The organism is Paracoccus zeaxanthinifaciens ATCC 21588, assembly GCF_000420145.1.
GTDB lineage: Bacteria > Pseudomonadota > Alphaproteobacteria > Rhodobacterales > Rhodobacteraceae > Paracoccus > Paracoccus zeaxanthinifaciens.
The window spans coordinates 1-56153 of sequence record NZ_ATUJ01000003.1 but is presented as its reverse complement, the minus strand read 5'-3'; the positions used below and the strand labels follow the sequence as shown (position 1 = coordinate 56153).

Sequence of the window (56153 nt, the reverse complement as noted above, 5' to 3'; positions counted from 1 at the left end):
CCCAATGCGCCGGGCGGGCCGCTGGCGGGGCTGACCCTTGCGGTCAAGGACATCTTCGACGTGGCCGGATACCGGACGGGATGCGGTTGCCCCACGCGGCTGGCGGCCAGCCCGGTGGCCGAGGCGACGGCCCCCTCGGTCCAGCGCCTGCTGGACGCGGGCGCGCGCTTCGTCGGCAAGACCCATACGGACGAGCTGGCCTGGTCGATGTACGGCATGAACGCGCATTTCGGCACACCGGTGAACCCCGCCGCGCCCGACCGCATCCCGGGGGGATCGTCCTCGGGGTCGGCGGCGGCGGTCGCGGGCGGGCTGGCCGATATCGCCATCGGGTCCGATACCGGCGGATCGGTGCGCGCGCCCGCCAGCTTCTGCGGGATCTGGGGGCTGCGACCGACGCATGGGCGCGTGTCGCTGGAGGGCGCGATGGCGCTGGCCCCCAGCTTCGACACCTGCGGCGTCTTCGCCCGCGACGGGGCCACGCTGGCCCGCGCGGTCGATGCGCTGATGGACGACGATCCGCTGCCGCTGGACGACCCCGAATACCTGCTGGCCGAGGACATGGCAGCCGAGCTGGCCCCGCCCGCCCGCGCGATCCTGAGCGATTTCGCCCAAGGCTTCTATCCGCGCGACGTGCAGGTCTTTCCCGAAGGCGTCGATGCCGCCCACGCGGTCTTCCTGGGCGCCATGACCGCCGACTGCAAGGAAGCGATCCTGCCCTTCATCCGCGCGTCCGGCATGCCGCTGGTGCGCGGGATCGACGGTCGCGCCACCGCAGCCGAGGCCATGCCCGCCGACAGGATCGAGATCGCGCGTGCCGCAAGGCGCGACTATGCCGCGCATGTCGCGGGCGTTCTGGGGCGCCGGGGCGTCATCATCGCCCCGGCCTCGCATGACGTTGCCTTCCGGCTGGATGCCCCGGTCGAGGTGTTCGACACTTATCGCCACGGAGCGCAGCGCCTGCTGTGCGTCGCCGGGATGGCGGGACTGCCGCAGGTGGTCCTTCCGGCCGGCCGGATCGAGGGGGCGCCCTTCGGGCTGTCGCTGATCGGTCCGCGTGGATCCGACCGTTCGCTGGTCGCGTTGGCCTGCCGAATGCAAGAAACCAAGGGGAGGGTTCCGGCATGACCGATTGTCCGATCGAAACGAAACTGCACGAGATAGGCCTTGCGCTGCCCACGACGGCGCCCGCGCGGGCGCTGTTCCTGCCGGGCAAGATCAGCGGCAACATGCTGTATCTGTCGGGGCAGATCTGCGAGTGGGAGGGCGAGCCGCTGTATTTCGGCCCCGTCAGCTGGGGTTTCGACATCGCCGAGGGGCAGGCCGCCGCGCGGATGTGTGCGCTGAACCTGCTGTGGTCCATCAAGGAGGTCGCGGGGTCCCTGTCGCGGGTGTCGCAGATCGTGCGGGTGGGCGGCTTCGTCGCGGCACCGGCGGGTTACGGCGACGGTCCGTTCATCGTGAACGGTGCCTCGCAGCTGTTCATCGACCTGTGGGGCGATGCGGGGCAGCATGCGCGCACGGCGGTGAACGTGGCCTCGTTGCCCGCGAACGCGCTGGTCGAGGTCGAGGCCATCGTCGAGCTGAAGGATTGAGGGAAGGGCGCCCCGGTCGGGGCGCCCCTTTCGTCAGAACAGCATGGGTGCGATCAGCCCCTCGGGCAGGCGCAGCGTCATGGCCCAGGTGATCGTGGCGATGAAGCCCACGGCACCCACCGTCATCGCCGCAGCCGAGGTCCAGCGGACGCCGCCCGCGACGATCAGGAAGGCGGGGAAGAACACCGCCATCGCGGGCAGGAACCCGATCACCCAGATCAGCGCGACCACGGCGGCGAAGACGGCAAGATAGCCCTCTCGCCCCGACCAGCGGCCCGCCTGCGCGGCGGTCGCGTCGTCGTCGTGGATCTCGGACAGGCGACCGCCACGGATGCGCAGCGCAACCGCAAGGCCGCCGATCAGCGTCACCGCACCGATCACCAGCGGGAAGACCATGCCCAGGAAACTGAGGCGCGATGCCTCGAACAGGCAGTATCCGCCCGCCGCGATCAGGATCGCGGCCATCGCGATCTGCCGCCCGCGCGTCTGCTGGTCCGCGGTGTCGCTGTCGCCCTCGCTCGAGATCCCGGAGCCGAAGCGCAGGCCCAGAAAGACCGAGACGACGGTGATCAGCGCGATGATGACGACGCCCGGGCGCAGCATCCATTCCGCGCCGTAGAACTGCACGGCCTGGTACAGGTACGCCTCGGCCCCCGGTGCCAGCACGAAGCCGATCAGCAGCGCGGGGCGCGGCCAGCCGAAGCGACGCAGATAGATGCCCAAGCCCCCCATCACGATCAGCGCGACCAGGTCCGCCATCGACCGGGACGCCTGGAATGCCGCGAACATCGCGATCATCACCATGAAGGGCGCAAGGATCACGAACGGCACCTGCGTCAGGCGTGCGACCTGCCGCGCTGCCAGCACGCACAGCCCCGCGCCCAGCACGTTCGCCAGCGCCAGCGACCAGATGATCGTATAGGTCAGGTCGAGGCGCGTCTCGACCATGGTGACACCGGGCTGGATGCCCAGAAGCACCATCCCGCCAAGGAACACGGCCATCGACCCCGAACCCGGCACGCCGAACAGCAGCGTCGGGATCAGCGCGCCGCCCTGGCAGGCATTGTTGGCCGATTCCGGCGCGATGACGCCGCGGACATCGCCCTTGCCGAAATTCGTGCGGTCCCGCGAGGTCTGCACCACATGGCTGTAGGCGATCCAGTCGACCACCGCGCCGCCAAGGCCCGGCAGCGCGCCGATCACGCAACCGAGCGTCGCGCAGCGGGCGACCAGCCAGGGGTGGGACAGCACGTCGCGCACGCCGCGCGCCCAGCCGCCGCCCAGGGGCGTGCGGTCCGAAATGGCGGTGCCGCGCTTGAGCAGATCCACGATCTCGGGGATGGCGAAAAGCCCCATCGCGACGACCACCAGCGGCACCCCGTCATAGAGATAGTCGATGCCGAAGGTCATGCGCGGCTCGCCCGTGGCGGGGGCGGTGCCGATCACGCCGATCACCAGGCCGAGGCCCGCCGCCGCCACGCCCTTGACCAGGCTGCGGCCCGACAGCACGGCAACCATCGACAGGCCGAACAGCGTCAGCATGAACAGTTCCGCCGACGAGAAGGACAGCACCAGCGGACGCGCCATGACGATCGCGACCGACAGGACGGCGGCGCCGATCAGCCCACCCAGCAGCGAGCTGAAGAACGATGCCGACAGCGCGCGGGCGGCCTCGCCGCGCTTGGCCATCGGAAAGCCGTCCAGGACTGTCGCCTGGCTGGCGCTGGACCCCGGGATGCCCATCATGACCGAGGTGAAGGTGTCGCCGGTCGGGATGACCGCGACCATGCCGATCAGCATGCCCAGGGCGGCGCCCGGCTCCATCCCGTAAAGGAAGGGCAGCAGGATCGACATGCCGGCGATGCCGCCGAGGCCCGGCAGGATGCCCACGACCAGTCCGACAAGCACCCCGAGCGCGAGGAACGCCAGATGGCCGCCCGACAGGACCTGTCCCAATGCGGAAAACGCGATATCCAACATGGATGATCACTCCTTGATCGGCCGGGGCTGGTCGGCCCCGGCCCGTGATTGTCAGAAGCGGACGCCGTAATCCTGCGACAGCCATTCGGTCAGGAAGGCGCGGATCTCGGGATCGACGGTCAGGGCCTCCTGCAGGGCGGCATCGGCCTCGTCGCCGACCAGCTGGTCGTAGACGCCCAGCTCCTCGCCCGCGCGTTCGCGGAAATCGGGCGCGGCGACGATGGCCTCGGCGGCGGCGACATAGGCGTCATGCACCTCGGCGGGGACGTCGCGCGGCAGCACGACCATCTTCTGCAGCGAATAGCCGGCGATCATCAGGGCCTTCCAGGCCTCGAACGCTTCGCCCTCGGGGGCGGCGCCGGTCGCTTCGGTGAAGAACTCGACGAAGGTCGGCATGTCCGGATAGGACGGATCGCGCGAGACGTTGCCTTCGGCATCGACGATGCCCATCGAGAACAGCGGCATGGCCTTGCCCGCATCGACCAGCGGAACCACGCTGCCCAGATAGGCCGAGCTGGTCTGGAAATCGATCCCGGCCTCGCCGCGCTCGAAGGCAAGGCGGCCCGCGCCGCGGCTTTCCATGCCGAAGACGGGGCGGATGTTCAGCTCCAGCATCTTCAGCGCCAGCAGGACCGGCATCTCCAGCGCGGTCGCGCCCTGGCTGGCAAAGCGGATCTCCTCGGCGCGCAGGCTGTCCAGATCGGCGGGGCCGCTGACGCCATAGCGCGGATCGACATAGACGACCCCGCCGGTGGGCGATGCAAGGACGGCCTTCCATTCGGCATAGTCGTAGCGCACGCGCGGATCGCCCAGGATCGCCGGATACTGCGTCGAGGCCGAGGTCCCGAGGATCGACAACCCATCATCCGAGGCACGCTGCGCGAACTGGTTCGCACCGGTGATCGAGCCGCCGCCCGGCACGTTCAGCACGACGACGTTCGGCTGGCCCGGCAGGTTCTGCGACAGAAGCGGCGCGAAGAAGCGCGCCCAGACATCGGTGCCGCCGCCGACGCCGAAGGGCACGGTCCATTCGACGGTCTCGCCCTTGAAATCCTGCGCCGCGACGATCTGGGGCAGGGCGGTGGTCAGCGCCGCGACGGCAAGGATGCCGCGCAGGGTTTTGGTGAAGCCTTTCATCTCTCTCTCCTCCTGGAAAAATATCGCCGTGGTTCAGGCGGCGTGATCGTGGGTGTGGACATGCCCGTCGAAGATCATCCGCGTGGTGCGGACGACCCCTGCGCGGGTCACGAGGCCGGTGCGCGTGTCCTGCTGCACCTCGACCGGGATGCGGCCGGAGGGGTGCTGGATCACGATGCGGCGTCGGCCCTCGGCATCGGCCTCGGGCAGGCGGGCCAGCGCATGGGCCACGGTTCCGGGGGTGCAGCAGGCCGATGCGATGCAGACCGCGCCGGTGACGGCAAGTGCCGTGTGGCAGGAATGCGGCATGAAATAGCGTGCGGCGATGGTCGCATCGTCCGAGGGGGCGCCCAGCAGGACCGGCTTCGGCACCACCATCGCGCCGACATCGCCCAGTCCCATGATGCGCCCCGATTGCATGCGCAGGGCTTCCAGCCGGGCCATGAAGGCGCGGTCGGCGTCCAGGTCGGCAGCGGTCTCGTGGCCCGTCTTGCCCATGTCGGTGGCGTCGATCAGCACGGCGGCGACCGCCATGTCGAAATGCGTCACACCGATGCCGTCCACCACCTCGCGCGCCATACCCGAGGGGAGCAGCCTGCCCGTCTTCGATCCCGCCGCATCCAGGAAGGACAGGAGCACCGGCGCCGCGCTGCCCGGCACGCCGTCGATCCGCGTCGTGCCGTCATAGCGGACACGCCCGCCCGGGGTCTGGATCACGGCCTCGATCCGCTTGCCGGTGTTCACGTTGAAGATGACGATGCGGGTCTCGGGGTCGCAGGGCGCGATCAGGCCGCGCTCGATCGCGAAGGGGCCGACGGCGGCCAGCATGTTGCCGCAGTTCGGCGCGGTATCGACCAGCGCCTGCGTGACGTTCACCTGCGCGAACAGATAGTCAATATCGGCATCCGGGCGGGCCGAGCGTCCGACGATGGCGACCTTGCTGGTCAGCGGGTTGCCTCCGCCGATCCCGTCGATCTGCAACGGGTGCCCCGCCCCGAGGGCCTCGATCAGCAGCGCATCGCGCGCGGGGATGTCCTGCGGCAGATCCTCGGCCAGGAACACCGGCCCGCGCGAGGTGCCGCCGCGCATCAATGCGCAGGGTATTCTTGTCATGTGATGTAGGTCCCCCTCGGGGCGGGCGCGTCCTGCCCGTCCCTTCGAGGATCAGCCTTGCCAGACCGGACCGATTGTGTGAATTGCAATTATCGGAACCATTGATGCGGGTTGCGCATGAATATCGACCTCGAGGATCTGCGCGCCTTCGTCGCGACCGCCGACATGCAAAGCTTTCGTGCCGCCGCCGAAGCGATCAACCTGTCCCAGCCCGCCCTGTCGAGGCGCATCCAGAAGCTGGAGACCGTGCTGGGCGTGATGCTGCTGGAACGCACCACGCGGCGCGTGTCGCTGACGGCCGTGGGCCGCGATTTCCTGCCGCGCGCACGGCGCCTGCTGGACGATCTTGAAACATCGCTGATGTCGGTTCGCGAGATTGCCGAGAAGCGGTCGGGCCTTGTCAGCATCGCCTGCATCCCGACGGCGGCCTATTACTTCCTGCCGGACGTGATCAGCGATTTCGGGCGCGACTTCCCCTCGATCCGGTTCCGCATCGTGGATGCGGGCGCGAATGACGTGATGCAATCCGTGCTGTCGCAGCGCGTCGATTTCGGCATCACGCTGTGGGGTGCCGACGATCCCGACCTGGATTTCGAGCCGCTGGTCGAGGAGCCGTTCCTGCTGGCCTGTCCCAAGGATCACCCGCTGGCGTCGCGGGAGTCGGTGTCATGGGGCGAGTTGGCCGATCACCGTTTCATCACGGTGGGGCGGGGCAGCGGCAACAGGCTGATCATGGATCTTGGGCTGGCCCAGTCGCGCCTGCGACCGCAGCCCTTCTTCGAGGTGCAGCACCTCTCCACCTCGCTTGGCCTGGTCGAGGCGGGGCTGGGCGTCGCGGCGCTGCCGCGCATGTCGATGCCCGTGGGGCCGCATCCGCGCATCGCGACCGTCAGGCTGACCGATCCCGTGATCCGCCGCACGGTCGGGATCGTGCGCATCGCGGGTCGCAGCCGATCGCCCGCAGCCGAACTGTTCCACGAGATGCTTCTCAGCCGCTGGCGCATGGCCGAATGAGAAAGGGCGCGGTCGTCCCGCGCCCTTTCCGAACTTATGCCACCTGGCTTTCGGGATCGACCTCTTCGGTGTCGTCCGGTGCGATCATCTCGGCCACGCATTTCGACAGGGTGACCATGCCGACATGCTGACCGTCGCGCCCGGTGATGTTGGCGCGCGACACCTCGGCATTGGTCATGGCGCGGGCGGCCTCTTCCAGCAGGGTCGATGCGGGCAGGGTGACCGGCGTTTCCGCGTGGGCGCCCTTGCGCATGATGGTGCGGACCGAGATGACGTGGCCGCGGCGCACGTCGCGCACGAAGCTGGCGATATAGTCGTCCTTGGGGCGCAGGACGATCTGTTCGCCCGTGCCCTGCTGGATGATCTTGCCGTCGCGCAGGATGGCGATGCGTTCGCCAAGGCGCAGCGCCTCGTCCAGGTCGTGGGTGATGAAGACGATCGTCTTCTTCAGCTCGGATTGCAGGTCCAGAAGCACCGATTGCATGTCGGTCCGGATCAGCGGGTCCAGCGCCGAGAACGCCTCGTCCATCAGCAGGATCTCGGCATCGTTGGTCAGGGCGCGGGCCAGGCCAACGCGCTGCTGCATCCCGCCCGAAAGCTGGTTGGGATAGCTTTCCTCGAACCCTTCCAGACCCACGCGGGTGATCCAGCGGCGGGCGCGCTCCTCGGCCTCGCGGCGGGAGACGCCGCGCACATGCAGGCCGTAGGTGGTGTTCTCCAGCACCGTCCAATGCGGGAACAGCGCGAATTTCTGGAACACCATGCCGGTGCGCTGGCGACGGAACTCGCGCAGCTCGGTCTCGGACATCTTCGCGATGTCCTGACCGTCGAACAGCAATTCGCCCGCGGTCGGGTCGATCAGGCGGTTGATGTGCCGGATCAGGGTCGATTTCCCCGAACCGGACAGCCCCATCACGACCTGGATCTTGCCCGCGGGGATGGTCAGGTTGATGTCGTCCAGCCCCAGCACGTGGTTGTGCTGGGCCTTCAGCTCTTCCTTGGTCATCCCGTTGCGGACGCTTTCCACGTGCTTGGCGGCGTTCGGACCGAAGATCTTGTAGAGATTGCGGATCTCGATATCGTGGGTTGCCTCAGCCATGCACGGCCTCCAGGTGCTTCTGCAGGCGCTTGCCATAGGCCTGCGTCGCGCGGTCGAAGATGATGGCGATGGCGACGATGGCCAGGCCGTTCATCACGCCCAGGGTGAAGTATTGGTTGTTGATCGCCTGCAGCACCGGCTGACCCAGGCCGCGCACGCCGATCATGGATGCGACCACGACCATGGCCAGGCTCATCATGATGGTCTGGTTGACGCCGGCCATGATGGTCGGCAGCGCCAGCGGCAACTGCACGTCCGTCAGCTTCTGGCGTGCGCTGGAACCGAAGGCCTCGGCGGCCTCGAGCACGTCGGCGGGAACCTGGCGGATGCCCAGGTTGGTCAGGCGGATGATCGGCGGCACGGCATAGATCACGACGGCAATCACGCCCGGAACCTTGCCAAGGCCGAAGATCATCACGACCGGGATCAGATAGACGAAGCTGGGCATCGTCTGCATCATGTCGAGGATGGGCGTGACGGTCGCGTTCGCGCGGTCCGACCGCGCCATCAGGATGCCGGTGGGGATGCCGATCACGACCGCGATCAGCGTGCAGACGGCGACCATGGCGATCGTGCGCATGGTGTCTTCCCACATACCGAAATAGCCGATGGCCAGCAGCGCCAGCACGGTGCCGCCGACGATCTTCAGGTTGCGCCCAAGCGCCCAGACGAGGCCCGCCAGCGCGGCCAGCACCAGGATCCAGGGGCTGTCGATCAGAAGGTCCTCGATGAAGACCAGCAGAAGCTGGATCGGGTGGAATATGTTTTCGAGGGTTTCGCCATAAGCCCGTGTGAATTCGCGGAAAGCGCCGTCGATCGCGATGCGCATCTCGCGCAGGTCGCTGCGGCCCATGGCGGGGAAATCTACGAGGTCCATTGGTTCTTTTTCTTCCTCAGGAGGAGGGTAAGGCCTTGGGGTGGCAGGGCGCGGGGATGCCGCGCCCGCCCATCGTGCAGGCGCCGATTACAGCGCGCCTTCGACCTCGGCCGCGACCTCGTCCGAGAGCCAGGCCTTCCAGATCTCGGGATAGTTCTCGAGGAAGTAGTAGGCGCCGTCCTCGTTGGTGGCCTGGTTGTCGCCCATCCATGCCAGCAGTTCGTTCACGGTGTCGTTCGACCAAGCGCGCTTGCCCAGATACTCCATCGTGACCGGGTTGTTCTCGGCGAACTCGGTGGTGACGGCGGTGAACACGTCAGAGCTGGGCCATTCGTTCAGCTGCGGGTCCTCGCAATTGTTGACGACCGTGCAGTTGTCCCAGCTTTCCTTCTCGTGCTCGACGCCCAGCTCCAGCTTGGTCATGTCGTACTGACCCAGGATCGCCGTCGGCGCCCAGTAGTAGCCGAGCCAGCCTTCCTCGCGGTTGAACGCACGCGCGATCGAGCCGTCGAGACCCGCGGCGGAACCGCTGTCGACCAGCTCGAAGCCCTTCTCCTCGGCGCCGAGCGCCTGGAACTGGTTCGCGGTGATGATCTGGCAGGCCCAGCCCGAGGGGCAGTTGAAGAACGCGCCCTTGCTGCTGTCCTCGGCGCCCGGGAACAGCTCGGGATGCGCCAGCGCGTCCTCGATCGTGGTGATGTCGTTGGCCTCGGCCACGGCGGTCGGGATCCAGAAGCCCTCGACGCCGCCATCCGACAGGATCTGCGAGGCGACGGTGATGCGGCCTTCCTCGACCGCGGCGTCCAGCGGCACCTTGACCGCGTTCACCCACAGTTCGGGGGCGATGTCGGGTTCGCCCTTTTCGTTCATCGAAGTAAAGGTCGGGACGGTGTCGCCGGTGACCATGGCCACGTCGCAGTCGTAACCTTCCTCGAGGATGATCTTGTCCACCCATGCGGCCAGACCGGCCGAGGCCCAGTTCATCTCGGCAATCGTGATGTCGCCGCAATCCTCGGCGAAGGCCGCCGGGGCAGTCATCATCAGGCCAAGGACGGCCAGGGTGGGTTTCATCGGATTCATGTGCACTCCCAATGTGACTTGTCGAGGGATCGGGCCGCTTGGGCGCCCCGAAAATGGCCGCTTGGATGCGGCTTCAGATACGCAAGTGTGAATAGATGATAGACAAGCGATTTTGATTTGTCACATCAGGAACGCGAATGGGCGCTAAATGGTTGCGCAGGCGCGATAATTTAGGCAATCGAAGTAACGTGACGCAGCGTGAGGTTAGCGCCGGACAAGAATCGTCTGCATGAAAGAACCCGCGCCATCGGAATGGCGCGGGTCCGGGATGTTCGATGGCCCTGTCGGCTCAGTTCGAGAAGGCGTCGATGAGGTTCAGGATCGCAAGGATCCGGCGCGTGTCGCGATCCACGCGATAGACGCGATTCCCGTCACGGTAGTAATCTCAGTCGGGGCGGGCCTGCAGGTCGTATCGGCGCGGGTCCGCGATTCGGCGGTAATCCTCGATCCGCAGGTGGTCGCCGCGGTTCCACCGCTTCTTCGCCTGCCCCGGAGGCACGCAGGCGGGGCTCTTCTTGGCAAGGCCCGGCGGGCAGCCGTTGGAATGGCCGGGATTGGCCAGGACGGGTGGGGCGGTGACCGCGATCAGCGCCGCGGCGGTCAGGGTGGCAAGGGTTCTCATGTCGTGTCCTTCATGCAGTCCGGATGCGACATAACGCGCGAACCCCCGCCGGTCGCATCACGGGTGGGCGACCGGCGGGGATCTGCCGATGGTTCAGGCGTCGAATTCCGACAGATCGACCGCGCGTCCTTCGATCATCGAACGCTGCGCGGCCATGCCCATCAGCACGGCCCACCGGCCATCCTCGATGCTGACCTCGGGGGCGGGGCGTTCGCCGCGCACCACCTCGAGGAAGCGCTGGTGCTGGTAGAAGGTCGAGCCGTTGTGGTCGCCGGCCTCCAGCAGGGTCGGATCGACCGGGATCTCGTGGACCTCGGGGCCCTTGGGTTCGCGCGGGGACACGATGACCTGCGCGACGGGCGGGGCGCCCAGATGTTCGGGCCAGAAGCGGCCCGGTCCCGGCACCAGGGCCTCGATCTTGCCGCGGTGGCCGACGGCGCTGATCTCTTCCTGCCAGCGGGCGCCTTCGGCGAACATGCACAGCTCCAGCATGGCGCGCATGCCGCTGGCGAATTCGACGATGACATAGCCGTGGTCGAAGATGTCGGGGACATGCCCCTCGTAGGCCTCGTCCTGGTGGTTCTGCGCCTGGCCGCCCATCGCCATCACGCGGACCGGGTCGGATTTCAGCGCAAGGCGCATCAGGTCGAAGAAGTGGCAGCACTTCTCGACGAAGGTGCCGCCGGTATAGCGGTTGAACCGGTTCCAGTCGCCCACCTTGCGCAGGAAGGGGAAGCGGTGTTCGCGGATCGTCAGCATCCGGATGCCGCCGGTCGCGGCCTCGGCCTGTTCCAGCAGTCGCGCGACGGGGGGCATGTAGCGATATTCCATCGCCACCCAGACCGGCGCGGGATAGCTGCGGGCGAATTCGGCGACGGCGCGCGAATGCTCGGGGTCGGTGAACAGCGGCTTCTCGACCAGGACGGGCAGGGCCTTGCGGGCGGCGACGGCCTGCAGCTGCTCGACATGGCGGAAGTTGGGGCTGGCGATCAGCAGGCAGTCCAGGTCGTCATCGGCCAGCAGCTCGTCCAGCGTGTCGACCATGCGTGCCTCGGGGGCGATGCGGGCGGCCTCGGCACGCATCAGGGGGTCGGGCTCGTAGATCGTGCCCACGCGGGTGCCCTGCAGCAGCGCGATGTTGCGCAGGTGCTCTTGTCCCATCATGCCGCATCCGATGACCCCATAGGTCACGGTGCGAACAACCGGCTTGAACAGCGTATCGGTTGTCATCTTCTCCTCCTCAGATGAGACGCTGGACATACAGCGCCTTTTCGGTGTCGTACCAGGTACGGGAAAACTCGACCGCGGTGGTCGTCTGTGCCCAGGACAGCCGCTCGATATAGGCGGTGGTCGTGCCGGGGCTCAGGGTGAATTCGGGCGGCGACCAGTCTGGGACGCGGCCGATGCCGACGCGGTCCTCGGCGCGGGTGATCCACAGCTTCAGCGCCTTCTTGTAGGTCAGGTACAGCGAATCCTGCACCGCCTCGCGCGGGATGCGGCCCGCGGCGCCGTCCAGCCAGATCTCCTCGACGGCGATCATGGTGCGGTCCAGGAAGCGCAGGCGCCGGAATCGCGTGCCGTGATCGGATCCGCCCCATTCGGGCTGCAGCTCGTCCTTGGGCAGCCAGTCCACCGACAGCACCTGCGCGACGGGCAGGCCGCCCCCGCCATCGGCATGTTCCAGGCGGAACATCGAATAGACCGATTCGACCCTTTCGCCCGACCGGACATAATTGCCCGAGCCGTGGCGGCGTTCGATCAGCCCCTGATCCTGCAGGACCGTCAGCGCCTTGCGCAGGGTCCGCACCGTGGTGCCGTGAAGCCGCGCAAGTTCCCGTTCCGGCGGCAATTTCTGCCCATCCTGCAGCCGTCCCGCCGCCAGGTCGCGAATCATCATCTCGCTGATCTGCATGTAGATCGGCAAGGCGTCGCTGCGCTGGTCGCGGGGCTGATCGGGGTCGGTCAAAATCTGGTCCGTCGAATTGATGCACCATTGATTTACATCAAGGACAGGGGTAGCAAAAGAGAAATTCGAAGGCGACTCGGGAGGAGTTCATGTCCGTCGTACCTGTCACATCCGCCGATCTGGAGGCGGTCGAGGTCGCTTGGTTCTCGGCTCTCTGCTCGGACGATTACCGCCATCTTGGCGTGCCCGAGAACGACCTGCGCTCGTCCTGGGCGCATTGCTCGGACATCGTGAAGACCGCCGAGGCGCAGGGCTTCGGCAACATCCTGTGCCCGTCATCCTACCAGGTGGGGCAGGACACTCTGAGCTTCGTGGCGGGCTGCGCGCCGATCACGAACGCGATCAACATGCTGGCCGCCGTCCGCTGCGGCGAGATGCAGCCCATCATGCTGGCCCGCACCATCGCGACGCTGGACCACATGCTGCAGGGCCGCCTGACGGTGAACATCATCAGCAGCGACTTCCCCGGCCAGAAGGAGCCCAGCCCCTTCCGCTACCAGCGCTCCCGTGAGGTGGTCGAGATCCTGAAGCAGGCCTGGACGCAGGACAGCATCACCTACAAGGGGCAGGTCTACGACTTCTCGGACGTGAACACCGATCCGGCGCGCCCCTATCAGACGAACGGCCCGATGCTGTATTTCGGCGGCTACAGCCCCGATGCGCTGGACCTGTGCGGCCAGCATTGCGACGTCTATCTGATGTGGCCGGAAAAGACCGAGGACATCGCCGACCGCATGAAGGCCGCGAATGCCGCGGCCGAGAAATACGGACGTACGCTGGATTACGGCTTCCGTTCCCATGTCATCGTCCGCGACACCGAGGCCGAGGCCAAGGAATACGCCCGCGAGTTGGTCAGCAAGCTGGACGACGAACAGGGCCGCCTGATCCGCGAACGCGCGCTGGATGCAGGCTCGCTCGGCGTCAGCCGGCAGGCCCGCAACCGGGAACTGGCCGATCTGGAAGGCTATATCGAGCCGAACCTGTGGACCGGCGTGGGCCGGGCGCGTTCGGGCTGCGGTGCGGCCATCGTCGGATCGACCGACCAGGTGCTGACCAAGCTGGAGGAACTGCGCCGGATGGGCATCAGGGCCTTCATCCTGTCGGGCTATCCGCATATCGACGAGGCCGAGCATTTCGGCAGCCGCGTGCTGCCGCAGATGAACACCTGCCAACTGAACCGCGTGTGGGGCCGCGTGCCCGACACCACCCCCAATACCCCGCTCGGCGCGGGTGAAAGGCGCTGATATGGAACGCGTGAAGCTGAACGACGACCTGGAACTGTCGCGACTGGTCTATGGCATGTGGCGGATCGGCGACGATGCCGACACCTCGACTAGGCATGTCCGGGCCAAGATCGACGCCTGCCTTGCGCAGGGCATCACGACCATGGACCAGGCCGACATCTATGGCGATTACGGCGCCGAGGCGATCCTGGGCGCGGCCCTGCGCGAGGATCCGTCCCTGCGCGACAAGATCGAGATCGTGACGAAATGCGACATCGTCGCGCCGATCGGTCGCCACTCGGATGCGCCGTGCAAGTATTACGACACCTCGAAGGCCTATATCGACGCGGCGGTGGAAAACTCGCTGCGCGACATGGCGATCGACCGGATCGACCTGCTGCTGATCCACCGCCCCGATCCGCTGATGGACCACCGCGAGACCGGCGCCGCGCTGGACGCGCTGGTCGCGTCGGGCAAGGTGCGCGCGGTCGGCGTGTCGAACTTCCGTCCCTGGGACGTGGACCTGCTGCAATCCGCGATGGAGACGAAGCTGGCCACCAACCAGATCGAGATCTCGCTGGCGGCGGTCTCGCCCTTCACCGATGGCGATCTGGCCTTCCACCAGCGCCGTGACGACGCGGTCATGGCATGGTCGCCCCTGGGCGGCGGCAGCCTGATGACCGGCGACGGTCCGGTCGCGCGCGAACTGGACGCCATCGCGGCGGATCGCGGCGTGGACCGCGCGGCGGTGGCCGTGGCCTTCCTGCTGCGTCACCCCGCCCGCATCCTGCCGGTCCTGGGCACCAATTCGCTGAACCGCATCCCGCAGATCGCGGACGCGCTGAAGGTCGAGCTGACCCGCATCGAGTGGTTCCGCCTTTACCAGGCCGCACTGGGCCGCGAGGTCGCATGACCGACACGCATCGCAGCTTCGTTCCGACTGCCGAGAACGGTCGCGACCTTCGCGACGCCTTCGGGCGTTTCGCGACGGGCGTGACCGTCGTCACGGCCTGCGGCGCCGAGGGCTGCGCCGCGATCACCGCGAACAGCTTCAGCTCGATTTCCATGGAGCCGCCGCTGGTCATGTGGTCGCCCGCGAAATCCAGCGCGCGCCACGACGAGTTCGCGGGCGCCGAGCATTTCGCGATCCACGTTCTTGCCGCCGACCAGATCGACCTGGCGATGGCGATCGCCAAGGACCGTCGCGCGATGGTCGATGCGGTTCTGGGAACCAACGACGACGGCGTGCCCGTGCTGGACGACTGTCTGGCGCGTTTCGACTGTCGTCGCTATGCCTTGCACGAGGCGGGCGATCACACGATCGTCCTGGGCGAGGTCCTGCGGGCGACGATCCGCACGGGCGCGCCGCTGGCCTTCTTCGGGGGCAGGGTCGCCAGGGTCGTCGAGGACTGACCCGTGGGGCCCGAACGTTGAGGAGCGGTCGGGCCTTGTGACATTGAATGGGAGGGGGATCTTCATGATCCGCATTGATGGCGTGATCCGGCCCTTGTCGTGGATCAACGAGCGCGTGCTGAAGGCCGGCCGCGCCGTGGGCATCGCCGCAGTCGCGGTGATGGTGGCCGTCACCATCCTGCAGGTCTTCTGCCGTTACGTGCTGGGCAGCGCCCTTGCGTGGCCGGACGAGGCCGCGCGTTTCTGCATGCTGTGGATGACCGGGCTGATGGCACCCACCGCGATGCGTCGCGGGGGCTTCGTCGCGATCGACATCCTGCCGACCATGCTGCCGGCCTTTGCGGCGCGGGTGCTGAACCTGTTCCTGCTGCTGGTGTCGCTGGTCGTGCTGGTCGTCGCGCTGCAGATCGGCTGGTCCGAGATGACCGGCCTTGGCGGGCGCTTCGCCTCGGCCTCGCTCTATCTGCCGCTGAACCTCGAATTCAGCGAATGGTATCGCATTCCGCGGTCCTGGATGATGGCCTCGCTTCCGGTGGGCCTCGTGCTGCTGATCTCGGTCGGCGTCGAACTTGTCCTGCGCAACATCGCGGCCCTGATGGGGCACGACGTTTCGCTTCTTCCCGAATCCGAGGCCGAGACCGGCATCCAGGGGGTCGACTGATGCTTGTCTGGTTTCTTCCGCTTTTCCTCGTCTTCCTGCTGATCGGCCTGCCGGTCGTCTTCGGCATGCTTGCCGCGCCGGGTCTGCTGTTGTGGCTGAACGGGCAGGAACGCGATCTGACGCTGCTCTATCGCAACCTCTATAACGGGATGGACAGCTTCCCGCTGATGGCGATCCCCTTCTTCATGCTGGCGGGCGAGCTGATGAACCGCGGCGGGATCACCACCCGCCTGGTCGAGTTCGCGCAGGCACTGATGGGCCATTTTCGCGGCGGCCTGGCGCATGTGAACGTGCTGTCCTCGATGCTGTTCGCGGGCCTGTCGGGTTCGGCGGTCGCCGATACCTCGGCCCTTGGGTCGATGCTGATCCCCGCGATGGAGAAGCAGGGCTATACCCGCCGCTTCGCCGCCGCGATCACGGCGGCCAGCTCGGTCATCGGGCCGATCATCCCGCCCTCGGGCATCATGATCATCTATGCCTATGTCATGGGCGAAAGCGTGGCTGCGCTGTTCCTTGCGGGCATCGTGCCGGGGGCGCTGGTGGGCATCGGCCTGATGATCGTGGTCAAGCTGATGGCGGACAAGTACGACTTCCCCGTCGCCTCGAAGCGCTACAGCTGGGGCGAACGCGGGCAGGCGAGCCTCAAGGCGTTCTTCCCGCTGATGACGCCGGTCATCATCCTGGGCGGCATCCTGCTGGGCGTCTTCACCCCGACCGAGGCCGCCGCCGTCGCCGCCGTCTATGCGATGTTCATCAGCCTGTTCGTGCTGCGCACGATGCGCTTTGCCGAACTGCCCGACGTGCTGGGCCGCGCGGGGCTGACCTCGGCGGTGGTGCTACTGCTGGTCGGTGCGGCCATGTCCTTCAAGACTGTCGTGTCGCTGTCGCAGACGCCGCAGATGATGGCCGAGTTCATCCTGACCCTGACCGAGAACCCGCTGCTGCTGCTGTTCCTGATCAACGTGCTGCTGTTCATCGTGGGCATGTTCCTGGACGCGGGGCCCGCGATCATCATCCTGGCGCCGATCCTGGGACCGGTCTTCACCAGCATGGGCGTCGACAGCGTGCATTTCGCGATCATCATGTGCGTCAACCTGACCGTGGGTCTTGCGACGCCGCCGATGGGACTGGTGCTGTTCGTGGCCTCGGCGGTGTCCGGCGAAAGGGTCACGACCATTTCCCGCGCGATCCTGCCGTTCCTTGCCGTTGAAATTCTGGTCATTTTCCTGATCACCTATTTCCCGGCAATCTCGATGACGATCCCGCGTCTGACGGGATTCGCAAACTGAACGTACCATGGCCTGACAGGGAGGATTTCATGCCTGGAACCAAGAAGCTGACGCTGGCGGCAACGCTTGCGATGACGGCCTTCGCGATGCCCGCGATGGCGGCGGACTATACCATCCGCGCGGTCGCCAACTCGAACGAGGCGGACGAGGATTACGACGGCCTGCAGGTCTTCAAATCCTATGTCGAGGCCGCGTCGAACGGCGCGATCGAGGTCGAGATCTACATGGGCACGCAGCTCTGCTCGAACGGGGCCGAGTGCCTTCAGGGTGTGGCCGACGGCTCGATCGACGTCTACATCTCGACCTCGGATGGGGCGTCGGGGCTGTTCCCCTATCTGCAGGTGCTGGACCTGCCCTACATCATGGCCGACGACCGCGTGGCCGAGCGCGTGCTGACGGGCGACTTCACGCGCCAGCTGCGCGACATGACGCTGGCGGATTCGGGCGACACGCTGCGCCTGATGACCATCGGCAATACCGGCGGCTGGCGCAACTTCGCCAATACCGAGCGTCAGATCCAGACCCCCGAGGACATCGCGGGCCTGAAGATGCGCACGGTGGTGTCGGACCTGCCGCAGGAACTGGTGCGCGCGCTTGATGCCTCGCCCACGCCGATCCCGTGGCCCGAGCTGTTCACCTCGTTGCAGACGAACGTGGTAGAGGGGACGGCGAACGGGATCACCGACATCATGTCGATGAAGTTCCCCGAGGCCGGCCTGACGCATCTCACGCTGGACGGTCACGCCTATATGGGCGCGATGTGGTGGATGTCGAACCAGAAGTTCATGGAGATGCCCGAGGACATGCGGATGATCGTCGTGGACGGCTTCTCGCATCTGCAGCAGGCGACCTTCGAATCCCCCAAGCGCAAGTCGATCGCCGCCTACGAGGCCTTCGCCGAGGCGGGGGGCGAGGTCTACGTGCCCACCCCCGAGGAGAAGCAGGCCTTCAAGGAGGCCGCGCAGCCCGTCTACGAATGGTTCACCGGCAGCGTCGATGGCGGCGAGGAGATCCTTGCGGACTTCCGTGCGGCGGTCGAGGAGGCCGAGCAGGAGCTGACCGCGGAACGCACCCGCGACATCCAGTAAGCGGGACGATCCACCAAGACCGGAAGGGGGCCGCAGGGCCCCCTTCCTTCAAGAAGGGACAACGATGATCGCTGATTTCACCGCGCGGGTCCGCCCGCTTGCGCCGGGCCTTGGACTTGCCGTGATCCTGGCGATGGCCGCGCAATTCCTGTCGGACCATTACGGTGCGCCCGTGATGCTGATGGCCATCCTGCTGGGCATGCCCTTCCATTTCCTGACCGAGGACGAGCGCACGAAGCGCGGCATCGACTTCGCCGCCAAGGCGCTGCTGCGCACGGGCGTGGCGCTGCTGGGGCTGCGCGTGTCGCTGGACATGGTGCGCGACATCGGCTGGGGCTTCGTCGCGCTGATCGCCTTCTCGATCGCCGCGGTGATCCTGCTGTCGGTCGCGCTGGTGCCGCGGATGGGCCGCGACCGCGCCTTCGGGCTGCTGACGGGCGGATCGGTCGCGATCTGCGGCGCCTCGGCCGCCATGGCGATCGCCTCCATCCTGCCCCCGCGCGACACGGCCGAACGCGACCTGTCCTTCACCGTCATCACGGTCACCGCGCTTTCGACGCTGGCGATGATCGTCTATCCGATCCTGGCGGGCGCCATCGGGCTGGACCAGGAACTGACGGGGCTGTTCCTGGGCGCCACGATCCACGACGTCGCGCAGGTCGTGGGCGCGGGGTATTCCGTCTCGGACGAGACAGGCGACCTGGCGACCGTGGTCAAGCTGATCCGCGTGACCATGCTGGCCCCGGTCGTGCTGATCGCGGCGCTGGCCCTGCGCCGCGCCAGCCCGCAGCAGGCGGGCAAGCGACCGCCGCTGCTGCCGGCCTTCGTGCTGGGCTTTCTTGTCCTTGCGGCGCTGAACTCGGCGCATGTGGTGCCGGTGCCGGTGATCGACGCGGCCTCGACCCTCTCGCGCGCGCTGCTGGTCGCTGCGGTGGCGGCGGTCGGCATGAAGACCTCGCTTGCGCGGCTGGCCGATGTGGGGGCGGCGGCGATTCTGCTGCTGGTCGCGCAGACAGCGGGGCTGGCGGTGCTGATCCTTGCCGCGCTGGCATTGGGCATCGCCTGAACCACCGGAAATTTTGGCCACGATCCCAAGGGCTCCGCCGCATTTGCGCGCGGGGCCCTTCGCATTCCTTGACATCCGCCCGCGGGTATGTGAGCATTTGCCCATCGACGTGGCAAAAGCATAGTCGACCTAGGGAGGAATAAGATGACCGGAAAGACCTTGCGCGCCCTCATGGGTGCCAGTGCCATGACCGCGCTTGCCGCACCCGTCATGGCCGAGACGCTGACCATCGCGACCGTGAACAACGGCGACATGATCCGCATGCAGCAGATGACCGCCCCCTTCACCGAGGCGAACCCGGATATCGAGCTGGAGTGGGTCACGCTGGAGGAGAACATCCTGCGCGAGCGCGTCACCACCGACATCGCCACCAATGGCGGCCAGTACGACGTGCTGACCATCGGCACCTACGAGGTTCCGATCTGGGCGAAGCAGGAGTGGCTGGCCCCGCTGGAGATGCCCGCGGAATACGACGTCGACGACCTGCTGCCCGCCGTCCGCGAGGCGCTGTCGGTCGACGGCACGCTCTATGCCGCGCCGTTCTATGGCGAAAGCGCCATGGTCATGTACCGCACCGACCTGGTCGAGGCCGCCGGCGTCGAGATGCCCGACAGCCCGACCTGGGACGACATCAAGGCCGCCGCCGAGGCGATGACCGACAAGGACGCCGAGATCTATGGCATCTGCCTGCGCGGCAAGCCTGGCTGGGGCGAGAACATGGCCATGCTGACGGCCATGGCCAACAGCTATGGCGCGCGCTGGTTCGACACCGACTGGCAGCCCCAGTTCGACAGCGAGGAATGGAAGACCGCGCTGACCGACTATCTGGACCTGATGAACAATTACGGCCCTCCGGGCGCGTCCTCGAACGGCTTCAACGAGAACCTGTCGCTGTTCCAGCAGGGCAAGTGCGGCATGTGGATCGACGCGACCGTCGCCGCAAGCTTCGTGACCGACCCCGAGGATTCCACCGTGGCCGACAGCGTGGGCTTCGCGCAGTTCCCCAACAAGGACGGCGTGGACAACCACGGCAACTGGCTGTGGGCATGGTCGCTGGCCATCCCGGCATCCAGCCAGCAGCAGGACGCCGCCAAGAAGTTCGTCGCCTGGGCCACCGGCAAGGAATACACCGCCGCCGTCGCCGAGGCCGAGGGCTGGCGCGCAGCGCCTCCGGGCACGCGCACCTCGCTCTATGAGAACGCCGAGTACCAGGAGGCCGCGCCCTTCGCCGAGATGACCCTGAAGTCGATGAACGCCGCGAACACGCAGAAATCCTCGGTCCAGGACATCCCCTATACCGGCGGGCAGTTCGTCGCGATCCCGGAATTCCAGGGCATCGGCACGGCGGTCGGGCAGACCTTCTCGGCGGCGCTGGCAGGCCAGATGTCGGCGGATGACGCCCTGAACGCGGCACAGTCGAACGTGACCCGCGAAATGACCCGCGCAGGCTACATCAAGTAAGCCCGCGCGACCCTGCGCCGCCCCCACTCTCTCCTCCGGGGGCGGCGCGCCCCGACCATCCGCCAGAATCCGAAGGACCCTCGCCATGGCCACCCGCCAGACCCAGAGCCTTGCGCGGCTGATGCGCGCCCCGGCCATCATCCTGCTTCTGATCTGGATGCTGGTGCCGCTCGGGATGACGCTCTACTACTCGTTCCTGAACTACAACCTGCTGAACCCCACGGGGACCAGCTGGGCGGGTTGGTTCAACTACCGCTACTTCTATACCGATCCGGCCTTCTTCGAGGCTGTCGGAAACACGCTGGTCCTGGTGCTGGGCGTGCTGACGATCACCGTGGTGCTGGGAACCGCCATCGCCATGCTGATCGACAAGCCGATCTTCGGGCAGGGGATCGTGCGGATCCTGATCATCTCGCCTTTCTTCGTCATGCCGCCGGTGGCCGCGCTGATCTGGAAGAACATGATCATGCACCCCAGCTATGGCGTCTTTGCGGATCTGGCCAAGTTCTTCGGGCAGGCGCCCATCGACTGGTTCGCGCAATATCCGCTGACCTCGATCATCATCATCGTGGCGTGGCAGTGGCTGCCCTTCGCGACGCTGATCCTGCTGACCGCGCTGCAGTCGCTGGACGGCGAACAGATGGAGGCCGCCGAGATGGACGGCGCGGGCGCCGTGTCGCGCTTCATCCACCTGACGCTGCCGCACCTGGCGCGGGCCATGACGGTCGTGATCCTGATCCAGACGATCTTCCTTCTGGGCATCTATGCCGAGATCCTGGTGACGACCAATGGCGGTCCGGGCAACGCATCGACGAACCTGACCTACCTGATCTATCGCGCCGCGCGCCTGAACTTCGACATCGGCGGGGCCGCCGCCGGGGGCATCATCGCCGTCATCCTTGCCAATTTCGTCGCGATCTTCCTGATGCGCGCCGTCGGCCGCAACCTGGACTGAGGAGCATCCCATGGCACGCGCCGTCAAGACACGCACCCGGATCGGCTATTCCATCGCCGCATGGACCGTGGCGCTGATCATCTTCTTCCCGATCCTCTATACCGTCATCACCAGCTTCAAGTCGGAGCAGGAGGCCATCGCGGGCTTCGACCTGATCCCCTCGCTGACGCTTGAAAGCTACAAGGCGGTGCAGACGCAGAACGACTATTTCCGGCCCTTCGTGAACTCGGTCATCCTTGCGCTCGGCTCGACCGTCCTGGCGCTGATCGTCGCGATCCCGGCAGCCTGGGCGATGGCGTTCTCGCCCACCAAGCGGACCAAGGACATCCTGATGTGGATGCTGTCCACCAAGATGATGCCCGCGGTCGCCGTGCTGGTGCCGATCTACCTGATCTTCCTGCGCACGGGGCTGATGGACACGCGCACGGGGCTGGTCATCATCCTGATGCTGATGAACCTGCCGATAGTGATCTGGATGCTCTACACCTATTTCCGCGAGATCCCCGGAGAGATCCTGGAGGCCGCGCGGATGGACGGCGCATCGCTGCGCGACGAGATCGTCCACGTCCTGACCCCGATGGCCATTCCGGGCATCGCCTCGACCATGCTGCTGAACGTGATCCTTGCCTGGAACGAGGCGTTCTGGACCATCCAGCTGACCACCACGAATGCCGCCCCGCTGTCGGCCTTCATCGCATCCTTCTCCAGCCCTCAGGGACTGTTCTGGGCCAAGCTTTCCGCCGCCTCGACCATGGCCATCGCGCCGATCCTGATCATGGGCTGGTTCAGCCAGAAACAACTTGTCCGCGGCCTGACCTTCGGCGCGGTGAAATAAGGGGGAAACCTGATGGGCAGCATCACCCTTCGCAATGTCCGCAAGGCCTTCGGCGATGTCGAGGTCATTCCGGGCGTGGACCTGGACATCCAGGACGGGGAATTCGTCGTCTTCGTCGGGCCTTCGGGCTGCGGGAAATCGACGCTTCTGCGCCTGATCGCGGGTCTCGAGGATGTCAGCGGCGGTCAGATCATGATCGACGGGCAGGACGTCACCGAACATGCACCCGCGCGTCGCGGCCTTGCCATGGTGTTCCAGAGCTATGCTCTCTATCCGCACATGTCGGTGCGCAAGAACATCACCTTCCCGCTGAAGATGGCGCGGATGGACCAGGACGAGCAGACCCGCCGCGTGGAGCATGCGGCGAAGATCCTGAACCTGACGGATTACCTGGACCGCAAGCCCGGCCAGCTGTCGGGCGGCCAGCGACAGCGCGTGGCCATCGGCCGCGCCATCGTGCGGGAACCTTCGGCGTTCCTCTTCGACGAACCGCTGTCGAACCTGGACGCCGCGCTGCGCGTCGGCATGCGGGTCGAGATCAGCGAGCTGCACAAGAAGCTGGCGACCACCATGATCTATGTCACCCACGACCAGGTCGAGGCGATGACCATGGCCGACAAGATCGTCGTGCTGCGCGCGGGCCGGGTCGAGCAGGTCGGCAGCCCGCTGGAACTGTATCGCAGCCCCGCCAACCGCTTCGTCGCGGGCTTCATCGGCAGCCCGAACATGAACTTCCTCGAAGGGCAGGCGGCAGCCGATCACGGCGCCCATGCCATCGGCGTGCGTCCCGAACATTTCCGCATGTCCCTGACCGAGGGCAGCTTTGCCGGCACCGTCGGCGTGGCCGAGCATCTGGGTTCGGACACGTTCCTGCATGTCGATCTGGACGACGGCACCCATATCGTCGCCCGCGCCGAGGGTGAGTTTGCGGCCCGCCACGGCGACCGCGTCTGGCTGACCCCCGAGGAAGGCCGCGTCTATCGCTTCGACGCCGAGGGGCTGGCGATATGACGGCGCTGAACGACGCGAACCTTGCGCGGATCGACGCTGCCGTTCCGCAATACGACCGCAAGGCACTGACCGGGGGCATCCTGCATTTCGGTCTGGGCAATTTCCACCGCGCGCATCAGGCGGTCTATCTGGACCGTCTGATGAATGCGGGCGAGGGGCATGATTTCGCGATCATCGGCGCGGGGGTCATGCCCTCGGATGCGCGGATGCGCGAGGTGCTTCTGTCGCAGGACTGCCTGTTCACCGTGGTCGAGCAGACGGCCGAGGCATCCGAGGCCCGCGTGATCGGCGCGATGATCGACCATCTGCCCGCCGCGGATGCCGATGCCATCGTCGCGCGGCTGAGCGATCCGGCCATCCGCATCGCCAGCCTGACCATCACCGAGGGCGGGTATTTCATCGACGCCAAGACCGGGCATTTCGACCCCGGTCACCCGGCCATCGCGCATGACGGCGCGCATCCCGATGCCCCGCGTACCGTCTTCGGGATGCTGGTGGCGGGCCTTGCCGCGCGCCGCCGCGACGGCGTGCAGCCCTTTACCGTGATGTGCTGCGACAACATCCCCCATAACGGCGATGTCACCCGCGAGGCCGTGGTGGAAACCGCGCGCCTGTCCGACCCCGCGCTGGCCGAGTGGATCGCCGAGAACGTGGCCTTCCCGAACGGCATGGTCGACCGCATCACGCCTGCGACCAGCGACCGTGAACGCGCGATGATCCGCGACGAGTTCGGCATCGACGACGCGACCCCCGTCTTCGCCGAGGATTTCATCCAGTGGGTGCTCGAGGACCGCTTTCCCGCAGGCCGCCCCGCGCTGGAGAAGGTCGGCGTGCAGTTCGTGCCCGACGTGACCCCCTACGAGATGATGAAGATCCGCATCCTGAACGGCGGTCACGCGATCCTGGCCTATGCGGCAGGGCTGATGGACATCCATTTCGTCCATGACGCGATGCAGGACGCCCGTGTCGCGGCCTTCCTGCAGAAGGTCGAACGGACCGAGGTGATCCCGGTCGTGCCGCCCGTTCCCGACACCGATCTGGACGCCTATTTCGCCAAGGTGCAGGAACGCTGCGCGAACCCCAAGATCGCGGATACGGTGCGCCGGCTCTGCCTCGACGGGTCGAACAGGCAGCCGAAATTCATCATCCCGACCATCGCCGACCGCCTTGCGCGCGATCTGCCGGTCGACGGGCTGGCGCTGGAATGCGCGCTGTGGTGCCGGTACTGCGCGGGCACGACCGATGGCGGGGCGACCATCGCGCCGAACGATCCGTCATGGGACCGCCTGACCCGGACCGCACAGGAGGCGCGTCACGACCCGTCGCGCTGGCTTGCCATGGCCGACATCTATGGCGATACCGGGACCGATCCGCGCCTGGCCGAACCTTTCGCGAAATGGCTGGGAATGCTGTGGGAACGCGGGACGGCGGCAACGCTCGACGCTTATATCGGGGGGTAGGACAGTGACGGATGCCGTGATCTTCGACTGCGACGGGGTGCTTGTGGACAGCGAGCCCCTGGCCGTCGAGGAGATCGTGGCGATGATGCGGCGACTGGACCTGCCCATCGACGCGGCCCGGATCTACGACTGTTTTCTGGGCCGCAGCTTCCAGACCATCCTGGACGCGGCGCTGCGCGAACTTGGGGTCGATCTGACGCCGCATGTGGACGGCTTCCGGCAGGGACTGGCCGACCGGTTCCGGCGCGATCTTCGGCCCGTGCCGGGGATCGCGGATGCCATCGCGGCGCTGGACCTGCCGCGCGCGGTCGCATCCTCCAGCGCGCCGGACCGGCTGGCCCTGTCGCTGAGCGTGACGGGGCTGAAGCCGCTGTTCGGTCGCCATGTCTATTCCGCCACGCAGGTCGCCAACGGCAAGCCCGCGCCGGACCTGTTCCTGATGGCCGCCGACCGGCTGGGCATCGCCCCCGCCGCCTGCACCGTGGTCGAGGACAGCCCCGCGGGCGTGCGCGCGGCACATGCGGCGGGGATGCGCGTCGTGGGGTTCCTCGGCGGCAGCCATGCCGTGCCTGCGGGGCTTGCCGAGAGGCTGGCGCAGGAAAGGCCCCATGCCATCATTGAAAGCGCGTCGGAATTGCCCGACACTCTGGCCCGGCTGGGCTGAGGGGGAACGTTCCATGCTGATCGCTGCCGTCGATGTCGGATCGGCCCGCGCACGCGCGGGGCTGTTCACGCCCGACGGCAGGCTGGTCGCGCGCGCCAGCCGGGGCTTTGCGACCCATCCCTCGCCGGGCGGGCAGGCGGGCTTCGTCTTTGCCGAGATCTGGAACGCCGTGGCCGAGGCGCTGGCCGAGGCGCGCAGGATGGCCGGGGCCAGCCCTGCCGATATCGGCGCGCTGGCCTTCGACGCGACTTGTTCGCTGGTGGTCGATGCCGCCGGGTTCGGGCCCGATGTCATCGCCTGGCACGACCACCGCGCCGTGGCCGAGGCCGCGCGCATGTCCGCGCTGGATCATCCCGTCGTGACACGCGCGGGCGGGCGCGTCTCGCCCGAGATGCAGACGCCCAAGCTGATGTGGCTGAACGCCCATCGCCCCGAGATCATCGCGGCCGGGACGCCGATCCGCGACCTGTGCGATCACCTTGCCCATCGCGCGACGGGGGCGGGCGTGCGGTCGCTTTGTGCGGCGGCCGCGAAATGGCCCTATCTTCCGGGGCAGGGCTGGGCGCGGGATCTGCTGGGGCTGCTGGGCCTGGGGGGGCTGGAGTTGCCGGGGCGCGTGCTGCCTGCGGGAACGGCCATCGGCCCGCTTTCGGCGCAGGGCGCGGCCGAGCTTGGGCTGGACCGGAACTGCGTGGTGGCGGTGGGGCTGATCGATGCCTTCGCGGGGGCGCTTGGCGCGGCGCCCGACATGCCCGCGCTGATCGCGGGCACCTCGAACTGCGTGATGGCCAGCGGCGTTCCCGCGGCGCCCGCGCTGTGGGGGCCCTATCCGGGGGCGATCCTGCCCGACGAGGACGTGACCGAGGGCGGTCAATCCGCGACCGGCGCGACGCTGGAGCAGGTCCGCAGGCTCTATCCCGGCCCCGAGACGCACGAGACCATCCTTGCCCGCATCGCCGCCCGCCCAGAACCCGAACCGGGCCTGCACGTGCTGCCCGATCTGAAGGGGAACCGCGCGCCCTTCGCGGATCCGCAGATGCGCGGCGTGATCCACGGACTTGCGACGGGGGCGGACGGTCTGGACGCGCTCTATTGGCGGACGGCGGTTGGGGTCGCGCTTGGGACGCGGCAGGTGATCGGGCATATGGGCCTTGCGCCCGCGCGGATCGCGATGGCGGGCGGGCAGGCGCGTTCGGCGCTGCTGCGTCAGCTCTATGCCGACGTGACCGGGGCCGAGATCCACTGGCAGCCCGAGGATGCCGTCCTGCGCGGGACGGCCATCGCGGCGGCGGCCCCCCATCTGGGCGGCATCCGCGCCGCGCGCGCGCGTTTCGGACGCGAGGTGCAGGTGACGCATCCCGTCCCGGCGGCCCGCGAAAGGCGCATAAGGGACTGGCGCATCTTCCTGCGCATGCAGGAGCATCGCGCGGAAATAATAGAAATGTCGGGGGGTTAGGGTATGTATCTTGGAATCGATCTGGGCACGTCGGGGGTCAAGGCGCTGCTGATGGACGAGGTGCAGCGCATCGTCGGCTCGGCGACCGAGTCGCTGACCGTCCAGCGGCCTGCCTCCGGCTGGTCTGAACAGGACCCCGACGCCTGGATCGCGGCTGCGGATCGCGCGGTGTCGCGGATCGCGCGAGAGCATGGCCTGTCGCGGCTGCGGGGGATCGGGCTGTCGGGGCAGATGCACGGGGCGGTGACGCTGGACGCCGATGACCGCGTCCTGCGCCCCGCGATCCTGTGGAACGACACCCGCGCCCATGCCGAGGCTGCGGCGCTCGACGCCGATCCGGTGATGCGGCGGCTGTCGGGGAACATCGTCTTTCCGGGCTTCACCGCGCCCAAGCTGGTCTGGATGGCCGAACACGAACCCGATCTGCATGCCCGCGTGGCCCGTGTTCTGCTGCCCAAGGATTTCCTGCGGCTGTGGCTGACCGGCGAGCACGTATCCGAGATGTCGGACGCATCGGGCACCGCCTGGCTGGATGTCGCCCGTCGCGACTGGTCCGACGACCTGCTGGCCGCATCGGGGATGCGGCGCGACCAGATGCCGGCGCTGGTCGAGGGGTCCGAGCGGTCGGGGATGCTGCGCGACGCGCTGGCCCGCGAATGGGGCGTCGAGGGGCCGGTCACCGTCGCGGGCGGGGCGGGCGACAATGCCGCCACCGCGATCGGGGCGGGGACGGTCTCGGGTGGGCAGGGCTTCGTCAGCCTCGGCACGTCGGGGGTGTTGTTCGCGGCGACCGACCGCTTCCTGCCCGCGCCGGAAACCGCCGTGCATGCCTTCTGCCACGCGGCGCCCGGCATGTGGCACCACATGGGCGTCATGCTGCAGGCCGCCGCCGCGATCGAGTGGCTGGCGGGCATCACCGGCACGCCCGCGGCCACGCTGACCGCCGATCTGGGGCCGCAATCGGCACCGGGCCCCGAGATCTTCCTGCCCTATCTGTCGGGTGAACGCACGCCCCACAACGATGCGCAGGTGCGCGGGCTGTTCGCGGGCCTGGGCGCTGGCAGCGATCGCGCGGCGATGACGCGGGCGGTGCTGGACGGCGTGGCCTTCGCGCTGGCCGACAACCTGCACGCGCTGCGGCAGGCGGGGGCGGGGCCCGATGCGCTGCTGGCGCTTGGGGGCGGGGCGCGGTCGGATTACTGGCTGCGCAGCATCGCCAACGCGCTGGACCTGCCGGTCCTGCTGCCCGAGGGGGGCGATTTCGGCGCGGCCTTCGGGGCCGCGCGGCTGGGGCTGATGGCCGATACCGGCGCCGGGACCGAGATCTGCACCACGCCCGCCATCGCATCCGAGATCGCGCCCGATCCCGCGCTGGTCCCCGCCTATTCCGAGGGGCTGGCGCGGTTCCGCGCGCTCTATCCCGCCGCGCGATCCTGACCCAGCAATGCCGCGCCGGTCGCGGCATCGGTGACCAGCCCGTTGATCAGCCCGCCCCGCAGGGCCGCGCGGATCGCGGGCAGCTTGGCCTGTCCATGGGCAGCGGCGATGACCAGGGCGGTTTCCCTGGGCGGGATCGGGGCCGAGGCGACGCGGTCGTTCGACAGCCCCTCGATCAGCTGGCCGTCCTTGTCATAGGCCCAGCCTAGGATCTCTCCCTCGCCACCGGCCTTGCGCAGGGCCGCAAGGTCATTCGCGTCGATGAAGCCGTCGGCCAGAAGCGCCGCGCTCTCATCCATGCGGCCGACGCCGACAAAGGCCACCTCGGCCTCGGCGGACATGGCGATGACGCGGGCGATGCCCTGCTGCGCCAGCAGCGCGGTGCGCGTGTCGCCTTCGGGCAGGATCACCGAGACCGGCAGCGGAAAGCTGCGCGCAGTGACCAGATCCGACAAGGAAAACAGCACGTTATAGGCCGCGGTCGATCCGTCCGTCGCGATGTTCCCCGTCAGCGACACGATCCGGTGGTCGGGACAGTCGATATGCGGCAGCCGCGCGATCGCGGAACGCAGCGTCCGGCCCGTGCCGATGGCGATCGTCAGCGGATCGGCGCGGCGCAGCCACTGCTCCATCACGGCGGCAAGGTGATGGGCGACCCCGTCGGCGGGGGCATCGGCGGGCGCGATCTCGCAGAAGGACAGGTTCCAGCGCTCGCTGAGGTCGCGGGCGATCTGCATGCAGTCGGCAAAGGGATGGTCTATGCGGATCTTCACCAGCCCCTCGGACATGGCCTGCGCCACGAGGCGCTGCGCGCTTTGGCGGGATACGCCAAGGCGCGTCGCGATCTCGTCCTGGGTCAGGCCGCCGACATGCGCCAGCCAGGCCGCGCGGGCCGCCTGTTCCAGCTTGCGTTGCTGATCCGCCATCCCGACCTCCGAACTGATACGAGCTTCGGGATTAGGACGCGGGAAAGGGGCTGTAAAGTGCCGCTTGCCTATTGCGTCCGCCAGTCGATCCGCTAGGACCGGGATCAGCCAGCCATCGCCAGCCACTTCGTGTCCCCTGCAAAAGGTCCGTGCCATGGCCATCCTCCGCCCCCTGATCCTTGCCGCGCTGCTGCCCGCCATTCCCGCCGTGGCGCAGGATGCCGGAGACCTGGCCCGTCGCGGGACCGAGGCCGCCGAGGCGTTTCCCGGTTTCGCGAACCTGTGCGATCTGGACCAGCGGATGCGCGACGTGAACGCCCCCCGCGACCGCAGCGCCAAGCGCGGCGAGCGCCCGCAACGCCAGCCGCGCGAGACGCCCGGACTGCCGCCGATGCAGGTCTTCGACGAGCTGTATTTCCTGGGCACGGGGTCGGTCAGCGCGTGGCTCTATGGCGACGATGACGGATATGTCCTGATCGACACGCTGAACACCGCCGAGGAGGCCGAGGAATACGTCCTGGGCGGGATGCGCAGCCTGGGGTTGGACCCCGCCGACATCCGGGCGATCCTGATCACCCATGCGCATGGCGATCATTATGGCGGGGCGACCTATCTGTCGCAGAAGCTGGGCGTGGACGTGATGATGAGCGAGGCCGACTGGCGGCTGGCGGAACGCACCCCGCCTCATCCGCGCTTCGGCGCGGCGCCCGAACGCGGCGTCAGCGTCCGCGACGGGCAGGTCCTGCGGTTCGGCGATCACGAGCTGCGCGTGCTGCTGACGCCGGGGCATACGCCCGGCACCGTGTCGCCCATCTTCGCGCTGCATGATGGCGGGCAGGAACACATGGCCATCCTGTGGGGCGGGTCGGGCTTCAATTTCGGGCCCGACGTGATGATCTTCGAGGAATATGCCGCATCCGCCGCCCGCGCCCGCAACGAGGCCCGGGCCGCGGGCGTCGACGTGTTCCTGTCGAACCATGTCCGGCGCGACGGTGCCGACAAGACGATGGAGGCGCTGCGGACCCGCCCCGACGGCGCCCCCAACCCCTTCGTGCGCGGGGATAAGGGCTATGCCCTGTTCGACGTGCTGGAGAGCTGCGCATTGGCGCAGGCCGCACGTTTCGCGGATGTCAGCGCAGACGATCGCTGAGGAATTCGACCACCAGGGGCACGGTCTCTCCGAACAGGTCGCCGCCATGGCTTGCGCCCTCGACCTCGATGAAGGTCAGGTCGGATGCCGGATCGCGCGCCAGCAGGCTGCCATAGAGCCTGCGGCTCTGCAGCGGCGAGACGACGACATCCTGCGTCCCGTGCATGATCAGCATGGGCGGCAGTTCGACATCGGCGGGCAGGGCGGCCAGCTGGACCTGCGGGCTGGCAGCGTCGCCCGCCTGACGGTCCTCGGCGGGTTCGACGCCCAGCAGCATCGCCTCGGGGGTGGTGCCGGACATGTCCATCCCGCTGCGGTCGATGCCGTCGTCCTGCCGGTCCGCGGCGATCAGCGGCAGGTTCGAGGGCGCATACCACGACACGACCGCGTCCAGTTCGATATCGTCGTGGCGGCTGGCCAGAACCTCGGCCCACAGGGCCATGTGCGCCCCCGAGGATTGCCCCCAGACCGCGAAGCGGTCAGCGTCGTATCCGTAATCGCCGGCCCTGTCGCGCAGGAAGCGCATCGCGCGCAGCACGTCGTCGGATTGCGCGGGCCAGGTCGCATCCGTGCTGTAGCTGTAGTCGATCGAGGCCACCGCGATCCCCGCATCGTTCAGCGCCTGCGCCCGGTCGTGCAGCAGGACCTGCGTGCGGTCGTTGCGCATCCAGCGTCCGCCATGGATGAACATGACCAGCGGCGGGTTCTCGACATTGTCCGGCATATACAGATCCAGCGCGTTGCGCGCCCCGTCGCCATAGCGGATGCCCTCGGTCACCTCATGTGCCATCGCGCCCACAGCCCCCGTGCCGGTGATCGTCGCGGCCAGTATCGCCGCCGCCAGTTTGCCAGTCATGTCGCCGTTTCCCTGAAATGAAAAGATCCGGCCACTGCAATCGCAGGGCCGGACCAGGAAGCCCATACGGGCGGGGATCAACTTTCGTTGCCTGCCGGCACGCCGGTGCGGTGACGCATGCGCTGCAGCGCGTACATCCCGATGGCGCAGCCGAACCCGATCACGTCGCTCAGCATGCCGGGTTTCAGCATGGCCAGCGCCGCGACGATCAGCAGCAGCCGCTCGGGCCAGCCGATGCGCCCGAAGAACCAGCCGATGACGCCCGATGCCAGCAGATAGATCCCGAGCAGCGCCGAGACGGTCACATGCGCGGTGTCGAACCAGCCGCCCTGCAGCAGCAGCGCATCCGAGTAGAAGAACATGTAGGGCACCACGAAGGCCGCAAGGCCGATGCGGAAGCTCTCGACGCTGGTCTTCATCGGGTCGGACCGCGACAGCGCCGCCGCCGCATAGGCCGCAAGCGCGACGGGCGGCGTGATGGCCGACATGACCGCGAAGTAGAAGATGAAGAAATGCGCGACCAGGGGCTCGATCCCCAGGTTCACGAGGCCGGGCGCGATGACCGATGCCGCGACCGCATAGGCGGCGGTCGTGGGCATGCCCATCCCCAGGATGATCGACACCAGCATCGCGAAGATCAGCGCCAGAAGCTGCGACTGGTCCGCGATCCCCAGAAGCAGCGCCGAGAAGCGCGTCCCGATACCCGTCAGCGCGATGACGCCCACGATGATGCCCGCCGCCGCGCAGACCGCGACAAGCTGCAGCACCATCCGCGCGCCCTGGTCCAGCGCGTGCAGCAGCTGGCGCGGGCCCATGCGGTTCGGCGTCAGCCAGCTGACCATCGCCGCCGAGATCATCGCCAGCGTGCCGCTGCGGATGACCGACCACCCCGAGAACAGCGCCCAGATCAGCACCACGATCGGCGCGAACAGATAGATCTGCTTCAGCAGCAGCCCCAGCTTCGGCAGGGCGGAACGCGGCAGGCCCATCATGCGGAATTTCTGCGCGGTCAGGTCCACCATGAAATAGACCGAGGCGAAGTACAGCAGCGCCGGGATCAGCGCGGCCCAGACGATCTCGGTATAGGGGATGCCCGTGATCTCGGCCATGATGAAGGCGCCGGCGCCCATGATCGGCGGCATGATCTGCCCGCCCGAGGATGCGGCGGCCTCGACCGCGCCTGCGGTCTGGTTGCGATAGCCGACCTTCTTCATCAGCGGGATCGTCAGCGATCCGGTCGCCACCACGTTCCCCGCCGAGGTGCCGTTGATCATGCCCATCAGCCCGGACGCGAAGATCGCGACCTTGGCCGGACCGCCGCGCTTGTGGCCCGCAGCCGCAAAGGCGACGTTCACGAAATACGCGCCCACATGCGTCGCCTGCAGGAAGGCCGCGAAGACCACGAACAGGATGATGTAGGTCGACGAGATCGCGATGGGCGCCGACAGGATGCCGTTATCGGTGAAGATGTAGCTGAAGAAGCGTTTCGCGCCGTATCCCGAATGCGTCAGGATGCCCGGCAGCCAGGGGCCCGCAAAGGCATAGGCGACGAAGACGCCCGCGATGATGACCAGCGCCAGCCCCGCAAGGCGGCGCGTCGCCTCCAGGATGATGATGACGCCGGTGATCGCGGCCCACATGTCGCCGGGTTGCGCCATCGGCATGCCCGCGCGCATCTGCAGCACCCGAGAGAAGAAGATGATGTAGCCGACCGAGGCCATCGTCGCGCAGACCAGGAGCCAGTCCACGGCGGCGATGCGGGCGATGCGCTTGTCGGCGAACAGCCAGCCATGCAGGACGGCCAGCGCGGTCCCCAGGGTCAGCGGCAGGCCGAAGGTGGTCACGACCCATGCGGGCGGTCGGGCGATACCCGCGATCCACCATCCGCCCCACAGGGTCAGGATCGCGGCCGAGCCATAGAGGACCAGGACCGCCGCCAGTCCCAGCAGCAGGCGCGATGCCATGCTGGCCCGGGGCGCGTCGCCTTCCGGCGTGGTCTCGTGCGCGCCGAACAGCATGAAGGCCAGGACCAGGCCGCCGCCCAGGTGCAGCAGGCGATAGGTCCAGGTCTCCAGCGGGAACAGGTTCATCACCAGCAGGTGGAACAGCGTGTAGGCGGCGCAGGCCGCGCCGAACGCCAGGTTGCCGCGGCCCGCGAAGGCGCGCTGGTTCCCGGCGGGAAGTTCTTCGTCGACATCGGGGGTGGCCAGGATGGCCTGATCCGTGGTGTCGGTCTCGGCCGACGCGGGGTCGACCGCAGGGGTGCGGGTCATGGCGTTACCAGGATGATCGTGTTCGAGGGGATCGCGCGGGGCAGGTCGGCCCGGCCCCGCGCGGCGTCGTCAGCGGAGGTTCTCGGGGATCTCGATGCCCTTTTCCTCGAAGTACTGGACCGCGCCGGGGTGGAACGGGACGTATTCGTTGGTGTCCCAGTTCTCGGGCAGGGTCTCGACCGCCGAGGCGTGGACCTGCAGCATGCGGTCGTTGTTCTCCATCACCAGCTTCGTGATCTCGTAGGCCAGGCTGTCGGGCATGTCCTTGTGCGCGATGGCGAAGTTCCACATCGCGACGGTCGGGACATCCTCGGGCTGATCCTCGTAGGTGTCGGCGGGGATGGTGAAGCGCTGCATGGTCGGCACGGCCTCGACGAAGGCCGCGATGTTCTCTTCGGACAGGCCGAGGAACTTGACGTCCTGTTCGACCGCCAGCTGGCTGAAGGCGCCCGCAGGCAGGCCCGCGGCATAGACGAAGGCGTCGATCAGGCCGTCCGACAGCTGGCCGGCGGCATCCGACGCGCCCGCGAAGCTGGCGTTCACGTCCATGCCCTCGGCCTCGAAATAGCGCTGCCAGTAGGTGGCCGAGGTGCCGGTGGCGGGGCCCATGTTGACGCGCTTGCCGACCAGGTCGTCGATGGATCCGATCCCCGACGAGGTCAGGACGGCGGCCTGCAGCGGCGTCTGGTACATCGGGAACAGCGCGCGGATGCTCTCGGCGGGGACGCCCGGCATCAGCTCGCTCTCGCCCTCCATGGCCTCTTGCGCGGGGCCGAGGGTGGTGAAGCCCATCATCAGCTCTCCGGCATCGACCAGGGCGACGTTCTGGACCGGTCCGCCCGTCACCTCGACCGAGGTGGGCATGTCCAGCGTCTCGCCCATCATCGAGGCGAGGCCCGATCCCCAGACGAAGTAGGACCCGCCCTGCGAGCCGGTCGAGATGCCCATGCTGGACGGCCAGTCGGCGCGGTCCTGCGCAAAGGCGGGCAGTGCGGCGACCATGCTGGCTGCGACGATTGCGGTGAATTTCATTCGGTGCTCCTCCCAGTTTTTCGGGCGCCTCCGACACGCCCGTCCGATCAGATGAGGATGCAGAGGCGGACCGGCCTCTCTCAATCTCCAGTTTTTTATATTCCGATTCGCGATAATCAGGCCGAGGCTTCGATCCGCTCCAGATGCGCGTCCAGCGTCCGCATCAGCGCATCGCGGCGCGGGTCGCGGGTTCCGCGCGCCCATGCGGCGGCCAGCACCAGCTTGGACAGGGTGGAATGCTGCGGCACGTCCAGCGGCACGAAGCTGACCCCCGGCACCGCGATCCGAGAGGTCCAGCGCGGCACGATCGCAAGACCTGCGCCCGATGCGACCAGGTTGACGATGGTGTGCTTCTCCTCGGCGATCTGGGCGATGCGGGCGGTCAGGCCCGCATCCATGAACAGCTTGATCGTCAAGTCGTGCGAATGCGGGCGCGACCGCCTGTCGGGAACGATCAGCGGCACCTCGGCCATGTCCGCGATCGAGATGCGCGGCTGCCCCGCCAGCGGGTGGTCCGAGGGCAGGGCCACCACCGCGGTCTCGAAGAACAGGGTGCGGAAGGTGATGCGCGGGTCGCGCAGGTCGGGGGGGCGGCAGAACACGATGTCCAGGCTGCCCGACAGCAGCTTTGGCAGCAGGTGGATGGTCTTCTGCTCGATCAGCTGGATCTCGGCCTCGGGATGTTCGGCACGGAAAGCCGCCAGCAGCTGCGGCATCAGGCCGGCGGCGGCGCTGTCGATCGCGCCCACCTTCAAGGGCTGCGTGTCGTTCTGGCGCAGCGTGCGGATGCGGTCGGACAGCATGTCTGCCCGTTCGATCAGGTCGCGCGCATCCTCCAGGATGGCCTGTCCGGCCTCGCTCAGGGCGACGCTGCGGGTGGTGCGGTGGAACAGGCGGGTCTCCAGCCGCTGTTCCAGCAGCCTGATCTGCCGCCCGAGCGATGCGGGCAGCATGTCCATCGCCTGCGCGGCCCGCCCGAAATGCAGGTGATCGGCGGCGGTGACGAAGCACCGCAGCTGCTGGATGTCCATTTGCCCCCTCCCGGCATTATCGCGCAAAGGTATATAATCATCTGCCGATTGAGCTGTCGAGCGCCGCGGGGCTAGCCTTTCGTCATTGCCGCAAGGGCAGACGGAACAACGGACGGACCCAGCCATGAAAAACTACAAGATCGCCGCAATTCCCGCAGACGGGATCGGACCCGAGGTGATTGCCGCCGGCCTGCAGGCGCTCGAGGCGCTGGCCCGGCGCGATGGCGGGTTCGAGCTGGACGTGACCGATTTCGATTGGGGATCGGACCGCTACAAGAAGACCGGCGAGATGATGCCCGCCGACGGGCCGGACCAGTTGAAGAACTTCGACGCGATCTTCTTCGGGGCGGTGGGCGCGCCGGACGTGCCCGACCACATCACGCTGTGGGGCCTGCGCCTGCCGATCTGCCAGGGCTTCGACCAATACGCCAATGTCCGCCCGACGCGCATCCTGCCGGGCATCCATTCGCCGCTGGAGAATGTCGGCCCCGGCGATCTGGACTGGGTCATCATCCGCGAGAACTCGGAAGGCGAATACAGCGGCCATGGCGGTCGCGCCCACAAGGGCCTGCCCGAAGAGGTCGGGACCGAGGTGTCGATCTTCACCCGCGTCGGCGTCACCCGCATCATGCGCTATGCCTTCGAGATGGCGCGCTCGCGCCCGCGCAAGCTGCTGACCGTCGTCACGAAGTCGAACGCGCAGCGCTTCGGCATGGTGATGTGGGACGAGATCGCCGCCGAGGTTGCCAAGGACTATCCCGACGTCACCTGGGACAAGATGCTGGTCGATGCCATGACCGTGCGGATGGTCAAGAACCCCAAGAGCCTGGACACCATCGTCGCGACCAACCTGCATGCCGACATCCTGTCGGACCTTGCGGGCGCGCTGGCGGGCAGCCTGGGCGTCGCGCCGACGGCCAATATCGACCCCGAGCGGCGCTACCCCTCGATGTTCGAACCGATCCACGGTTCGGCCTTCGACATCACGGGCAAGGGCATCGCCAACCCGGTCGCGACCTTCTGGACCGCCGCGCAGATGCTGGAGCATCTGGGCGAGAAGCCCGCCGCCGAGCGCCTGATGCGCGCCGTCGAGAAGGTCTGCGCCGATGGGGTGATGACGCCCGACGTGGGTGGCCGCGCCACCACGCAAGAGGTCGCGGACGCCGTCTGCGACGCGATCCGCGGCGACAACCTGTAAGGTGGCGGCGTGAGGGCGGAACAGGCACAGGCGCTGCTGCGCCAGATGTTCAATGCGGCCATCGCCGCGGCGGACCCCGCGAAATCGCTGGCCGCGCATCTGCCCGAACCGCCCTCGGGGCGCTGCATCGTGGTGGGGGCGGGCAAATCCGCCGCCGCCATGGCCCGCGCGGTCGAGGATGCCTGGCCCGACGTGGACCTGTCGGGCGTGGTCATCACCCGCTATGGCCACGCCGTGCCCACGCGGCGCATCGCCGTGCGCGAGGCATCGCACCCGGTGCCGGACCAGGCGGGCGTCGATGCCGCGCAAGAGATCCTGCGCACGGTCGCACAGGCGGACGAGGGGGACCTGGTGCTGGCGCTGATCTCGGGCGGGGGGTCGTCGCTGCTGGCCGCGCCGCGCCCGCCGCTGACGCTGGCGGACAAGATCGCCGTGAACCGCCTGCTGCTGCATTCGGGCCTGACGATCGAGCAGATGAACCGCATCCGACGCAGGCTGTCGCTGGTCAAGGGCGGCGGGCTTGCGCGCGCGGCGGCGCCCGCGCGGCTGGTGACGCTGGCGATCTCGGACGTGCCGGGGGACGATCCGGCGGCCATCGCCTCGGGGCCGACCGTGCCCGACCCGACCGCGCACGAGGATCTGTCGCCGCTGATCCGCGCGCTTGGGCCGGACCTGCCGCAGGCGGCCCGCGACCTGCTGCTGGCCACGCCGCCCGCGCAGGAGGATTTCCCGGTCGATTACCGCATGATCGCCACCCCGCAGATGTCGCTTCTGGCCGCGGCCGAGGTGGCCCGCGCCGCGGGCGTCACGCCGGTCCTGCTGGGCGACGCGCTGGAGGGCGAGGCCCGCGAACTGGGCATCGCGATGGCCGGCATCGCGCGCGCCACGGCGACGCATGGCACGCCCGCACGTGCGCCCGCCGTCCTTCTGTCGGGGGGCGAGACGACCGTCTCCATCGGAAACGTGAAGCCCGGTCGCGGCGGGCGGAATACCGAGTTCCTGCTGTCGCTGGCCATCGCGCTGAACGGCCATCCGGCGATCCATGCACTGGCGGGCGATACCGATGGAATCGACGGGACCGAGGATGCGGCAGGCGCCATCGCCGGGCCCCATCTGCTGCGGCAGGCCCGCGAAATGGGCCTCGACCCGGCTGCGGTGCTGGCAGCGCATGACAGCTATGGCCTGCTCGATGCGACCGGCTGCCTGATCCGCACCGGTCCGACGCTGACGAATGTCAACGATTTCCGCGCGGTGCTGGTGCTTGGCTGAAAGCACCCGATGGTAGGCCCGGAGGGACTTGAACCCCCAACCAAGGCGTTATGAGCGCCCTGCTCTGACCAATTGAGCTACAGGCCCATCGGGTTCGTTCCGGTTAATGCGCAAGATCGGGGCGGTCAAGCGCCTCGGGCGTTGCTTGGCGGGCGGGCATCGGCTATCGGGGGCCAAATTCAGCCGGGGGCCGCCATGAGTGACAAAGGGATCAGCTATCGCGATGCAGGGGTCGATATCGACGCCGGGAACGAGTTGGTCGAACGTATCAAGCCTGCCGCAGCCGCGACGAAGCGGTCGGGGGTGATGGATGCACTGGGCGGCTTCGGCGCGCTGTTCGATCCGAAGGCCGCGGGTTACGACGATCCGGTCCTGGTCGCGGCGACCGACGGCGTGGGCACCAAGCTGCGCATCGCCATCGACACGGGCCACCTGGACGGCATCGGCCAGGACCTGGTCGCCATGTGCGTGAACGACCTCGTGTGCCAGGGCGCCGAGCCGCTGTTCTTCCTCGACTACTTCGCGACGGGCAAGCTGTCGGTGGACGAGGGCGCGCGCGTCGTCGAGGGCATCGCGCGCGGCTGCAAGGCCGCCGGTTGCGCCCTGATCGGCGGCGAGACCGCCGAGATGCCGGGCATGTATCACGACGGCGATTTCGACCTTGCGGGCTTTGCCGTGGGTGCGATGCAGCGTGGGACCGCGCTGCCTGCGGGCGTCGTCGCTGGCGACGTGCTGCTGGGCCTTGCGTCGGACGGGGTGCATTCCAACGGCTATTCGCTGGTGCGCAAGGTCGCGGACCGCGCGGGGCTGGGCTGGACCGATGCGGCGCCTTTTGCCGATACCACCCTGGGCGAGGCGCTCCTGGTGCCGACGCGCCTGTATGTGAAGCCCGTCCTGGCCGCGATCCGCGCGGGCGGCGTGCATGCGCTGGCGCATATCACCGGCGGCGGCCTGACCGAGAACCTGCCCCGCGTGCTGCCCAAGGACCTGGGCGCGGATATCGACCTGTCCAGCTGGTCGCTGCCGCCCGTCTTCGGCTGGCTGGCCGAGGCCGGCAATATCGAGCAGTCCGAGATGCTCAAGACCTTCAACAGCGGTCTGGGCATGGTCATCGCGGTTGCGGCGGATCGCGCCGACGCGCTGGCCGAGCTGCTGCAGGCCGAGGGCGAGACCGTCGCCCGCATCGGCACCGTCACCGAGGGTGCGGGCATCCGCTACTCGGGGGCGCTTGCGTGATCCGCGTCGCGATCCTGATTTCGGGCGGAGGATCGAACATGCTCCGCCTGGTCGAGGATATGACCGGCGATCATCCGGCGCGGCCCGTCCTGGTCGCGTCGAACGACCCCGAGGCGGGCGGGCTGAAGCGTGCCGCCGCGATGGGCGTGCCGACCGCCGCCGTGGATCACCGCGATTTCCGCGGTGACCGCGAGGGTTTCGAGGACGCGCTGCTGAAGCCGATCATGGCGGCATCGCCGGACGTGATCTGCCTTGCGGGCTTCATGCGCATCCTGACCCCCGGCTTCGTGCAGCGCTTCGAGGGGCGGATGCTGAACATCCACCCGTCGCTGCTGCCGAAATATCCGGGGCTGAACACTCATGCCCGCGCGATCGAGGCCGGGGATGCGCAGGCGGGCTGCACCGTCCACGAGGTGATCCCCGAACTGGATGCCGGCCCCGTGCTGGGGCAGGCGGCGGTTCCGATCATGCCGGGCGACGATGCCGATGTGCTGGCCGCGCGGGTCCTGGTGCAGGAGCACCGCCTCTATCCGGCGGTGCTGCGGCGCTTCGTGACGGGCGATCGCACGCCCATCCTTTTGTGATCAGACCCACAGCTTGGACAGGGCGGCCGCCGGGTCGTCCTGAGACCAGATCTCGGCCCCGATGGCGATGAAATCCGACACCGGCGACAGCTGCGCCAGCAGCTCGCTGGTGATCGCGCCTTCGGCCACGACGGGGACCTCGATCATCTCGGACCACCACCGGAACAGCTCCAGCTGGGCGGGTTCGCCGCGATAGAGCGCCGATTCGCCGACCGGCCCGAAGCTGACGTAATCCGCGCCATGTTCGGCGGCGGTCATGCCTTCATGGCGCGAGGATCCGCAGAACGCGCCGACGATGGCGTCGTCACCCAGTTCCTTGCGGGCATCGCGGACCGCGCGGGCGCCGTCCGTCAGGTGCACGCCGTCCAGGCCGTGGCGCTGCGCCAGCTTGACGTGATCGTCGATCACGACGGCCACGTCGCGGGCATGGGCGATTTCGCAGGCCAGGTCGGCCAGGCGGCCCAGTTCGTCCTCTTCGGCGCCGCCGCGGATGCGCAGGCAGGAAGGGGCGAAACGGTCCATCACCTCGGTCAGAAGTGGCCCGAGCGCGGATGCCTGTGCTCCGGCGGGCGTCATCAGGTACAGTTGCGGGGCATCGGTCATGCGGCTTCTCCTTTATGTCGCATCTAGCGCAGCTTGCCCGCCGCCGCCAGACGCACTAGATGCCTGAGCCATGCAAATGGATCGAAATCCCGTCATCATCCTCGTTCGCCCGCAGATGGGCGAGAATATCGGCGCGGCTGCGCGCGCGATGCTGAACTTCGGCCTGACCGAGATGCGGCTGGTCGAGCCGCGCGACGGCTGGCCCAACCCCAAGGCCGTCGCGATGGCCTCGGGTGCCGCGGGCAAGGTGCTGGACCAGGCCAAGGTCTATGCCACGCTTGCCGACGCGATGGAGGGGATCGAATACGCCTATGCCACGACCGCCCGTGGCCGCGAATTGACGAAGCCCGTCTTCACGCCGGAAACCGCGATGGCCGACACCCGCGCGCGGCAGGGGCGCAGCGCCATCGTCTTCGGCCCCGAACGCACGGGGCTGGAAAACGACGACATCGCCCGCGCCAATGCCATCGTGACGGTGCCGGTGAACCCCGATTTCCCGTCGCTGAACCTAGCGCAGGCCGTGCTGCTGATGGGCTATGAATACGGTCGCGACATCCTGCCGCCCGAGCCCAATCCCCATGCCCGCCGCGAGGACAGCGAGACCGCCGCCGACCGCGTCGAGATCGAGCGCCTGGGCGACCATTACGAGGAGAAGCTGGAGGCCGCGGGCTTCTTCTTTCCCGAGACGAAGGCCGCATCCATGCGCCTGAACATGCGCAACATGTGGTCGCGCCTGGCGCTGACGCGCGGCGATGTCCGCGTCCTGCACGGCGTCCTGCGGCAGTTGACCCGCCGATAAGCCCCCCATAACCTCCGCGCCAAAAGGAGCAAGCGATGGCCAAGCGCCCTGTCTTCCAGGAAGTCTCGGACCCGCAGGCGGCACGGCCCGCCCAGACCAGGGGCATGATCGACGCGCGCCCCCGTGGCGCGCGCCGCGCGATCCGCGCCTGGCTGTCGGTGCTGTTCGTGATGGTCCTTGCCATGATCGTGGTGGGGGGCGCCACGCGCCTGACCGACAGCGGGTTGTCCATCACCGAATGGAAGCCCGTGACCGGCGCGCTGCCGCCCATGAACGCGGCCGACTGGGATGCGGAATTCGCGCTGTACCAGCAGATCCCGCAATACCAGGAACTGAACCGGGGCATGACCCTGTCCGAGTTCAAGCAGATCTACTGGTGGGAATGGGGGCACCGCCTGCTGGGCCGCGCGGTCGGCCTTGTCTGGGCCGTGGGGCTGCTGTTCTTCGCCGCGACCCGCCGCGTGCCGACGGGGTGGATGCCGCGCCTGCTGACGATCGGCGTGCTGGGCGGGCTGCAGGGCGCGATCGGCTGGTGGATGGTCAGCTCGGGCCTGGTCGAGGGGATGACCAGCGTCGCCTCGTATCGGCTGGCCGTGCATCTGGGCATCGCCTTCCTGATCCTGGGCCTGATCACCTGGTACGTCCTGCAGCTCTCGCGGTCCGAGGCCGACCTGATGCGCGCCCGCCGCGCGGGCGAGGCCAAGCTGTTCGGCATGTCCACGGGCCTTCTGCACCTGACCGCGGTGCAGATCCTTCTGGGCGCGCTGGTCGCGGGGATCGACGCGGGGCGCACCTATACCGGCTGGCCCACCATGGGCGGCGAATGGATCCCCGACGCGATCTGGGATCCGGTTCTTGGCTGGCGCAACTTCTTCGAGAACCCGGCCCTGGTGCAGTTCATCCACCGCATGACCGGATATCTTGTCGCGATCTTCGCCGTGGTCGTCTGGCTGCGCGCGCGCCGTTCGCCGCATCCGGTGACGCGCGGGGCCTTCACGGTCATGATTGCCGCCATGGCGGCGCAGATCGGGCTGGGTATCATGAATGTCGTCCATGCCTCGCCCCTGGGGCTGGCGCTGGCGCATCAGTTCGGCGCGGTCGTCCTGTTCGCCATGATCCTGCGGGCGCGTCACCACGCCCGCTATCCCATCGAAACCTCGATCCGAGGAGCCCGGAAATGAGCGCATTCGACGATCTGCTGGCCTTCCAGCGCCAGACCGAAGCCCTGTCCTCGGTCGCCGAGCGGCTGGGCTGGGACCAGGAAACGGTCATGCCCCGCGGCGCCGCCGAACAGCGCGCCGAGGAGATGTCCGCCATGGAGGAGGTGCTGCACGAACGCCGCACCGACCCGCGCATCGGCGAATGGCTGGAGGCCGCCGAGCCCCAGACCGAGGGCGACCGCCGCGCGGTCGAGCTGATCGCCCGCGACTTCGCCCGCACCAGCCGCGTGCCCGCGCGCCTTGCCTCCGAGCTTGCGCGCCTGACCTCGCTGGCGCAGGGGATCTGGGCCGAGGCCCGCGCCAACGAGGCCCCCGAGGATTTCCTGCCCACGCTGGACCAGGTCCTGATGCTGAAGCGCGAAGAGGCCGCCGCGCTGGCCGATGGCGGCGATCTGTACGACGCGCTGCTGGACGATTACGAACCGGGCATGACCGGCGCGCGCATCGCGTCGCTGTTCGATGCGATGCGGCCGCGCCTGGTCGCGCTGCGCGACGACGTGCTGGGCGCCGAACGCCAGCCGCAGCAGCTGTCGGGGCATTTCCCGCAGGAAACGCAGCTGCGCCTGTCGCGCGCCTGCGCCACGGCCTTCGGCTATGACTGGACGCGGGGGCGGATCGACCTTGCGGTCCATCCCTTCAGCTCGGGTCGCTGGCAGGACAGCCGGATCACGACCCGCGTGGTCGAGACGGACCCGTTCAACTGCATCTACTCGACCATCCACGAGGTCGGGCATTCCAGCTACGAGCTGGGCATCGACGAGGATTACGCCTTCACCCCCCTGGGGCGGGGCGTGTCCATGGGCGTGCACGAAAGCCAGAGCCGCATCTACGAGAACCAGCTGGGCCGTGGCCGTGCCTTCACCGGCTGGCTGTTCGGGCGCATGTCCGAGGCGTTCGACGGGCTGAACGTCACCGATGCGGATGCCTTCTATGCCACGGTGAACCGCGTGACCCCCGGTTACATCCGCACCGAGGCCGACGAGGTGCAGTACAACCTGCATGTCATGCTGCGCTTCGACCTGGAGCGCGACCTGATTTCCGGGCGGCTGGACACGCAGGACCTGGCCGAGGCCTGGAACGCCCGCTTCCTCAGGGATTTCGGGGTGGCGGTCGATCGCCCGTCGAACGGGATCCTGCAGGATGTCCACTGGTCGGTGGGGCTGTTCGGGTACTTCCCGACCTATGCCCTGGGCAACGTCTATGCCGGATGCCTGAACGGCGCGCTGCGCGACCAGGTGCCGGACCTGGACGCGGCCCTGGCGGAGGGCGACGCCACCCCCGCGACCGAATGGCTGCGAGAGAACGTCCAGCGCCACGGCGGCCTGATGCCCCCCGCGCAGGTGATCGAGCAGGCGGCGGGCGCATCCGTGTCGCCCGAACCGCTTCTGGATTACCTCGAGGCCAAGTTCGGCCAGATCTACGGGCTCTAGTCCCTGTCAGGCGGGCAGTTCGACGATCGCGGACAGCCCGCCCAGATCGGAACGTTCCAGCCGCAGCTGCCCGCCATGCAGCGCGGCAAGATCCGCAACGATGGCAAGGCCCAGCCCCGCGCCGGGCGGGCCCTGTTCGTCCAGCCGACCCCCGCGACGCAATGCCCGCGGCATCTGGTCGGGCGACATGCCGGGGCCGTCATCCTCGACCGTCAGCAGCAGCCGCGCGTCGTCCTGCGCGACGCTGATCCGCAGTCGCGACCGGCCCCATTTGACGGCATTCTCGCACAGGTTTCCGACCATCTCCTCGAGGTCCTGACGTTCGCCCCCAAAGCGCGCGTCGGGGGGCAGGACGGTTTCCGCGCCCATGCCCTTGTCGGCCATGGGCCAGCGCAGGACCAGCAGGATGTCCTCGATCACAGGGGCGATGGGCGTGCTCTGGCCCAGGCTGCGCGGGCCCGCGCTGCGGGCGCGGCGCAGGTGCCAGCCGATCAGCCGGTCCATCCGCGCGATCAGCGGCTGGCCGGCATGGTCCTGCGGCAGTTCGTTCGACAATGCCGCCAGGGGCGTCTTGAGCGAATGTGCAAGATTGCCCAGATGCTGCCGCGACCGCGTCAGCAGGCTGGCATTCTGGTCCAGCGCGGCGTTGATCTCGTCCACCAGCGGGCGCAGTTCCGTGACCGAGGGGCGGGGAAGGCGCTCGGCCTTGCCCGCGCGGACCTGCGCCAGGTCCAGCCGCAACCGCTTAAGGCTGCTGAGGCCCGCCGTCACCTGCACCAGCGTCGCCGCCGCCAGCGCGGCCCACAGAAGCAGCAGCGCATGGGCCAGCGGTCGCGTGATCTGCGACAGGCTGGCATCGATGGCCGATCTGGGCGCGGTGACGGTCACGGCGATCAGGGCATCGGTATCGGGCAGGGTGATTTCCTGGCGCAGGATGCGCAGGCCCGCGCCGTCCGCATCCATCCCCGATGCGCCGCGCAGGTTGCCCGCGGGCCCGTCCAGCCGCCCGTCCAGCAACGACAGCGACCGCGCGACGGGCACCCCGTCCGCCGCCACCTGCCAGTACCACCCCGAGAAGGGCAGGTCGTAATTCGCGGCCATGGGGATGGCGTCCAGTTCGGTCCTGCCGTCGTCCTGCACCTGCAGGCGCCCGATCAGGCTGTCGGCGGCGGCCTGCGCCTCGGCGTCGAAGCGGTCGGTCACGAACCCCTCCAGCAGCCCCGAGATGAACAGGAACGCCGCCAGCAGCGCCGCCCCGATCCAGACCGCCGCCAGCAGCAGCAGCTGTCCGCGAATGGATCGCAGCATCACGCGGGGGCCTTGCTGCGCAGGACATACCCCTCGCCGCGGCGGGTCTCGATGATGCCGTCGCCGACCTTCTTGCGCAGCCGGCCGATCACGACCTCGATGGACTTGAAGTCGCGGTCGGTATCGGCCTCGTAGAGGTGCTCGCTCAGCTCGGTCCGGGTGACGACGCGGTCGTGGTGATGCAGCAGATAGGTCAGGATGCGGGTCTCGAATGCGGTCAGCTTCAGCGCGACATCGTCGCGGGTGATCACGCCAAGCTGCGCGTCCAGCCGCAGGCTGCCCGCCGTGATGACCGCACGCGCATGGCCCGCCGCGCGGCGGATCAGGGTCTGGGCGCGCAGCACCACCTCGTCCAGGCGGAAGGGCTTAACCGCGTAATCGTCCGCGCCCGCGCGAAAGCCCGCGACCTTGTCGGTCCAGTCGCCACGCGCGGTCAGGATCAGCACGGGCATCGCGTTCCCCTGGTCGCGCCAGCGGGTCAGCACCTCGATCCCCGACATCGAGGGCAGGCCCAGGTCCAGGATCGCGACGTCGTAGGTCTCGGTCGATCCGAGGTATTCGCCGTCCTCGCCGTCGCTGGCGGTGTCGGTGGCAAAGCCCGCCTGTCGCATCGCATCGACAAGCTGACTGGCCAGTTGCGGGTCGTCCTCGACGATCAGGGCACGCATGGTCGGTTCAGTTCCTTGGGGGTCGTTTCGGCCCGTCGCGGCGGGCCTTCAGGATGTCGCGGCCCGCGACCTCGAGGAAACGCCCCGTCCGCGCATCGACGCGGATGTTCAGGACGTCCCGTGCCGGGGTCAGCAGCCGCAGTTCATAGACGAGCTGCGCCCCGAGGTCGTGTTCCTCGGGGGTGGGCGGGACGGTCGCGACCGCGATCAGCCGTCCCTGGTATCGTGCCATGACGGCACCCGCGATCCGGCGCATGGGCATCGGGCGAAAGCCCGTTTCCCAGGGCTGCGTCAGTTCGGGTGCCATGACCTCTTGCGCGGGGGCAGGGGCGGACATGGCGGCCGTCAGCAGGCAGGCAATGAGGATCGCGTTTTTCATTCCCCCATCTATACAGGGTATGGCCCAATGGAATCCAAACGGAACATTGGCCTTTCGTTCGGCGGCCCTGCGCTAGAACCGATTCGTGAGGTCGGGACAGCCCGACCGGATAACGAAGACTGGAGAAGCACCATGAAATTCCGCACGCTTGCAACCTCGGCCGCGCTTGTCACCCTGATGGGCCTGTCGCCGATCATGTCCGGCATGGCCACCGCGCAGGAAGCGGTCGAACTGCCCGAGGCGCTGCAGTCGCTGAACCTGACCGACACCACCACCGAGGAAGGCCGCCGCGGCCAGCGCGTCTCGGGCGAGCTGGAGGACGGCACCCGCATCGAGGCCTTCCTGAACCGCGACGGAGAGCTGATGGGCCTGCGCGCCGACGACGCGGTCCTGCCCGAGGCCGCGATCGATGCCCTGCTGCCCCAGGCCGTCCGCGACAACGCCATCTTCGAGCAGTTCGCCGAGATCGAGGGTCTGCGCCTGATGCCCGAGGGCGTCGAGATCGGTGGCACGGATGCCAATGGCGAACGCGTCCGCGCCGCTTTCGACGATGCGGGCCGGGTGATGCGCTTCGGTCGCGGCGATCATGACGGTCGCCCCGGTAAGGGTGCGCCGCATGGCGATCACGAGCGCGGCCCCCGCGGCGAGCACCGTGGTGAGCATCGCGGTGAGCACCGCGGCGGGCATGGCGGCGACATGCGCGGCCACGGCCCCGAGGGTCGCGACCACGATCACGGCCCGAAGGGCGAACCCCGCGACCCGCAGGTCGACGAGGCCGCGCTGGCCGCAGACCTCTCGGCCGCAGGCTACGAGGATCTGGGCACCCTGCGCGTCAATGGCCGCCGCATGACCGTCGAGGCCACGAACCCGCAGGGCGAGGAAGTCGTGCTGGAAGTCACCCCGCGCGGCGAGGTCGTCCGCGAAACCGCACGCTGATCCACGGCCACCGAATGATGAATGCCGCCCCCTCGGGGGCGGCATTCGCATATCCGCGCCTCGCCTTTTCCGGGCGGCTTCGCTATTTGCACTGGGTGTAAGCCCGCGCGCGGTCCGGCCCCGTGGGTGGAACCATCGCTGGAAGGGGCATCCCATGTTCGATCACGACCATATCGCCGAGGCCGTCGCCTGGCGCCACGATCTTCACCGCCACCCCGAACTGGGTTTCCAGGAGCACCGCACCTCGGGGCTGATCGCGGGCCTGCTGGAGGGCTGGGGCTGGCGCGTGCATCATGGGCTGGCGGGCACGGGCGTCGTCGCGCAGCTGGGGCAGGGCGGTCGCAGCGTGGGCCTGCGCGCCGATATCGACGCGCTGCCGATCGAGGAGGCGACGGGCCTGCCGCATGCCTCGGTCCATGCCGGGCGGATGCATGCCTGCGGCCATGACGGGCATACCGCGATGCTGCTTCTGGCCGCACGCCAGATGGCCGCCGAAGGGATCGTGGGCGGCACCGTCAACCTGATCTTCCAGCCCGCCGAGGAAAACGACGGCGGCGCGCGCGTGATGATCGAGGACGGGCTGTTCCGCGAATTTCCCTGCGATGCGGTCTTCGGCATCCACAACTGGCCGGGGCTGAAGCCGGGGCAGTTCGTCGCCCGCGACGGCGACATGATGGCGGCCTTCGCCGTGTTCGAGATCGAGGTGAACGGCAATGGCAGCCATGCCGCGATGCCGGAACAGGGCGACGGCGTGGTCGCGGCGGCGGCGCGCATCGCCAGCGCGTTGCAGGAACTGCCCGCGCGGCGCCTTTCGCCGCTGGATCCCGGCGTGGTCTCGGTCACGCAGATCCATACCGGTTCTGCCTGGAACGTCTGCCCCGACCGCGCGATCCTGCGCGGCACCGTCCGCTGGTTCGCCCCCGGGGCAGGCGACGTGCTGGAGGCCCGCCTGTCCGAGGTCGTGAACGGCACCGCCGCGGCCCATGGCTGCACCGCCCGCGTCGATTACCAGCGCCGCTATCCCGCCACGATCAACGACCCCGTTCAGGCGGCGCTTGCGCGCGAGGTCGCCTCGGGGATGGGGTTCGATCTGCCGCAATCCACCGCCAGCATGGCATCCGAGGATTTCGCCTTCATGCTGAACGAACGCCCCGGCGCCTACATGTGGCTGGGCGCGGCCCGCGAGGGCGAGAACCCCGGCCTGCACAGCCCGCGCTTCGATTTCAACGACGCGATCCTGCCCCGCGGCGCCGAGATGTGGGTGCGGCTGGGGCAGCGCGCGATCACGGGCGGCTGACGTTTTCGGCATCGCCTTCCCGCGTCGCGGCATGTAAGGCGATGCCCTTGAAAAATATGAGAGGATGCCATGACTAGGACTGGGGAGATACTCCTCGACTGGCGCCTGCACGCAAGCGTGCTTGCCATCACCATCATCGCCGAGCTGATCGGCGTGATCGCCGTTCCCATCGCCATCGGGTCGATCCTGCTGCTGCCGCTGCTCTATGCCTTCGTGATGGGGCTGCTGATCAATCCGAACGTGGTTTCCAGGGCGGGCGGCTGGCTGCGCCAGCGCGAGGTGCGCGCCGCCTCGCCGCTGATCGTAATCGCGATCATGCCCTTCATCGCCAAGTTCGGGACCATCATCGGCCCGTCCATGGAACAGATCGTCGCCGCCGGTCCCGCCCTGATCCTGCAGGAACTGGGCAACCTGGGAACCATCGTCCTGGCCTTCCCGATCGCCGTCCTGGTCCTGCGCATGGGCCGCGAATCCGTGGGGGCCAGCTTCTCGGTCGCGCGAGAGCCCAACATCGCGATCATCGCCGACCGCTATGGGCTGAAATCGCCCGAGGGGGCGGGCGTGATGGGCGTCTATGTCATCGGCACGCTGTTCGGGACCTTCATCTTCGCGATCCTGGCATCCGTCCTTGCGACCTCGGGGCTGTTCAGCGTCGAGGCGCTGGCCATGGCCTGCGGCATCGGGTCGGGGTCCATGATGGCCGCCTGTTCCGGCGCGCTGGCCCATGCCGTCCCCGCGATGGAGGAGCAGATCCTGGCCCTGGCGGGCGCGTCCAACGTGCTGACCTATGCGACGGGCATGTATCTGTGCATCTTCGTCGCGCTGCCCCTGACCGAGAAGCTCTATGCCCTGATGGGCCCGAAGGAGGATCGCGCATGACCAATTCCGACATTCCCGCCGATCCCGAGGCCGACCCCAAGCTAGGCATCGCCGATCAGGCCCTGCTGCTGACCGCCGTCTGCGCTATCGGGCTGGTCGGCAACACCGTCGCCACCGATGCGACGCTGGTGCAGTCGGTGACGGGGATCGCGATCCTTTACGTCATCTCGATGATCGGGGTGCTTCTGACGCAGCTGGTGCCGTTCGGGCTGCCCTCGGTCGCCTGGATCTCATTGGTGGGGATCGCGGCCACGCTGCCCTGGACGCCCGGCAGCGCCTGGGTGCTGGAGCAGGTGGGGCACGTGAACTTCCTGACCCTTGCGACGCCCTGCCTTGCCTATGCGGGCATCGCCATCGCGCGCCGAGAGATCGAGATCGCCAAGACCTCGGGGTGGAAGATCTTCATCGTGGCGCTGCTGGTCATGACGGGCACCTATGTCGGTTCCGCGATGGTGGCCGATCTGTTCCTGTGATGCCGGATCCCGCGCGGGGCGCAACCTGCGCGGGATTTTCCAATCAAAGAAGTCAGGATTGACTTCGCATCTTCCGTTCGGGCAAAACGCCGGGGCAAGCGGCCAGCCCCCGTGCAGGCCATCACGCCCACGGAGGATCGCATGAAGACCACTCTCGCCATTTCCGCCCTTGCCCTGGCCACCGCCTCGCCCGCCCTTGCGGGCAAGCCCGAGGTCGTCGCGAATTACATCGCCATCGCCCATGCCGGATACGAGGACAGCCTGATCGCCGCGCGCGACCTGCAGGCCGCCGTCGATGCGCTGATCGAGACCCCCTCGGCCGAGGCGCTGCAGGATGCCCGCGCCGCATGGCTTGCGGCCCGCGTGCCCTATCAGCAGACCGAGGCGCTGCGCTTCGGCAATGCCATCGTGGACGACTGGGAAGGCAAGGTGAACGCCTGGCCGCTGGACGAGGGGCTGATCGACTATGTCGACCCGTCCTATGGCGGGGCGTCGGATGCGAATGAATATGCCGCGCTGAACGTGGTCGCCGCGCCGACCTTCACCCTGTCGGGCGAGGATATTGACGCGACCGAGATCACGCCCGACCTGCTGTCGGGCCAGCTGCACGAGGCCGACGCGATCGAGGCGAATGTCGCCACCGGCTATCACGCGATCGAGTTCCTGCTGTGGGGGCAGGACCTGAACGGCACCGACCACGGCGCGGGCGACCGTCCCTGGACCGACTATGCCGCGGGTGACGACTGCGCCGGCGGCAATTGCGACCGTCGCGGCGATTACCTGAAGGCCGCGACCGACCTGTTGGTCAGCGACCTGGAATGGATGACCGCGCAATGGGCCGAGGGCGGCGAGGCCGCGACCGGCCTGACCGCGGATCCCGACGCCGCGATCAGCGCCATGCTGACCGGCATGGGCAGCCTGTCCTATGGCGAACTGGCGGGCGAGCGCATGAAGCTGGGCGTGATGCTGAACGACCCCGAAGAGGAACACGACTGCTTCTCGGACAACACGCATAACAGCCACTATTACGACGGGCTGGGCATCCGGAACGTCTATCTGGGCGAATACACCCGCATCGACGGCACGGTCGTCTCGGGCGAGAGCCTGTCCTCGCTGGTGGCCGAGGCCGACGCATCGGTCGATCAGTCGCTGCGCGCGGGTCTGGACGACAGCGTGGCCAAGCTGGGCCGTATCAAGACCGTGGCCGAGGGCGGCACCTCGTACGACCAGATGCTGGCACGCGGCAATGACGCGGGCGAGGGGCTGATCATGGCCGCCGTCGATGCGCTGGTCGCGCAGACGCAGGATATCGAGCGCGCGGTCACGCTGTTGGGTGCGCAGGACGTCGCCATCGAGGGCTCGGACAGCCTCGACAGCCCCGATGCCGTCTTCCAGTAAGGCCGCGCGGCACCTGCTGCCGCTGCTGATGATCACGGCGGCGCCGGTCCTTGCGGAAGGGCCGGCGCTGACCGATCTGCACCTGAACGCCACGCCCCGCACCGGCGCCGAGACCGCGCGGATCGCGGATGTCGTCGTACCCACGCAGGACTTCACCGCGCCCGAACCCTTCGAGGGCAATCCCGGCGGGGCCGCGACCGTGCGTGCCCGCGACGATGCGGATGCGTTCTCGCAGCCCTCGGCCAATATCGGGTTCGAGGGAGAATTGCGCTTCAAGGTCGGCAACGGGCTGTTTCGCAAGCTGTGGGTGTCCTCGCCCTCGTCGACGCTGGCATCCGACGGGCTGGGGCCGCTGTACAATTCGCGCGGCTGCCAGAACTGCCACCTGAAGGACGGGCGCGGCCATCCCCCCGACACGCGGGGCGAGGCTGGCGGCTCGATGTTCCTGCGGCTGTCGGTGCCGGCGTCGGGGAACGACCCCCGCAGCCAGATCGAGGAATACCTGGCCGGGACCGGTAACCCGGTCGAGCCGACGCGCCCCGATCCGACCTATGGCGGGCAGTTGCAGGATCTGTCGGTCGCGGGCGTTCCGGCGGAAGGGCGCATGACCATCGACTATGCCGAAACGCGGGTCGATCTGTCGGGCGGCGAGGTCGCGCATCTGCGCGTGCCCGAATACGGGATCGCCGATCCGGCATACGGACCCTTGCGCGACGATCTGATGATCAGCCCCCGCGTCGCCCCGCCGATGATCGGCCTTGGCCTGCTGGAGGCGATCCCGACCGCCGACATCCTTGCCGGTGCCGATCCGGATGATGCCGATGGCGACGGGATCTCGGGGCGGGCCAATATCGTCTGGTCGGCGCGGCATGACGCCCCGATGCTGGGGCGTTTCGGCTGGAAGGCCGGGATGCCCACCGTCGAGGAACAATCCGCCAGCGCATTTTCGGGCGATCTCGGCATCTCGAACCCGTTGCATCCGGACCATGCGGGCGAATGCACCGAGGCCCAGCAGGACTGCCGCACCGCCCCCCATGGCGGCGGCGATGCACGCGGGTTCGAGATCGACGCCGAAGGGCTGGCGCTTACCGTTTTCTACAGCCAGAACCTTGCCGTTCCCGCCCGCCGCGACGAAGGCGATGCACAGGTGCTGCGGGGCAAGCAGGTCTTCTACGACACGGGCTGCGCCGATTGTCACCGGCCCAAATACGTCACCGCGCGGATGGAGGATCGGCCCGAGCACAGCTTCCAGCTGATCTGGCCCTATACCGACATGCTGCTGCACGACATGGGCGACGGGCTGGCCGATCACCGCCCCGAGGGGCTGGCGAATGGCCGCGAATGGCGCACGCCGCCCCTGTGGGGCATCGGCTTGACCCAGACCGTCAACGGGCACAGCATGCTGCTGCATGACGGACGCGCGCGTTCCGTGTTGGAGGCGATCCTGTGGCATGGCGGCGAGGCCGCGCCCGCCCGCGACGCCGTCATCGACATCCCGCCCGAGGACCGGGCGGCCCTGATCCGATTTGTGGAAAGCCTGTGATGCGAACCCTGCTGGCCCTTGCCCTGCTGCCGCTGCCCGCCATGGCCGGCACCCCCGAGGTGGTGAACGACCATATCCTGCCCGCGACCGACCGCTTTGCGACGGCCGCGCACGCCTTGGCCGATGCGGCCGGTGCCGATTGTTCGGCCAGCGCGCTGGACGCCCCCTATCGGCAGGCATTCGACGCCTGGATGGGCCTGTCGCATCTGGCCTTCGGGCCGCTGGAACAGGACGGGCGTGCGCTGACGGTTGCGTTCTGGCCCGATCCGCGCGGGCTTGTCGCACGCTCGGTCCGGGGGCTGGTCGCGGATCAGGATCCGGTGGTGGACGATCCGGCGGGCTTTGCCGAGGTCTCGATCGCCGGACGCGGTCTGATGGCGCTGGAACAGCTGATGGCGGACGAGGTTGGCGATTACGAATGCCGCTATGCCCGCGCCATCGCGACCGACCTGGCCACCATCGCCGATGCCGTGCAGGCCGACTGGCAGGACCACGCGCAGCTGATGCTGGATGCGGGGCAGGACGGGAACGACCGTTATCTGTCTGCCCGAGAGGCGGATCAGGCGATCTATACCGCGCTGCTGTCGGGCATCGAATTCGACGCCGATCAGCGACTTGGCCGCCCGATGGGCAGCTTCGACAAGCCCCGCCCCAAGCTGGCCGAGGCGTGGCGCAGCGACCGCCCGCTGCGCAACATCGAACTGTCGCTGGCCGCGCTGCGCGACATGGCCGTCGCGCTGTCGGACGATCCGATCCCCCTGACCGAGGCGGCCTTCGACAACGCGCAGGCGCAGGTCGCGGAATTGCAGGACGATCCGCGCCTTGAAGGGGTCACCGACCCGACGCAGCGCTTGAAGATCGAGATCCTGCAACAGCGCATCCGCGCCATCGGCACCGCGATCGAGGGCGAGATCGGCGGCGGGCTTGGCCTGACCGCAGGCTTCAATTCCAAGGATGGCGACTGATGCGCAGGCGCAGCTTCCTGACGGCGCTGATGGCGGGGGCGGTCGCGCCCCGGCTGGGCTGGGCCGATGCGGGCAGCCCCGCGATCCTTGGCGCCGCGCGCGAAGGGGATGGCGGCTATGCGCTGTTCGGCCTGTCGGATCGGGGCGCGGACCTGTTCCGCATCCCGCTGCCCGGTCGCGGCCACGCCGCCGCCGCCCATCCGACCGCCCCCGAGGCCGTGGCCTTTGCCCGCAGCCCCGGCAATTTCGCCATCGTGCTGAACTGCGTGACCGGACAGGTCCTGGCCCGGCTGCATGCGCCGCAGGGGCGGCATTTCTACGGCCACGGCACCTTCATCGCGGATGGCGAGATCCTGTGCACATCGGAAAACGCCTATGACAGCGGCGAGGGGCGCATCGGGTTGTGGTCACGCCGCGAAGGATGGCGCCGCATCGCCGAGATCCCGACCCACGGCATCGGCCCGCACGAGATCAGGCGGATGCCGGGCGACATCCTTGTCGCGGCCAATGGCGGGTATCGCAATCACCCCGACCAGCCGGGCGTCAAGCTGGATGTCGACCTGATGCGCCCGAACCTGTCCTATGTCGCGACCGACGGGGCGCTGCTGGACCAGATCGAGCTGGACCCCGAACTGCGCCGCAACTCGATCCGCCATATCGCCTTCGGGCAGGACGGCGTGGTGGCCTTCGGGATGCAATGGCAGGGCGACCCGGCCGAGGGGATGCCCCTGCTGGGCCTGCACCGGCGCGGGCAGGGCGCGGTGCTGGCCGAACTGCCCATCCACGAGGCGATGGCGATGCAGGGCTATGTCGGCTCGGTCGCCTTCGATGCCGAGGGGCGGCATGTCGCGATCAGCTCGCCCCGTGGCGGGCGGGTGCAGGTCTTCGACGGCTCGGGCGCCCACCGGCAGACGATCCGGCGCGAGGACGTCTGCGGCCTTGCGCCCGCAGCGGGCGGCTTCTTCGTGTCCGACGGGCTTGGCGGACTCGTGCGGGCGGGGCAGGGGGTCGAGGCCCTGGCGAAATGGCCGGGGCGTGCATGGGATCACCATCTCGTGTCCGTGGAACAGGGCAATCGGGGCGCGGCCCTGTAACGTTTTCCGTGGTTTCCGCGAATTGCGTGTCGGTGGCGCACCCGGACGGGGCGCGCGCCTTCGGCAATACGACAACATTCAAGGATCCAACATGAATTCCCCAGTCAAGATCGCCCTTCTGTCGGTGCGCGTCACCTTCGGCCTGTTCCTGCTGGCCTGGGCCGTCAAGAAGATCGTCGATACCGAGGGTACCTCGGGCATCTTCGCCAAGTTCTACGGGATCGAGGGGTTGGGCGCGTCCAGCTCGATGATCGCGGGCGGGTTGCAGATCGCCGTTTCGGTCGCGATCATCCTGGGCCTGTTCAAGACGGTCAGCTATGGCGCGGGCCTGCTGATCCACGGCGTCTCGACCGTCTCGACCGCCTCGCACATCCTGATGCCGCTGGCCGAGGGGTCGAACCTGCTGTTCATGGCGGGCCTGCCGATCATGGGCGCGATCCTGGGCCTGTTCCTGGCCCGACACGAGGATACGCTGCTGTCGCTGGACAGCGCGTTGGGCCGCGGAAACGCCGCGACGGTCGGCGCCTGAACCGGCGGGGCGCTGCATCGGTCGCCTCTACGGCTTCCGCTGTGGCCGTCGTGGCTGATCCCCAGTGTCTCGGCCCAAGGCCCAGTTTCTCGGTAAGAACTGGCCGCGACACTTCTGGGCCTAGGCTGTATGGAAACGCGCCGATAGCGGCTGTCGGCTTCTGGTTCTGATTGGCCGCTTTTCGAGTTCTCTGTCTTCGACAACCTTTGCACACGTGACGTGTTGCTAATCCGGATGACCTGCTCCCCTGAAACGTCCGCGGTTTGAGGTTAGCCTGTTCTCGAAACGAGGAGACAGAAGATGCGGAAAAGCCGTTTCAGCGAAGAGCAGATCATTGGCATCCTGAAGGAGCACCAGGCCGGGATAGGTGCCAAAGAGCTCTGCCGGAAGCACGGCGTCAGCGATGGCACATTTTACAAGTGGCGCTCGAAGTATGGGGGCATGGAAGTGTCGGAGGCCAAACGGCTGAAGGCGCTTGAGGCCGAGAATGCGAAGCTGAAGAAGATGCTGGCGGAGCAGATGCTCGATGTGCCACGCTCAAGGAGATGCTGGGAAAAAACTTCTGAAGCCCGGTG

General features: G+C 68.0%; 53 protein-coding genes, 1 tRNA gene and 1 pseudogene (1 of these 55 running past the window's edge). 36 read left to right on the top strand and 19 right to left on the bottom strand.

All coding sequences use genetic code 11. The features are described 5' to 3' along the window. Both F804_RS0103595 and F804_RS0103590 read left to right on the top strand, forming a co-directional pair. Positions 1-1128: the 3' portion of an amidase gene (locus tag F804_RS0103595; protein ID WP_022706379.1), read on the top strand. The gene continues 57 nt to the left of window position 1, outside the view; only the last 1128 of its 1185 coding nucleotides appear in the window; the start codon falls outside the window, past its left edge; it ends in the stop codon at positions 1126-1128. Continuing rightward, the gene (locus F804_RS0103590) at positions 1125-1595 is read left to right on the top strand and encodes a RidA family protein (RefSeq protein ID WP_022706378.1); all 471 of its coding nucleotides are present in this window, start codon (positions 1125-1127) and stop codon (positions 1593-1595) included. Before F804_RS0103595 ends, F804_RS0103590 begins: the two co-directional genes overlap by 4 nt. Positions 1596-1628: 33 nt before the next feature. Here F804_RS0103590 and F804_RS0103585 read toward each other — a convergent pair whose 3' ends face one another. From F804_RS0103585 to F804_RS0103575, 3 genes are read right to left on the bottom strand one after another with little or no spacing between them, the layout of a single operon-like run. Beyond that, positions 1629-3575 carry a tripartite tricarboxylate transporter permease gene (locus F804_RS0103585; RefSeq protein ID WP_022706377.1) on the bottom strand — a complete coding sequence of 649 codons (1947 nt, stop codon included), beginning with the start codon at positions 3573-3575 and terminating at the stop codon, positions 1629-1631. Positions 3576-3626: 51 nt separating this feature from the next. After that, on the bottom strand, positions 3627-4712 hold the full coding sequence (locus F804_RS0103580; RefSeq protein WP_022706376.1) for a Bug family tripartite tricarboxylate transporter substrate binding protein: 1086 nt from the start codon (positions 4710-4712) through the stop codon (positions 3627-3629). A 33-nt stretch (positions 4713-4745) separates the two neighbouring features. Next, complete coding sequence (locus F804_RS0103575; protein ID WP_022706375.1) at positions 4746-5825, bottom strand: 4-oxalomesaconate tautomerase; 1080 nt, start codon at positions 5823-5825, stop codon at positions 4746-4748. 117 nt (positions 5826-5942) lie between these two features. Here F804_RS0103575 and F804_RS0103570 point away from each other — a divergent pair, with 117 nt between their 5' ends. Then, positions 5943-6839 (top strand): LysR family transcriptional regulator, encoded by an 897-nt coding sequence (locus F804_RS0103570; RefSeq protein WP_022706374.1) that lies wholly within the window; start codon positions 5943-5945, stop codon positions 6837-6839. Between the two features lie 34 nt (positions 6840-6873). On the opposite strand, the gene F804_RS0103565 is transcribed toward F804_RS0103570, so the two are convergent. The 6 genes from F804_RS0103565 to F804_RS0103540 form a co-directional block, all read right to left on the bottom strand. Further along, on the bottom strand, positions 6874-7938 hold the full coding sequence (locus F804_RS0103565) for a quaternary amine ABC transporter ATP-binding protein (RefSeq protein ID WP_022706373.1): 1065 nt from the start codon (positions 7936-7938) through the stop codon (positions 6874-6876). Continuing rightward, on the bottom strand, positions 7931-8815 hold the full coding sequence (locus F804_RS0103560; RefSeq protein ID WP_022706372.1) for an ABC transporter permease: 885 nt from the start codon (positions 8813-8815) through the stop codon (positions 7931-7933). The genes F804_RS0103565 and F804_RS0103560 overlap by 8 nt, the downstream gene beginning before the upstream one ends. An 87-nt stretch (positions 8816-8902) precedes the next feature. After that, positions 8903-9886: an ABC transporter substrate-binding protein gene (locus F804_RS0103555; RefSeq protein ID WP_022706371.1), complete on the bottom strand. Its 984-nt coding sequence runs from the start codon at positions 9884-9886 to the stop codon at positions 8903-8905. 394 nt (positions 9887-10280) lie between these two features. Then, positions 10281-10517, bottom strand: a complete 237-nt coding sequence (locus F804_RS15530; protein WP_051142279.1) for a hypothetical protein — start codon at positions 10515-10517, stop codon at positions 10281-10283. 93 nt (positions 10518-10610) lie between these two features. Continuing rightward, complete coding sequence (locus F804_RS0103545) at positions 10611-11747, bottom strand: Gfo/Idh/MocA family protein (RefSeq protein ID WP_022706370.1); 1137 nt, start codon at positions 11745-11747, stop codon at positions 10611-10613. 10 nt (positions 11748-11757) lie between these two features. Then, a complete protein-coding gene (locus F804_RS0103540; protein ID WP_051142287.1) occupies positions 11758-12429 on the bottom strand; it encodes a GntR family transcriptional regulator in 672 nt (223 codons plus the stop codon). 143 nt (positions 12430-12572) lie between these two features. Between F804_RS0103540 and F804_RS0103535 the strand changes: the two genes are divergently transcribed. The 15 genes from F804_RS0103535 (at position 12573) to xylB (ending at position 28502) form a co-directional block, all read left to right on the top strand. Continuing rightward, complete coding sequence (locus F804_RS0103535; RefSeq protein ID WP_022706368.1) at positions 12573-13727, top strand: LLM class flavin-dependent oxidoreductase; 1155 nt, start codon at positions 12573-12575, stop codon at positions 13725-13727. 1 nt (position 13728) lies between these two features. Next, positions 13729-14619 carry an aldo/keto reductase gene (locus tag F804_RS0103530; RefSeq protein ID WP_022706367.1) on the top strand — a complete coding sequence of 297 codons (891 nt, stop codon included), beginning with the start codon at positions 13729-13731 and terminating at the stop codon, positions 14617-14619. Further along, positions 14616-15119, top strand: coding sequence for a flavin reductase family protein (locus F804_RS0103525; RefSeq protein WP_022706366.1), 504 nt, complete (start codon positions 14616-14618; stop codon positions 15117-15119). Before F804_RS0103530 ends, F804_RS0103525 begins: the two co-directional genes overlap by 4 nt. Positions 15120-15183: 64 nt before the next feature. Next, a complete protein-coding gene (locus tag F804_RS0103520; protein ID WP_022706365.1) occupies positions 15184-15780 on the top strand; it encodes a TRAP transporter small permease in 597 nt (198 codons plus the stop codon). After that, on the top strand, positions 15780-17069 hold the full coding sequence (locus F804_RS0103515; RefSeq protein ID WP_022706364.1) for a TRAP transporter large permease: 1290 nt from the start codon (positions 15780-15782) through the stop codon (positions 17067-17069). Before F804_RS0103520 ends, F804_RS0103515 begins: the two co-directional genes overlap by 1 nt. A gap of 29 nt (positions 17070-17098) precedes the next feature. Continuing rightward, positions 17099-18157: a TRAP transporter substrate-binding protein gene (locus F804_RS0103510; RefSeq protein ID WP_022706363.1), complete on the top strand. Its 1059-nt coding sequence runs from the start codon at positions 17099-17101 to the stop codon at positions 18155-18157. Between the two features lie 64 nt (positions 18158-18221). Next, the gene (locus tag F804_RS0103505; protein ID WP_022706362.1) at positions 18222-19223 is read left to right on the top strand and encodes a YeiH family protein; all 1002 of its coding nucleotides are present in this window, start codon (positions 18222-18224) and stop codon (positions 19221-19223) included. 144 nt (positions 19224-19367) lie between these two features. Then, positions 19368-20684, top strand: coding sequence for an ABC transporter substrate-binding protein (locus F804_RS0103500; RefSeq protein WP_022706361.1), 1317 nt, complete (start codon positions 19368-19370; stop codon positions 20682-20684). Between the two features lie 85 nt (positions 20685-20769). Further along, positions 20770-21639, top strand: coding sequence for a carbohydrate ABC transporter permease (locus F804_RS0103495; protein WP_022706360.1), 870 nt, complete (start codon positions 20770-20772; stop codon positions 21637-21639). Between the two features lie 10 nt (positions 21640-21649). Further along, positions 21650-22474: a carbohydrate ABC transporter permease gene (locus tag F804_RS0103490; protein WP_022706359.1), complete on the top strand. Its 825-nt coding sequence runs from the start codon at positions 21650-21652 to the stop codon at positions 22472-22474. Between the two features lie 12 nt (positions 22475-22486). Beyond that, positions 22487-23485, top strand: coding sequence for an ABC transporter ATP-binding protein (locus F804_RS0103485; protein ID WP_022706358.1), 999 nt, complete (start codon positions 22487-22489; stop codon positions 23483-23485). Next, on the top strand, positions 23482-24945 hold the full coding sequence (locus F804_RS0103480; RefSeq protein ID WP_022706357.1) for a mannitol dehydrogenase family protein: 1464 nt from the start codon (positions 23482-23484) through the stop codon (positions 24943-24945). Before F804_RS0103485 ends, F804_RS0103480 begins: the two co-directional genes overlap by 4 nt. Positions 24946-24949: 4 nt before the next feature. After that, a complete protein-coding gene (locus tag F804_RS0103475) occupies positions 24950-25609 on the top strand; it encodes an HAD family hydrolase (RefSeq protein WP_022706356.1) in 660 nt (219 codons plus the stop codon). Positions 25610-25622: 13 nt separating this feature from the next. After that, a complete protein-coding gene (locus tag F804_RS0103470) occupies positions 25623-27065 on the top strand; it encodes an FGGY-family carbohydrate kinase (protein WP_022706355.1) in 1443 nt (480 codons plus the stop codon). Positions 27066-27068: 3 nt separating this feature from the next. Then, positions 27069-28502, top strand: a complete 1434-nt coding sequence (xylB, locus tag F804_RS0103465) for a xylulokinase (RefSeq protein WP_022706354.1) — start codon at positions 27069-27071, stop codon at positions 28500-28502. Here the strand turns inward: xylB and F804_RS0103460 are convergent. Continuing rightward, positions 28481-29428, bottom strand: coding sequence for a sugar-binding transcriptional regulator (locus F804_RS0103460; RefSeq protein WP_022706353.1), 948 nt, complete (start codon positions 29426-29428; stop codon positions 28481-28483). The two genes, xylB and F804_RS0103460, sit on opposite strands and share 22 nt — an antisense overlap. A 154-nt stretch (positions 29429-29582) precedes the next feature. On the opposite strand from F804_RS0103460, the gene F804_RS15525 reads away from it, so the two are divergent. Beyond that, positions 29583-30578: an MBL fold metallo-hydrolase gene (locus F804_RS15525; protein WP_022706352.1), complete on the top strand. Its 996-nt coding sequence runs from the start codon at positions 29583-29585 to the stop codon at positions 30576-30578. Here the strand turns inward: F804_RS15525 and F804_RS0103450 are convergent. From F804_RS0103450 to F804_RS0103435, 4 genes are all read right to left on the bottom strand, one after another. Next, positions 30559-31434 (bottom strand): alpha/beta hydrolase, encoded by an 876-nt coding sequence (locus tag F804_RS0103450; RefSeq protein WP_211214605.1) that lies wholly within the window; start codon positions 31432-31434, stop codon positions 30559-30561. The genes F804_RS15525 and F804_RS0103450 overlap by 20 nt on opposite strands. 77 nt (positions 31435-31511) lie before the next feature. Further along, the gene (locus tag F804_RS0103445; RefSeq protein WP_022706350.1) at positions 31512-33707 is read right to left on the bottom strand and encodes a TRAP transporter permease; all 2196 of its coding nucleotides are present in this window, start codon (positions 33705-33707) and stop codon (positions 31512-31514) included. 69 nt (positions 33708-33776) lie between these two features. Then, positions 33777-34739, bottom strand: coding sequence for a TAXI family TRAP transporter solute-binding subunit (locus tag F804_RS0103440; protein ID WP_022706349.1), 963 nt, complete (start codon positions 34737-34739; stop codon positions 33777-33779). Positions 34740-34855: 116 nt separating this feature from the next. Then, positions 34856-35770, bottom strand: coding sequence for a LysR family transcriptional regulator (locus F804_RS0103435; protein WP_022706348.1), 915 nt, complete (start codon positions 35768-35770; stop codon positions 34856-34858). A 124-nt stretch (positions 35771-35894) separates the two neighbouring features. Between F804_RS0103435 and F804_RS0103430 the strand changes: the two genes are divergently transcribed. Both F804_RS0103430 and F804_RS0103425 read left to right on the top strand, forming a co-directional pair. After that, positions 35895-36968 carry a tartrate dehydrogenase gene (locus F804_RS0103430; RefSeq protein WP_022706347.1) on the top strand — a complete coding sequence of 358 codons (1074 nt, stop codon included), beginning with the start codon at positions 35895-35897 and terminating at the stop codon, positions 36966-36968. Positions 36969-37013: 45 nt separating this feature from the next. Further along, entirely contained in the window at positions 37014-38237 is a 1224-nt protein-coding gene (locus F804_RS0103425; protein WP_051142285.1) for a glycerate kinase type-2 family protein, read from the top strand. 10 nt (positions 38238-38247) lie between these two features. On the opposite strand, the gene F804_RS0103420 is transcribed toward F804_RS0103425, so the two are convergent. Continuing rightward, positions 38248-38324, bottom strand: a tRNA-Ile gene (locus F804_RS0103420). Positions 38325-38432: 108 nt separating this feature from the next. Between F804_RS0103420 and purM the strand changes: the two genes are divergently transcribed. Further along, a complete protein-coding gene (gene purM, locus F804_RS0103415; RefSeq protein ID WP_022706345.1) occupies positions 38433-39473 on the top strand; it encodes a phosphoribosylformylglycinamidine cyclo-ligase in 1041 nt (346 codons plus the stop codon). Beyond that, positions 39470-40057 carry a phosphoribosylglycinamide formyltransferase gene (gene purN, locus F804_RS0103410; protein ID WP_022706344.1) on the top strand — a complete coding sequence of 196 codons (588 nt, stop codon included), beginning with the start codon at positions 39470-39472 and terminating at the stop codon, positions 40055-40057. Before purM ends, purN begins: the two co-directional genes overlap by 4 nt. On the opposite strand, the gene F804_RS0103405 is transcribed toward purN, so the two are convergent. Continuing rightward, positions 40058-40660 (bottom strand): thiamine phosphate synthase, encoded by a 603-nt coding sequence (locus F804_RS0103405; protein ID WP_022706343.1) that lies wholly within the window; start codon positions 40658-40660, stop codon positions 40058-40060. Between the two features lie 76 nt (positions 40661-40736). Here F804_RS0103405 and F804_RS0103400 point away from each other — a divergent pair, with 76 nt between their 5' ends. Genes F804_RS0103400 through F804_RS0103390 form a run of 3 tightly spaced genes read left to right on the top strand, consistent with a single transcriptional unit; the run spans position 40737 to position 44109 of the window. Further along, positions 40737-41459 (top strand): RNA methyltransferase, encoded by a 723-nt coding sequence (locus tag F804_RS0103400; RefSeq protein ID WP_022706342.1) that lies wholly within the window; start codon positions 40737-40739, stop codon positions 41457-41459. 35 nt (positions 41460-41494) lie between these two features. Continuing rightward, positions 41495-42640 carry a heme A synthase gene (gene ctaA, locus F804_RS0103395; protein ID WP_022706341.1) on the top strand — a complete coding sequence of 382 codons (1146 nt, stop codon included), beginning with the start codon at positions 41495-41497 and terminating at the stop codon, positions 42638-42640. Further along, positions 42637-44109 (top strand): carboxypeptidase M32, encoded by a 1473-nt coding sequence (locus F804_RS0103390; RefSeq protein ID WP_022706340.1) that lies wholly within the window; start codon positions 42637-42639, stop codon positions 44107-44109. The genes ctaA and F804_RS0103390 overlap by 4 nt, the downstream gene beginning before the upstream one ends. Before the next feature lie 6 nt (positions 44110-44115). Here the strand turns inward: F804_RS0103390 and F804_RS0103385 are convergent, their stop codons facing one another. Genes F804_RS0103385 through F804_RS0103375 form a run of 3 tightly spaced genes read right to left on the bottom strand, consistent with a single transcriptional unit; the run spans position 44116 to position 46464 of the window. Further along, positions 44116-45417, bottom strand: coding sequence for a sensor histidine kinase (locus F804_RS0103385; RefSeq protein ID WP_028725563.1), 1302 nt, complete (start codon positions 45415-45417; stop codon positions 44116-44118). Further along, a complete protein-coding gene (locus F804_RS0103380; RefSeq protein WP_022706338.1) occupies positions 45417-46085 on the bottom strand; it encodes a response regulator transcription factor in 669 nt (222 codons plus the stop codon). The genes F804_RS0103385 and F804_RS0103380 overlap by 1 nt, the downstream gene beginning before the upstream one ends. 7 nt (positions 46086-46092) lie before the next feature. Next, entirely contained in the window at positions 46093-46464 is a 372-nt protein-coding gene (locus tag F804_RS0103375) for a PepSY domain-containing protein (protein WP_022706337.1), read from the bottom strand. 132 nt (positions 46465-46596) lie between these two features. Between F804_RS0103375 and F804_RS15520 the strand changes: the two genes are divergently transcribed. From F804_RS15520 to F804_RS0103325, 10 genes and pseudogenes are all read left to right on the top strand, one after another. After that, positions 46597-47400: a hypothetical protein gene (locus tag F804_RS15520; RefSeq protein WP_022706336.1), complete on the top strand. Its 804-nt coding sequence runs from the start codon at positions 46597-46599 to the stop codon at positions 47398-47400. 154 nt (positions 47401-47554) lie between these two features. Next, on the top strand, positions 47555-48697 hold the full coding sequence (locus F804_RS0103365) for a M20 aminoacylase family protein (RefSeq protein WP_022706335.1): 1143 nt from the start codon (positions 47555-47557) through the stop codon (positions 48695-48697). Positions 48698-48766: 69 nt separating this feature from the next. Continuing rightward, positions 48767-49576, top strand: coding sequence for a DUF3100 domain-containing protein (locus tag F804_RS0103360; protein ID WP_022706334.1), 810 nt, complete (start codon positions 48767-48769; stop codon positions 49574-49576). After that, positions 49573-50049: a hypothetical protein gene (locus tag F804_RS0103355; RefSeq protein WP_022706333.1), complete on the top strand. Its 477-nt coding sequence runs from the start codon at positions 49573-49575 to the stop codon at positions 50047-50049. Before F804_RS0103360 ends, F804_RS0103355 begins: the two co-directional genes overlap by 4 nt. Before the next feature lie 141 nt (positions 50050-50190). Beyond that, positions 50191-51447 (top strand): imelysin family protein, encoded by a 1257-nt coding sequence (locus F804_RS0103350; RefSeq protein WP_028725561.1) that lies wholly within the window; start codon positions 50191-50193, stop codon positions 51445-51447. Next, complete coding sequence (locus tag F804_RS0103345; RefSeq protein WP_084686440.1) at positions 51431-52990, top strand: di-heme oxidoreductase family protein; 1560 nt, start codon at positions 51431-51433, stop codon at positions 52988-52990. The genes F804_RS0103350 and F804_RS0103345 overlap by 17 nt, the downstream gene beginning before the upstream one ends. After that, on the top strand, positions 52990-53955 hold the full coding sequence (locus F804_RS0103340; RefSeq protein ID WP_022706330.1) for an imelysin family protein: 966 nt from the start codon (positions 52990-52992) through the stop codon (positions 53953-53955). The genes F804_RS0103345 and F804_RS0103340 overlap by 1 nt, the downstream gene beginning before the upstream one ends. Next, positions 53952-55049 carry a DUF1513 domain-containing protein gene (locus F804_RS0103335; protein ID WP_425413860.1) on the top strand — a complete coding sequence of 366 codons (1098 nt, stop codon included), beginning with the start codon at positions 53952-53954 and terminating at the stop codon, positions 55047-55049. The genes F804_RS0103340 and F804_RS0103335 overlap by 4 nt, the downstream gene beginning before the upstream one ends. A gap of 91 nt (positions 55050-55140) precedes the next feature. Further along, complete coding sequence (locus F804_RS15515) at positions 55141-55578, top strand: hypothetical protein (protein ID WP_022706328.1); 438 nt, start codon at positions 55141-55143, stop codon at positions 55576-55578. 300 nt (positions 55579-55878) lie between these two features. Beyond that, a pseudogene (locus F804_RS0103325) lies at positions 55879-56135 on the top strand (transposase); the annotation flags it as partial. Positions 56136-56153 lie beyond the last annotated feature (18 nt).

Bases quoted from the DNA above. Each gene is read 5' to 3' on its own strand.
- F804_RS0103590 (WP_022706378.1), top strand. From the start codon at position 1,125: ATGACCGATTGTCCGATCGAAACGAAACTGCACGAGATAGGCCTTGCG.
- F804_RS0103585 (WP_022706377.1), bottom strand. From the start codon at position 3,575: ATGTTGGATATCGCGTTTTCCGCATTGGGACAGGTCCTGTCGGGCGGC.
- F804_RS0103580 (WP_022706376.1), bottom strand. From the start codon at position 4,712: ATGAAAGGCTTCACCAAAACCCTGCGCGGCATCCTTGCCGTCGCGGCG.
- F804_RS0103575 (WP_022706375.1), bottom strand. From the start codon at position 5,825: ATGACAAGAATACCCTGCGCATTGATGCGCGGCGGCACCTCGCGCGGG.
- F804_RS0103570 (WP_022706374.1), top strand. From the start codon at position 5,943: ATGAATATCGACCTCGAGGATCTGCGCGCCTTCGTCGCGACCGCCGAC.
- F804_RS0103565 (WP_022706373.1), bottom strand. From the start codon at position 7,938: ATGGCTGAGGCAACCCACGATATCGAGATCCGCAATCTCTACAAGATC.
- F804_RS0103560 (WP_022706372.1), bottom strand. From the start codon at position 8,815: ATGGACCTCGTAGATTTCCCCGCCATGGGCCGCAGCGACCTGCGCGAG.
- F804_RS0103555 (WP_022706371.1), bottom strand. From the start codon at position 9,886: ATGAAACCCACCCTGGCCGTCCTTGGCCTGATGATGACTGCCCCGGCG.
- F804_RS15530 (WP_051142279.1), bottom strand. From the start codon at position 10,517: ATGAGAACCCTTGCCACCCTGACCGCCGCGGCGCTGATCGCGGTCACC.
- F804_RS0103545 (WP_022706370.1), bottom strand. From the start codon at position 11,747: ATGACAACCGATACGCTGTTCAAGCCGGTTGTTCGCACCGTGACCTAT.
- F804_RS0103540 (WP_051142287.1), bottom strand. From the start codon at position 12,429: ATGCAGATCAGCGAGATGATGATTCGCGACCTGGCGGCGGGACGGCTG.
- F804_RS0103535 (WP_022706368.1), top strand. From the start codon at position 12,573: ATGTCCGTCGTACCTGTCACATCCGCCGATCTGGAGGCGGTCGAGGTC.
- F804_RS0103530 (WP_022706367.1), top strand. From the start codon at position 13,729: ATGGAACGCGTGAAGCTGAACGACGACCTGGAACTGTCGCGACTGGTC.
- F804_RS0103525 (WP_022706366.1), top strand. From the start codon at position 14,616: ATGACCGACACGCATCGCAGCTTCGTTCCGACTGCCGAGAACGGTCGC.
- F804_RS0103520 (WP_022706365.1), top strand. From the start codon at position 15,184: ATGATCCGCATTGATGGCGTGATCCGGCCCTTGTCGTGGATCAACGAG.
- F804_RS0103515 (WP_022706364.1), top strand. From the start codon at position 15,780: ATGCTTGTCTGGTTTCTTCCGCTTTTCCTCGTCTTCCTGCTGATCGGC.
- F804_RS0103510 (WP_022706363.1), top strand. From the start codon at position 17,099: ATGCCTGGAACCAAGAAGCTGACGCTGGCGGCAACGCTTGCGATGACG.
- F804_RS0103505 (WP_022706362.1), top strand. From the start codon at position 18,222: ATGATCGCTGATTTCACCGCGCGGGTCCGCCCGCTTGCGCCGGGCCTT.
- F804_RS0103500 (WP_022706361.1), top strand. From the start codon at position 19,368: ATGACCGGAAAGACCTTGCGCGCCCTCATGGGTGCCAGTGCCATGACC.
- F804_RS0103495 (WP_022706360.1), top strand. From the start codon at position 20,770: ATGGCCACCCGCCAGACCCAGAGCCTTGCGCGGCTGATGCGCGCCCCG.
- F804_RS0103490 (WP_022706359.1), top strand. From the start codon at position 21,650: ATGGCACGCGCCGTCAAGACACGCACCCGGATCGGCTATTCCATCGCC.
- F804_RS0103485 (WP_022706358.1), top strand. From the start codon at position 22,487: ATGGGCAGCATCACCCTTCGCAATGTCCGCAAGGCCTTCGGCGATGTC.
- F804_RS0103480 (WP_022706357.1), top strand. From the start codon at position 23,482: ATGACGGCGCTGAACGACGCGAACCTTGCGCGGATCGACGCTGCCGTT.
- F804_RS0103470 (WP_022706355.1), top strand. From the start codon at position 25,623: ATGCTGATCGCTGCCGTCGATGTCGGATCGGCCCGCGCACGCGCGGGG.
- xylB (WP_022706354.1), top strand. From the start codon at position 27,069: ATGTATCTTGGAATCGATCTGGGCACGTCGGGGGTCAAGGCGCTGCTG.
- F804_RS0103460 (WP_022706353.1), bottom strand. From the start codon at position 29,428: ATGGCGGATCAGCAACGCAAGCTGGAACAGGCGGCCCGCGCGGCCTGG.
- F804_RS15525 (WP_022706352.1), top strand. From the start codon at position 29,583: ATGGCCATCCTCCGCCCCCTGATCCTTGCCGCGCTGCTGCCCGCCATT.
- F804_RS0103450 (WP_211214605.1), bottom strand. From the start codon at position 31,434: ATGACTGGCAAACTGGCGGCGGCGATACTGGCCGCGACGATCACCGGC.
- F804_RS0103445 (WP_022706350.1), bottom strand. From the start codon at position 33,707: ATGACCCGCACCCCTGCGGTCGACCCCGCGTCGGCCGAGACCGACACC.
- F804_RS0103440 (WP_022706349.1), bottom strand. From the start codon at position 34,739: ATGAAATTCACCGCAATCGTCGCAGCCAGCATGGTCGCCGCACTGCCC.
- F804_RS0103435 (WP_022706348.1), bottom strand. From the start codon at position 35,770: ATGGACATCCAGCAGCTGCGGTGCTTCGTCACCGCCGCCGATCACCTG.
- F804_RS0103430 (WP_022706347.1), top strand. From the start codon at position 35,895: ATGAAAAACTACAAGATCGCCGCAATTCCCGCAGACGGGATCGGACCC.
- F804_RS0103425 (WP_051142285.1), top strand. From the start codon at position 37,014: ATGTTCAATGCGGCCATCGCCGCGGCGGACCCCGCGAAATCGCTGGCC.
- purM (WP_022706345.1), top strand. From the start codon at position 38,433: ATGAGTGACAAAGGGATCAGCTATCGCGATGCAGGGGTCGATATCGAC.
- F804_RS0103405 (WP_022706343.1), bottom strand. From the start codon at position 40,660: ATGACCGATGCCCCGCAACTGTACCTGATGACGCCCGCCGGAGCACAG.
- F804_RS0103400 (WP_022706342.1), top strand. From the start codon at position 40,737: ATGGATCGAAATCCCGTCATCATCCTCGTTCGCCCGCAGATGGGCGAG.
- ctaA (WP_022706341.1), top strand. From the start codon at position 41,495: ATGGCCAAGCGCCCTGTCTTCCAGGAAGTCTCGGACCCGCAGGCGGCA.
- F804_RS0103390 (WP_022706340.1), top strand. From the start codon at position 42,637: ATGAGCGCATTCGACGATCTGCTGGCCTTCCAGCGCCAGACCGAAGCC.
- F804_RS0103385 (WP_028725563.1), bottom strand. From the start codon at position 45,417: ATGCTGCGATCCATTCGCGGACAGCTGCTGCTGCTGGCGGCGGTCTGG.
- F804_RS0103380 (WP_022706338.1), bottom strand. From the start codon at position 46,085: ATGCGTGCCCTGATCGTCGAGGACGACCCGCAACTGGCCAGTCAGCTT.
- F804_RS0103375 (WP_022706337.1), bottom strand. From the start codon at position 46,464: ATGAAAAACGCGATCCTCATTGCCTGCCTGCTGACGGCCGCCATGTCC.
- F804_RS15520 (WP_022706336.1), top strand. From the start codon at position 46,597: ATGAAATTCCGCACGCTTGCAACCTCGGCCGCGCTTGTCACCCTGATG.
- F804_RS0103365 (WP_022706335.1), top strand. From the start codon at position 47,555: ATGTTCGATCACGACCATATCGCCGAGGCCGTCGCCTGGCGCCACGAT.
- F804_RS0103360 (WP_022706334.1), top strand. From the start codon at position 48,767: ATGACTAGGACTGGGGAGATACTCCTCGACTGGCGCCTGCACGCAAGC.
- F804_RS0103355 (WP_022706333.1), top strand. From the start codon at position 49,573: ATGACCAATTCCGACATTCCCGCCGATCCCGAGGCCGACCCCAAGCTA.
- F804_RS0103350 (WP_028725561.1), top strand. From the start codon at position 50,191: ATGAAGACCACTCTCGCCATTTCCGCCCTTGCCCTGGCCACCGCCTCG.
- F804_RS0103345 (WP_084686440.1), top strand. From the start codon at position 51,431: ATGCCGTCTTCCAGTAAGGCCGCGCGGCACCTGCTGCCGCTGCTGATG.
- F804_RS0103340 (WP_022706330.1), top strand. From the start codon at position 52,990: ATGCGAACCCTGCTGGCCCTTGCCCTGCTGCCGCTGCCCGCCATGGCC.
- F804_RS15515 (WP_022706328.1), top strand. From the start codon at position 55,141: ATGAATTCCCCAGTCAAGATCGCCCTTCTGTCGGTGCGCGTCACCTTC.